This is a genomic window from Mycobacterium sp. 012931 (genome assembly GCF_000419295.1).
Lineage (GTDB): Bacteria > Actinomycetota > Actinomycetes > Mycobacteriales > Mycobacteriaceae > Mycobacterium > Mycobacterium marinum.
Genome location: NZ_AOPX01000001.1, coordinates 1153433 through 1211103, shown reverse-complemented (window position 1 = coordinate 1211103; position 57671 = coordinate 1153433). Strand labels below are relative to the sequence as shown.

Genomic DNA, 57671 nt, shown 5'->3' with positions numbered 1-57671 from the left:
CGATCAACTCCGCGTAGCTGGGGAAATCGTCAGCATCCTTACGCCGTGAATAGGTCGCCTTGGGCAAGTTGAGCGCGGAACCGATTTCACTATCTGGAACGTCCCGGTTCAACAGCCACTCTAGGACGCGGCCAAGGTCCTTACCTGCGGGATTCAACCTCGGCACCCCACCAATGTATGGCTTGTTTTGGAATGGGACAACTTTGGCGCAAATCTGAGCCCGCATTCCAACGCCAGGCACAATTTGCCCGTTTTCGATCCTTACTTCCATTTTTGGAACAGATGTCATACAGTAGCGACGCGAGGGTCCACTGCGGCACAGAAGACCGTCACAGGAAGTGGGATCCTGAAACGACAGATCGGGGCCAATCTCATGACGGACGCCGCAGCGACCTACAGCCACCCACTGCCGGCAACGCGGTGCCTGTCCACTGGGCGGCTGTCGCGAGTCGTCGTCGGTATCGCGGCTGGAGTGACGCTGATCGCCTCTGCACCCGCATACGCGGACGCCGGTGAAACGACGGGCCCGTCCTACCGACTCGGCTACGACAAGGCCGTGAAAGACGGCCGCTTCACGATCAGCCGGATGCAGGCAATGGGGTTCCCGGCCGACTCGATCATCGTCTGCGGCCAGGTGCACAAGGTCTGCGCCAACCAGCTGGCGGCCGTGCAGCAGGTCCGGGACGTCTACGCCCCCGACTTCCTGCGTGGTTGTGCCAGCGGCGTACAGACTTTGGTCAATGCCGGCATTCCCAGCTGACTAGCCAACGAGCCCGCGGGTTCGGTGCCACACCCGTACTGGCACGAGGTCGACCAAAAGGTCGTCATTGCCACAAAAAAATAGACGGTTCGGCTGGAAAAACACCTAGGATTTTCAGAGTGGCCCTACCTGAAGCATCTGAAGCGCTCGACAGCACGCTGCGCGACCTCAAGGCCCGCATCGCTGCCTTGGAAGCGTCGCGGACCAGCTACGAGGAAATAGTCGACGCGATCAAGGCTTTTGGCCAAACCCAGCAGATGCTCGCCGACGTACTCAGGGCATACGGCGGCGACATGCGCGGCACCGCCGAGGACTCCAACGAGCGCATCCGCAAGCTGGAAGCATCCGTTGCGGAGATCAAGAAGATGCTGACCCAGGGCTAGCAGGCTGACCTCATTTCCGGTCTGCCGCGGGCCTGTTGGCCAACCGCTCCCGAGTAGCCAGGGATCGATCACCCAGCGTCGAGATGGCGGCTCAGAAAGTCCAACACGGCCGCTGCGAAGATGTCGTTGCGGTCGCCGGCGACCATGTGCCCGGCGCCGCGGACATCGGTGAACTCGACATTCGGGAAGCGGGCAAGAAATTCCTCGGCTCGCTCCTGACTGACCAGGTCGCTCATTTGCCCCCCGAATGAGCAACATGGGAACGCCGCCGCGCAGGATCGTGTCGACGGCGGCGTACAGCCGATGAGGCTCGGTGACTTCGATGGGGGGAAAGGCGGCGGTGCCGCTGATGAACCGCGGATCCCAGTGCCAATACCACCGATCGCCGCGACGGCGCAGGTTGGTGGTCAGGCCCTCCAAGTCGGTCGGCCTGGGTCGATGGGGGTTGTAGGCGGCAATCATATCGGCCACCTCATCCAGCGAGCCGAACCCCGATTCCACCCGCTCGACCATGAACGCATGTATCCGACTGGCTCCGGAGGGATCCATGTTCGGCACGATGTCCACCAGAACGACGGCACTGGCAATGCCCGGCGAAAGTTCCCCGGCCAGCAGCATCGACGTGAACCCGCCCAACGACGCGCCCACCAGAACCGGTTGCGGGGGCAGGCCCCGCAGCACCTCTTGAATATCCGCGGCGAAGCTGACAACGCGATAGTCCCCGTGCGGTGACCAGTCGGATTCACCATGCCCACGCAAGTCCACGGTGACCGATTGCCAACCCCGCTCGGCCACGACGGCGGCCACTCGGCCCCACGAGCGCCGAGTCTGTCCGCCGCCGTGCAAGAACACCACGGCACGTCCTCGCGGGTCACCGCAGCGATCTGCCACGATGCGAACGCCATCGGGCCCCTGAACCGAGAACCGCTCGGGTGCAGTCGCCACCAGCTGATACTAAGACGCTCTAACGTCGAGTCCGAGTCCGAATGCGAGCTCTCGAGGCTCCCCGAGCAAGCCACACACCCACCCGCGTGACCAGGGCGGATCCCCTACAGCGCGTGAATTCCGTTGTAGAGCACCATCACACCGATCAGGATCAAGACGGCCGCGAGCATCCCCGCGTGGTTCTTTTCCATCCATTCCTTGAGCCGATCCAGCGAATCCTCCAGACGGTCACCCGCACCCACGAAGGCCAGGATCGGACCGGCCACCGTCGATGCCGAGATGGCGACGAAAATCGCACCGCAGACCCATCTCATCGCGACACCGAGCCCACCGGTGCAGATCGCCAGTCCAGCCGCCAGGCAGATGATCACCACCTCGGGGCGCACCAGCACCAACACGGCCGCGGTTATCCCGGCGCGCCGTGGCGTGATGGTGGCGAACGACCGCATCCACCGTGGTGATTCGACCTCCCCGTGCCGGTTCAACCAGCGGTAGATGCCGAACAAGATGAGCAACGACCCGACGACGATCCGAGCCCAGGATGCCCAGGCGGGTGGGGACCTACGCAGACCACCGAACAGTTCCGACCCGGCGACAAACATCGCCGTCACCGCTATCAGCCCCAGCACCCAGCCACCCAGGAACGCCAGCCCCGTCGGCCGGGGGCGCGGCGCATGTAGCACCAATACCGCCGGAATGATGGTTATTGGCGAGACCGCGATCACCAGCGCGAGGGGAACGAGGCTGGCCAGCACTGAGCCGGAATTTCCTGTCACGGGCAGCAATTTTCGCATCGACCGGACGCACCGACCATGACAACGCGCCCGGCCCCCCGATATTCACGCCAACCCTCAGGCCGGCGACAACAGAATTCGTTCAGGGAACCGGATCCTTGCTTGCCTTGACCGGCGCAGAGCTGGGCGGCAGGTTGAGCAGGTTGCCACGCAGACTCCCGCGCACGGTCCGGATAGCCACCAGCACCCAGGTGGCCAGCCGGCCGGCGTAGGCAGCGGCAGCGGCGACCCGGAATGCCGGCAAATGCGTATGGAGAGCCAGCTGCGACGTGCCGGTGACAAAGGTGCCGACCGGAAAGGTCAGGCTCCACCACGTCAGGGCGAACGGCATGCCCCGGCGCAGCGTGCGCACCGTCAGCGCGGTGGACAGCGCTATCCACAACATCGCGAAGCCCCACACCGGGACGCCGAAGATGATTGCGAACGCCTGCATGGTCTCCGCCAATTCGTGGTCCACCGCGCCGGTCGCGGCGGCCGCCCCCAAAAGTCCGGCGGCGGTGATGGATTGCCCCAGGGGTCCCAACACGATCCACAACGTGGGTACTCGCGCGGCGCCCGAGGTGCCGTACAACACCAGCCGGCTCCAGATCATCGCGATGATGTTCAGCGACGCCACAAACGACAATCCGAACATCGCGTAGCAGCCGTAGAGCATGGTTTCGCGGCCGGATCCGGCCGGCATATGCGGTAGCAGCAATGCGCCGGTCGCGGCCGACACCATCGGCGGGACCACCGGCATGAGCCACCCACCGAATGCCGCATCGGGCTCGACACGGTGCTGGGTGAACATCAGGAACGGAATGCTCACCGCGGTGAACAGGCCGCCGATGGTGCCCGCGGTCCAAAACACCCAATCCAGGTCGACGGCGAGTCGCTCGCCGATGAGGGGCCCGCCCGCCAGCACTGCGCCGGCACCGACCGTCATGAGCGCCATGGGGGCAGCTCCGTAAAAGTGCGCCATCTGCGGATTGCGGGCGTGACTGCGCGCGACGGTGGGGTGTCGTAGCCAGTGGCCGCCGACCAGGACGATCAGCGCGAGAAGCAGCGCCGCGGCGATCACCCAGACGACTTGGGTGAAGGCCCGCAGCCCCACCACGTGGACGGGCAGGGTCGCGCCGGCGACGGCCACGATTCCGGTACCCATGACCGAGGCAAACCAGTTGGGCCCGATGTTGCCCAGCACCTCGACGCGAGTATGCGGCGACGGCGTACCGGGCGAATTTGTAACGGCCATAGCTGAGAAACCTAGTGCCGAGTTCGCTTCGGCGCCGCGCGGCGCCGCAACTTGCGCGCCCGTGCGGCGGCGGCCGGTACGGGCGGCCAAACCGCCGGCCGGCCGGACTGCGTAGGGCAAATTGCCGCCACGACCGTGGTGCGTGAGGGTTGAGCGCGAGCCGAATACACTGCCTGCAGTGATGCTCCGGCGAAAGGTTCGCATTGAACAGAGTCCCGGTTGCGGTCTGCATTGCCGTCGTGCTTTTGGTTGCCGCGTTCGCCATGCCTATCAAGCAACGGTGCGGCGCACCGGGCCGCAGGTGCGCTACCGCAGTAGACGCATGTGGCTGTGTTCACCGTTACTACGAAGTCGAACCATTCATCATTTTTCTCATTGAACGCGCAACGGGCTCGAATATCCCCTTCTACTACACGTCGGGAGAAGAAATCGTGGGGGTCCAATAGCCCTCGCTCGAGGCTCGACGTCGGTCACGAATGCTTGCCGACCACAACGGATTCACTAGGTACAAACTTGCGACGCGAACTCCACCGTGGTGGTCGACGGTGTGTTGAATTGTGAGTCGACGGTCAGCGTGGGAACCACTAGTTGGTTTTCGATTCCCAGTCGCTTGAGGTCGAGGTTGATTTCAATGGTGTCGGGCGCGGTTCTGCGGGCATTGGTGTCTCGATCCGGCCGCATGGTCACGTCATTCCCGTTGGACGTCAGGGTGGCGGTGATGGCGAGGTCGTCGGTGTCCTCTTCGGGACCCAGCTCGACGAACTTGCGGCCGTTGTTGGCAACGCTGAATGTCAGCACATAGCCCACGAACCCGGATGCATGACTACCGCTGGGTGACTGCGGCAACGGTTCGGCGAACCGAATCACCAGCTCGAGTACGCCCGCGCTGGGATGTTCGACCTGCACCGCGGCCACGATGATCTGGTCCGGCGGCTGTGGCCCCTCCTGTATGCGGCATTCGAGATGATTGGGCAGTCGCGCCCAGTTGTCGGGCGGCGATTGCAGCCAAAACGCAACGCCGATTCCCGCCGAGATCAGCACGAAGGCGATGGGCAACAGCAACCGCAGCGCCAGCGGCATCGCCGACCATCCCCGGCGCACACCGTCGACAACGGCCGCCAGCGGCGAGCGCGCTATCCCAGCGTCTGCCCGACAGTGCTCAGTCCAGCGCTCACCGTCCCAATATCGTCGTCCCCCGGAACCGCCGGGATCGGCATACCATCCCGCCGGCGGTGAAGTCGGCACCCGCACGCTCCATTCAATCGATTCAAACGTCAGGAACTGGTCAGCTCAAACCGCGTCGGCCGGCCAGATCACGGTGGCGAATCCCATGGGTCTGGCGGCGGATCAAGCATCTGCACGTGGTCACCCTGCCACTGAAACCCGACGACGGTCAGCACGCCATCCTCGCAAGCGTCACAGCTCTGCCTGGACCGATACGTGAGGACCACCAGATCGTCGGTGGATGCCGGAGCTTCCAACTGGGTGAACGGGTATGCCTCGGGTGTCGCCGTCCCGACGAACTGCCCGCGATGAAACATCAGCGCCTCGTCTGGCGAGCTGCGAGTCGCATCGACCACCGTCACCACCACCGCGGATAGCTCCGCGCAGGGGTCGTAGTCGCTGAATTCCGGGGTGGGGTTCCACGGCCTACCGGTCTTTTTATCCGGGGGCAGCGTGGCCAGCGCCGCCGCCACCGCCGCCGCCTCATCCGGGCCGCATGACCCGGGCGGCGCGCTGGTGGGCGATGTCGCGACCGGCGTCGTGGCCGACGTCGTGGCCGGTGCGGTGGCCGCTGTGGTGGCCGGCGGACTGGCGGCCGGCTGGCGCCTGGCCGAGTACGCGATGATCGCCACCACGCCGACGCACACGGCGGCGACCAGTGCGACGACCAGCCAGATCACCCGGCCGGATCCGCCCCGCACTCCAGGTTGCGACGACGGTGGCGTGGTGTCGATGTTGTCGGACGGCTGATAGACCGGTGGCGGCCAGTTGGGGTCGATCTCGCCAGAAGCCATATTTCCCGGGGTCCCCCCAATACCCTCCAGACACCTGTACAGTACTTCCGAGTTTGGCGAATTGTAGCCAGAACATGCAGGTAGGGGAAATGTCGCGGCCGTGAAATCAGCGCCACGCCGGGGGTGAATCTGCCCACATCAGAGCTTCTGGAGTAGGGTCCACACAGCAATCTGCCGCATACTGGACGGCATGCATCGAGCGACGTCCCCGCAAATCGCTGGCCAAGCGTCGGTCGGTGGGCCGGTAGCGGACTAAGGCTCGTAATGGGACGTACCAAAGCCCGGCATCGCGCTGTTCGAAAACCGTCACCGATCCGCCGGCGGGTGTCGCGCACCCTGATGACCCTGGTGTCGGTGGTCGCGCTGGGAATGACCGGGGCCGGATATTGGGTGGCTCACGGCGCGCTGACCGGCATCACCATCTCCCAGGCCCTGACTGCCGAGGATCCGCGATCCACCGGCAACAACATGAACATCCTGCTGATCGGGCTGGACTCACGTAAGGACCAAGAAGGCAACGACCTGCCGTGGTCGATCCTGAAGCACCTGCACGCGGGTGATTCGGATCAAGGTGGTTACAACACCAACACGCTGATCCTGGTGCATGTCAGCGCCGATGGAAAAGTTGTCGCCTTCTCGATCCCGCGTGACGACTGGGTGCCGTTCACCGGCGTTCCCGGCTACAACCACATCAAGATCAAAGAGGCTTACGGGCTCACCAAGCAGTACGTCGCGCAGGAGCTGATCGATCAGGGCGTGACCAGCCAGCGCGAACTCGAGACCCGCGGCCGCGAAGCCGGCCGGGCCGCAACTTTGCGTGCGGTGCGCGCTCTGACCGGTGTTCCCATCGACTACTTCGCCGAGGTCAATTTGGCGGGCTTCTATGACCTCGCCCAAGCCCTGGGCGGCGTGGAAGTCTGCCTGAACCATGCCGTTGACGACTCCTACTCGGGAGCCGACTTCCCCGCCGGCCGCCAGCGCTTGGATGCCGCCCAGGCGCTGGCCTTTGTGCGCCAGCGCCACGGTCTGGACAACGGGGACCTGGATCGCACCCACCGCCAGCAGGCTTTCCTGTCGTCGGTCATGCGCGATCTGCAGGATTCGGGCACCTTCACCAACCTGGACCGGCTGGACAGCCTGATGGCGGTGGCACGCAAAGACCTCGTGTTGTCCGGGGGCTGGGATGAGGACCTGATTCGCCGCATGGGTGAGCTGGCCGGAGCCGACATCGAGTTCCGGACGCTGCCGGTGGTGCGGTACGACAACATCGACGGCCAGGACGTCAACATCGTCGATCCCGCGGCGATCAAGGCCGAGGTAGCAGCGGCCATCGGCAGCACATCAACCGCCGCCACGGCGACCACGACGCCGGCCAAACCCAGCCCGTCCACCGTCGTTGACGTGGTCAACGCGGGCAGCATCAGCGGGTTGGCCAGCCAGGTGTCCAACGCACTGCGCAAGCGCGGCTATACCACCGATCAGGTCCGCGACCGCAAGTCCGGAGACCCGGCGGCCACCACGATCAAGTACGGCCCCGGTGCGCAGGCCGACGCGATGAACCTGGGCACCCTGTTGGGTATCGACGCCCCGAAGCAACCGGATGCCAGCATCGAACCCGGACATATCCAGGTAACGGTGGACACCAACTTCTCGATGCCGGCGCCCGACGATTCCGACGACGACACAACCACCTACCCCAAGCCCAACGCGTACTACAACGGGGGCGACGACAGCTCCAGCTATCCGGCGCCAGACCACGGACAGCCGATCGACGGCGGCGGAGTTCCCTGCGTCAACTAGCCCGAGTCAGGCGTGAGTTCCGCCATCGATGCGGATCTCGGTGCCGGTGATGAAGGCGCCATCCTCGGATACCAGCATCGCGATCACGCCCGCCACGACGGAGGGATCGGCCATTCCGGCGCCACTGGAGGTCTCGGTGGTCGGCAGAATCGGCATCAGCCGGGTGAACAGCGACCAATTCGCGTCCGCCGGGATGTACCCGCCGGTGGCGTCGGTGATGCCGGACTTGATGCTCCCGGGCGCCACGCACACCGCTCGTAGGCCGTCTCGGGCGTACTCGAGGGCCAAGGAATGGGTGAACGCCTGGACTCCGCCTTTGCTGGCCGCGTAGGCGGCCATGTACGGATGGGCAAACGCGGCCGAGGTGGAGCTGAAGTTCACCACGGTGCTGCGCTGATTGTCGAGCAGCGCCGGCAGTGCTTCCCGGACCACCAGAAAGGTGCCGGTCAGGTTGACCGCGATGATCTGGTTCCACTGTTGGATGCTGGTTTGATGCGTGTGCGCGGCACGCAACATCCCGGCGGCGTTGACCAGCGCATCCAGACCGCCGAGCGCCTGGACCGCCGCGCCAACGCCGTCGACCACCGACTTCTCGTCGGCGACGTCGATCTGGCACGTGGTGAGTCTGGCGCCGGTCCCGGCCTCGGCTGTGCGCGCCTGGGTTCTGGATAGGCCATCCGCATCGATATCGGCGCCAACCACCGTGGCCCCCTCGTCCAGTAGCCGCAACACCGTGGCCTGGCCGATGCCGGAGCCGGCGCCGGTCACCAGGATTCGCTGTCCAACCAGTCGAGTCATGGGTCAGACCAATCCGCGCAGTGCGTCACGGCCGAACACCGGTTCCAGCATCGCCGAGAAGTCCGGGCCGCGCCGCAGCATCTGGCCGCCGTCGACATTGATGACCTGTCCGGTGACGAAGCTGGCGGCATCGCTGAGCAGAAACATCGCCATGTTGGCGACGTCCTCGACCTCACCCTGGCGGGGCAGCGGCGTGCACATCGCGTAGTCGGAGCTCAACTCCGCGGACTCGGTGATCGCTGCGACGAGGTCGGTGCGGATCAGGCCGGGGCGGATGCTGTTTACCCGCACCCACGACGCGCCGAGCTCGTCGGCGGCCAACTGCATCAGGTGATCGACCGCGGACTTGGTGACACCGTAGGCACCGAACCAGCGATGGGTATTGCTGGCCGCAATCGAGGAGATGCCGACAAACGATCCGCCGCCGCCTCGCACCATCTCTCTTGCGGCGTGTTTGAGGACGTACATGGTGCCGTTGACGTTGAGGTCGACCGTACGGCGCCAAGCTTCGGAGTCGACCTGGGTGATCGGTCCGATGGTCTCCGATCCGCCCTCACAGTGCACCACTCCATGCAGCCGGCCGTGCCAGGCGGTAACCGCATCCACCGCGCGGGCGGTCTCGTCCTCGTTGGTGATGTCGGTGGGTTCGTACCGGATGGCGCCGCCGTTGGCACCTAACGCTTCGAGTTCCTGTACCGCGCCGGCGAGCTTGTCGGGGTTACAGCCGACGATCATGACCGAGGCTCCGGCCGCGACCAGCCCGGCGGCCACTCCCTTTCCGATTCCGCTACCGCCGCCGGTGACCAGGTAGGTCCGGTCTTGGAACGAAAGCTGCATCTGGACCCCTCACGCCAAAACTGAAACAGGTTCTAGTCATAGAACCATGCGCCATGATCGCCGCTGCGGCTCCCCCCGGCGCGCGGACCGACTACGCCGTCTCGCCCACGTGCCGGCTGACCCACCCGATCACTTCGCCCACCGTCTCGAGCGGGATTTCGGGATCTTTGAGCCGCATCTGCAGGCGGTTCTCCAAGGCCGCGACGAGTTCCATCTTGCGTGGCGAGTCATAGCCCAAGTCATCAACCAGATACGAATCGACGGTTACCGGTGCCATGTGGTCGGGCGCCAGCGACGCGATAACGGACAGAATCGCTTGATCGAGTGGATTCATGCTGGACTGACCTCTCCGAAGAGTTCTCGTGCCATGACGTGACGGATCTTGCCCGACGCGGTCTTGGGGACGTTACCCTTGCCGACCAGCAGCACCGTCGGGCTCAAGCCCGTTGCGCCGCGCACATTCTGGGCGATCTGGCGGCGCAATTCCCGGCCGTCCTCGATGGACGGGTCCGCAACGGTCTCGGCGACGATCCTGATCTCCTCGCGCCGGTCGGCCAGGGTGACCCCGAACGCGACAACACCTCCGCGCCTGATGCCGTGGACCGACGCGGCCAGCCGCTCGATGTCGGCGGGAAAGATATTGCGGCCGGCGACGATGATGACGTTCTTGCGGCGCCCGCACACGACGATTTCGCCGCCCTCGGTGAGATACCCGAGGTCGCCGGTGAAAAGCCAGCCGTCCGGGTCCACGGCGGCGACCTCTCCGTCCGTCGTGAGGTAGTGACGGGCCACGGCGTCGCCGGCGATCGCGATCTCGCCCATGCGGCGCGGCGGCAGGTTGCTGCCGTCGGCGGCGACGATCCGCACCTCGACCCCGGACATCGGGGGCCCCAGCGTCACGAACTGTTTCGCCCCCCCGCAGGAGCACGCCGGTAGCGCCAGACCCCGGTTTTCCAGTTCCTCGACGCGCACCGACTCGGTCGTGAGCGGATTGTCGACAGGCGAAAACGACACCGCGACGGTCGCTTCGGCCAGACCGTAGGCGGCGCCGAGCGCCGTGTGGCGCAGTCCAAAGCGCCCGGCTTGCCGCGCGAACTCCGCCATGGTCGCGGGATCGATGGGCTCCGCACCCGTGACGACGCAGCGTAGGGCACCCAGGTCGTAGGTGCCGTCCTCGATCGCGCTGAGTCGGCGGCTGATGATCGAGTACGCGAAGTTGGGCGCCGCGGTGATGGTGGCCCGCCGCTCGGTCAGGATCTGCATCCACTTGAGCGGGGACACCACAAACTCCGTCGGCGTGATGTAGACCGCGCCGTTGCCGGCGAACATCGGAGAGATCGGGTAGGCGATCAGCCCCATGTCATGTGACAGCGGAAGCCAACTCGCGGTGATGTCGACCTCGGGGTCCAAATGCACCTCCGCCGTCATGGCTGCGACGTCGGCGAACAGGTTGCCATGGGTGATCGCGACGGCCTTGGGATCTCCTGTCGATCCCGATGTGAGTTGGTAGAGCGCGACGTCGTCCTCGCCGGTCGGCTCCTCGGTGGCCGCAAGTTCGGGCCAGCTCTCACCTATCTCGATGACGCGGTATCCCGCCGCACGCAAGGTCTCGGCCGCAGCAAGGAAAGGCTCCCCGATGACCACCCAGCGGGTGTCCAGCAACGCCAGCGCGCGCAACGTACCGGCGTGCCACCCGGCCAGATCGGCCTGCGAGGTCGGTTGCTGCAGCATCGTCATCGCCGCGCCCAGCCGCCAGATGCCTTGTACGACGGGAGCGACATCCTCGGGCCTGGCGGCCAGCACGGTCACCCTGCTGCCGCGGGTGACTCCCTCCGCCGACAACCGGCCCGCAACCCGCACCGCCGTTTGATGAATGTCGCGCCAGCTGGCAAACCGCAATCCACCCGCGGCGCCGAAGTGCAAACCCCGCGGGGAATTGCTAGCGGTCGTTGCGATGGCGTCGGTAAACCTACTCATATTCCTGCCGCTTCCCATCTTGACGGACTAGCACCTGAGCGGTTATCGCGATTTCCGAAGATTGCGCGCGAACGAGCATTGTCGATTGAATTTCTTGATACCAAATTGTTAACATCAGCCAGCAATTTGACACTCAGCGATCATTTGTCTCGTGCGCCAAGCACGGCGGCGGCAATGACTTCGACCGCTCGCTCGATCTGGGCCGTCGAGTGACCCGCCGACACGCTGCACCGCATCAATGCCTCGTTCTCACCGACCGCGGGCGGAAGCGCCAGCGCGCAGAAGACACCATCGTCGAAGGCTCGGTTCCACGCGGCGATCGCTTGGCTTTCCCGCCCGATCCAAACCGACACATGCGGTGCCATCGCGCCCGAACCGTCGGCCCGGACTATCCCTCCTCGCACCTGCAAGCCCTGTGCGACCAGACCGTCGCGCAGGGCTTGGGCGTTGGCCAGGACTGCGGCGGCGCGCTGTGCCCCCTCCGGGCCGCGAATGATTTCGATCGCCGCAGCGCTTGCGGCCAACGCGGCCGGCGCGGCCGTTGCGGTGAAGATATGGGCATTGGAGTGCAACTTGAGCACATCAATCAGGTCTTGGGATCCAACGATGTAACCGCCGGTGGAGGCGATCGCTTTCGACATGCCGCCCATCAACACGTCGACATCCTTGGCACATCCGAATTCTTCGGCGATTCCGGTGCGCCGCGACCCGAAGACGCCGACGCTGTGCGCCTCGTCTACGAACAGGCCCACGTTATATTTGCTGGCCAGCGCCGCAATGCGGGCCATCGGCGCGATGTCGCCCTGCATCGAGTAAAGCCCGTCGACGACGATGAGTTTGGTGCCGCCGCGGTCAGCGGTGCGGATCAGATTGCGTTCCAGCGCATCGAGGTCATTGTGCGCAAAGAACCGCGAGCTGGCCCCGGACAGCCGGATGCCGTCCTGGATCGATGCGTGCGCTTCGCTATCGGGAAACGCCAGATCGGTGACGCCCAACAGGGCGGTGAGCGCGCCCACGTTGGTCAGGCATCCGCTGTTGTAGACCAGCGCCGCCTCGGTTCCGTACCAGTCGGCCAGTAACTCTTCGAGCTCGACCTTGATCTGCAGCGTGCCGCAGAACGGAGGCGCCCCCGCACACGAGGGCCCGTAGCGCTCGGTCGCCCGATTCGCCGCCTCAACCAAGCGAGGGTCGCCACCTAGGCCCAGGGAATTGTTCGAGGCGAACATCACCCGGGGCTGTCCTTCGACGACGGTGGTCGGCCCGGGGGCGGACTCCACGGTCCGAAAGAACGGCAATTCCATGCGAGCGCCGTAGTGCCGGAAGGCGGCCAAGCGACTGTCCCGCTCTACCCGCCAGGGAACGCCGGAGCCCTGCTCTACCCGCGCGTGCAGGTTCAACCGCGACGTATTAAGCGCGCGTGTAATTAGACACCAAGTTAGGCCACTTAAGGGATGCTTTCTGTCAAGTGACAGCAATGGCGCAGAATCTTGGAATTTGGTTCCGAAAAACCGGATTCAACCAGTCCGCAACGGGAACGCCCCGGGGGCGCCTGAACATACTTTGTGGTTTGGTACCGGTTCTTGACAACCGCGTCACGGCCGGGTTCAGGGCGTATCGCGTCGGGCCACCTGGGTCGGCCCGGCCGTACGCCAGTCCTCGACGTCGGGCGGCAGACCAATCGGGTACCGGTTCTCATTGTGGGCCGCCCAGTGTGCGTGCCCCAGCTCGTGCACGTGAAACGCGTGCCGTAGCGCCTCGGTGAACCCCATCGCGTCGGAAGCCGCGTTGACCGAGTCCTTGACCAACAACGCCGCCATGGTAGGACGTTCGGCGATACGACGGGCGAACTGCAGGGTCTTGTCCGCCAGCTCATCGGCAGGGAAAACCTTGGACACCATGCCTAGCCGGTACGCCTCCTCAGCGTCTAGCGAATCACCGGTCAACAACAGCTCTTTGGCTTTGCGCGGCCCGAATTCCCAAGGATGGGCATAGTATTCGACCCCGGGCATCCCCAGACGCACCGCCACCACGTCGCTGAACTTGGCATTGTCCGCGGCGACGATCAGATCGCAGGCCCAGATCAGCATCAGCGCCGCCGAGATCGCATTGCCCTGTACCTGGGCAATGGTGATCTTGCGCAGATCGCGCCAGCGGCAGGTGTTTTGGAAGTAGAAGTGCCACTCCTGCAGGTAGAGCTTCTCCATTACCGCGTCGCGGGTCCCACCGTGCGATCGGAAGGTCGGATGCTGCGCCGGCCCGGGTTTGCGTTCCAGCAGCGCCGCCTCGGACCCGAGATCGTGTCCGGCGGAGAAGTTCTTGCCACGCGCGGCAAGAATCACCACTCGCACGGTGTCGTCCGCCTCGGCTCGACCAAACGCCTCGTCCAGCTGCACCAACAGGGTGCGGTTCTGCGCGTTGTGCGCCTCGGGCCGGTTGAGCCAGATCCGGGCGATACGGCCCTCATCAAGGGTTTCGTAGGCCACCAGTTCGGCGGGGGCGACACCCTCCGCGCTGGTGTCGGCCTGCTCGGAGAGTGTCATTGCGCCCGCCTAACTTGTCCTGGGCTTGCGTGGATCTTTACAGATTACGTCCATTGTGTAAGCGGGTCATCGCTGGGTTGCCCGCCGGCCGGACGGTCGGGCGCGACTGGGGCCCCCGTGGACCCCGGTTGGCTGCCGCAACGGTCGCAGCCGATGATCGCGGGTGAACACCAGGCGGACCAGACCGAGCCCGACGACCACGGTGGTGGCCGCAACCGAGCCGAGGATCAAAAACATCACCTCCGCCTGCACCAGCACGGCCTGCAGCGGTGATACACCGGCCAGGATGAGCCCGGTCATGGCGCCGGGCAGGAACACCAACCCGGTGGCCTTGGTGGTCTCGATCTGCGGCGATATCACTGACCGCAACGAGGTCCGCAGGTAGGGGGCGGCGGCCTGACGGGAGGGCTGCCCCAACGCTAGTCTCGCCTCCACCTCGTCGCGCTTGTCGCGCAGTTCGTCGACGAGGCGGCGAGCCACCAGCACCATCGCGGTCATCGAGTTGCCGATCATCATTCCGGCGATCGGCACCACGGTGCGTGCCTGCAGGGGAAACACCCCTAGCCCGAAAATCACTCTCAGGGTGAGCACCGCCGCAGCAGAAAATGCGGCGACCGCCAGCAGCGCCAGCCGCGGCACCTCCGGCGCCCTCCGGCGTGCCACATCCCCGGCGTAGCCGATCATCCCGGCGATCCACGCCCAGGACCACCACAGCGAGCGCCCCGGCTCGAACAGCAGGGTCAACGCACCCCCCACCAGCAGCAGCTGCACCAGCGCGCGGGCCGCCGCCCAGACCACCTGCCGCTCCAAGCCCAATCGCTGCCAAAGCGAAATAGCCGCCGCGAACGCGACCAGGGCCAGCGAAGTCGCCAGCCCTATCCACCCGATCTGACCGTTCACTAGCTCACCTGCCCGTCTGCGGGCCTGTCCACAACCGAATCGAGGCCGGTGCAGCACCCCCGGGTGATATGCAGAATGCGGTCGGCGGCGCGCTCGGCCTGAGCCGCATCGTGGGTGACCCACAGCGCCGGAATCCCGTCGTCCGCCAGTTCCCGGACCGCGCCCTCGATCACCGCGGCCGCGTCGGCGTCGACCGCCGAGGTTGGTTCGTCGAGCAACAAGACTTGCGGTTGCGCCAGCAAGGTCCGGGCCAGGCACATCCGCTGCGCCTCTCCGCCCGATAGCGCGGTGGCATCGCGATCCAGCCACGATCCCCTCAGCGCAACCCGGGCCAGGGTTTCGGCCATCTGAGCTTCGGAGGCGTCCGGCCGAGCGACCCGGAGGTTATCGGCCACGGTGCCCGCAAACGGCGTCGGACGCTGGAAGCACATGCCCACTCGGCGCCGCAGCCACAGCGGGTCACACTCAGCAATATCGTTGCCCCAGAAGAACACTCGCCCGCTCGTTGGCACCTCCAGTCGATTACACAGGCGCAACATTGTCGACTTGCCCGATCCCGATGGCCCGAACACCGCCGTCACACCCTGCGCCGGAACCGCGGCGGTGAACCCATCCAGCGCGCGAACCCGGTCGCGCTGGACGACCACATCGACCAACTCGAACACCGGGCCCTCGCCCACTACGGCACCTCCCAACGTGTGCGGGCTCTCGATCTGACCAGCCGATCATGAAGCCGGCCGCCAGACCCGGCAGTCTCGACCAACAACATTATCGAAAGACGATATCGAAGACCGATTCCGTAGGACCCACTGGCTCACCGGTGTCCGCCTTCGGGTTTCACGGTTGAGGGAATTAGGTTTTCTCCTCCGATAAATCCCGGCGGCGCGGTGAAATCACACAAAACCTCACGGTGAATAGATTTGCAGACGAAGACCCCCGCTCCCCGCCGGGCGATCGAACACGGGCTTCCGTACAACTTGGAGTTACCTGAACGCCCCCCTGGAAATTTGCTGATACCCGATTGTCAAAAAGGTTGACAAAGGCGACTTACCGCCTTGTCGACACGGCGGCCAGCAATGTTTCACCGCACTTCCCACAAAGGGCGGTGACCAGCGGTCATAACCACTGCTCGAGCCGCCTGACACCAACCCAGCCGGCGGGAGAAATAGCGCGTCAGCGAGCATTTGATACGACTTGTCAATCGAATACCGCGGCCCACATATTCCTTCGCTATACAAATAGCCGATCGCAGCCAATTTGGCTAATGAATACCGTGGCTGCCGACGGTCGATCGCGGTGGCACGGAGTCAAACTAAATACCCCCTAGTGGTACAGCTCACAAGGGTGCGCGCGTTGAATTCCGGTACTTTCACATCCCGTGTGGGATCGCTTTACCAAAATCACCAGCCGATACGCCGTGCTTATTGTGGGGCTCTGGATCGTCGGCGCCACCGTGGGCAACCTGTTGATCCCGCAGGCCGAAAGCACGGCCCGTTCCCACGGCCGCGGGTTCCTTCCCGCCGACGCGCCGGTATCGGTCGCGGGCGCCAGGATGGGCGAGCAGTTCCGCGACGGCAACGCCGGCAACATCAACTATCTCGTGCTGGAGAGCGATCACCGGCTCGGGCCGGCAGAGCGCGCTTTCTACGACAAGTTGTTGGCCAAACTGCGCTCCGATCCCACGAGTCTGGTGTCGGCCATGGACCTATGGTCGGACCCTTATACCGCCAAGGCGGCCGTCAGCACCGACGGCGAGGCCGAATACACGATGCTGCGACTGGCCGGGGATCTCGGTGCGGCGCAGGCGAACGCGGCGCTGGACGCGGTGCGGCGGACCGTGGCCGACCAGCCCACCCCACCGGGTTTGCGGGCTTACGTCACCGGCCCAGGCGCCACCGTCGCCGACGAATTCGGCGAGATCGATCGGCAGATGCTGCTACTGACCGGTGTGACCGTGGTTCTCATCGCCCTACTGCTGCTCGCGGTGTACCGATCCGTGATTACCGCCACGATTCCGCTGGTGGCAGTGGGACTCGGCCTGGCGGTCGGCCGTTCGATCGTTTCACTACTCGGCCAGCACAATCTTCTCGAGGTTTCCGTCTTCTCGGTCGCGTTGCTGGGTGCCATGGTGCTCGGCGGAGCTACCGACTACGCGATCTTCTTGCTCGGGCGCTATCACGAGGCGCGCCGCGACGGCGTCGAGCACGAACAAGCGCTGCTGGCCGCCAATCGCAACGTGATGCCGGTAGTCCTGGCCTCCGCGCTCACCCTCGCCGCCGCCCTGTCGTGTCTGACCTTCGCCGATGTCGGGTTGCTGCGCAGCGCCGGACTGCCCTGCGCGGTAGGCGTTCTCATCGGGATGCTCGCCTCGCTTACCCTGCTACCGGCCTTGCTGGACCTCGCGGGACGCCGTGGACTGGCGCAGCCGAGGACGGTGAACCGGCCGATCCATCGACGCTGGCGGCGTATCGGCACCATGGTGGCACGCTGGCCAGGCCTCGTTCTGGTGGCCGCGGCTCTCGTTCTGCTGATCTGCACGCTGCCCATCACCGGGTTGACCTTCGGTTTCAACGAGCCCGCCGCAGAACCGGACTCCACCCTGGCCAACCGGGGCTACCAGGCCACCGACCGGCACTTCCCGCCGAACCAACTACTTCCGGAGACCGTATCCATCGAGACCGACCACGATCTGCGCAATCCCACCGGCGTGATCGCGATCGAGCGAGTGACCCGCCAGCTGATGACGATTCCCGGCATCCGGATGGTGCAGTCCGCCTGCCGCCCAGCAGGTTCGGTGCCCGACGAAGCGACGCTGGCCAACCAGGCAGGCGCCATCGGCGACCGGCTCGATCAGCGCATCGCCCAGCTGGATCACCGCTTCTCCTCGATCAATGTGATTGCGCCGACGCTATCGCGGTTCTCTGCGGCGATATCACGTCTGCAGGAACAGCTTTCCGGCAGTGCGAACGGGCTCGGCCGGGTCAACTCCGGCATCGACGCCATGGACTCCGGATTGGTTCAACTGCACGACACCGCGGCGCAGGTCTCGGGATACCTGAACCCGCTGCGCGACTACACCAACAGCGTTGCCAATTGCCCGAGCGACCCGGTGTGCGCATTGGTACTCAAGGTGATCGATCCGGCTGATTCCATTGTGGTGGAAATGAATTCGCTTGCCAAAGGAACATCACAGCTGGGCGCGGGAATGTCCGACACGGCCAAGTCCCTGACCACCGCCGATCAGTCCCTGGCCATCATGGGCGCCGACATGGCACAGCTCAGCGCGACGACCGCACAACTCGCCGACGCCGTGCACGATGCGCACACCGCGATTTCGGACATCATTGATTATCTGCGGGGCCTGCGCCAAGGCTTTCAGGGCAGCGCCGAGGGCACCTTCTACCTGCCCCAGCAGGCCTGGAATGACCCGCGCTTCCAGCGAGCGGCCAACCTGTACTTCTCCCCCGACGGACACGTGACTCGGCTGCTGGTGTTCGGCGACGGCGCGGTCTTCGGCGGGGATGGCGCCAACCGGTCTCCGCAGATCGTCGCCGCCGTCAAGGCCGCTACCAAGGAGGGCGTGCTGGCCGGAAGCACTGTGAACATCGCCGGCTTCGGCACCGCGACCGCCGAGTTGCGCGGGTACGTCCACCACGACTTTGTCTTGCTTGCCGCGGCAGCGCTGGCATTGGTGTTTCTGATCGTGCTGTTGATGCTGCGCAGCCCGGTGGCGGCGGCGGTGGTTATCGGTGCGGTGATCGTCTCGTATCTGTCGGCGCTGGGCATCAGCACGTTCATCTGGCACGACCTGCTGGGCAAGGACCTGCACTGGGCGGTGCAGTCCATGGCCTTCATTTCGTTGGTGGCGGTGGGCGCCGACTACAACCTGCTGCTCACGGTGCGGGTGCGCGAGGAGGTACTCGCCCACCCGGACCGCGGGGTCGGTCTTCGCACGGCAACGATCCGTGCCTTCGGTGGCGCCGGCGGGGTAGTCACCACCGCGGGCATCGTCTTTGCGATCACGATGTTTGCCATGGCGTCCAGCGACGTGCTCAGCATCGAGCAAGTCGGCACCACCATCGGGGCCGGGCTCATCGTCGACACGCTGGTGGTGCGCATCTTCGCGGTGCCCGCGATTATGGGCCTATTGGGTCGGTGGTTCTGGTGGTCGCCGCCGCCGTTCCTGCGCGCTTCGTTGGCGGGCCCTCGCCGCTGGGGACCTTGGTTGCGCAAGCGCATCGCCTCGGCGCGACGCTGGCTGTCCACTTCGGTGCTGGGGGCGTCGGTTCGGTACCTCCGCAGAACCGCATCGGGCTAGCGGGAGATCCGGCCCGGCCCTCGGCCACCGCGTCATGAGCCTAGAATCGCAATCCGATATCGGTTTCGTCACCACGTGGAGGTGGTGTGAGTGCGGGAATTCCAGCGGGCGGCGGTGCGATTGCACATCCTGCATCACGCCGCCGACGATGAGGTTCACGGCGCCTGGCTGACCGAGGAGCTGAGCCGGCACGGCTACAAGGTCAGCCCCGGCACCTTGTACCCGACCCTGCATCGGTTGGAGGCCGACGGTCTGCTGCTGTCTGAGCAGCGGGTTGTCGACGGCCGCACGCGTCGCGTCTACCGGGCCACCCCCGCCGGACGGGCGGCGCTGACCGAGGATCGCCGGGCCCTGCGGGAGCTGGCTCGCGAGGTCTTGGGCAGCGACCTCTAAGCCGAGCTGAGCGCGCCAACCAGGGCGATCGCTGCAACGCAATACGGGTGTGGCCTACAGTTGTGTGATGCCTACAAAAACTGATCATGGCGATATCGGCGACGTGGAGCCACTCGCCGACAGCACCGCCAACCAGGCCAGGCGTGTCGTCGCGGCCTACGCAAACGATGCCGACGAATGCCGCGTTTTCCTATCCATGCTCGGTATTGGACCGGCGAAGCCCGAGAACTAAATGGGTCCCGGGGGACGCCAGTCCGCGGAACCTGCAAGCACGGAGGTCTTCGGGGACTCAGACTTTGTAGTTGTCGCCAACCGCCTGCCCGTCGATCAGGAGCGGCTTCCCGACGGCACCATCGCCTGGAAGCGCAGCCCCGGCGGGCTGGTCACGGCCCTCGAGCCGCTGTTGCGCCGGCGGCGGGGGGCCTGGGTCGGCTGGGCGGGTGTCGTCGAAAACGACGTGGACGTGCAGGACGAGCCGATCGTCCAAGACGAATTGCAGCTTCAGCCGGTACGGCTCAGCGCTGACGACGTCGCCCAGTACTACGAGGGTTTTTCCAACGCCACCCTGTGGCCGCTCTATCACGACGTCATCGTCCGGCCGATCTATCACCGCGAATGGTGGGATCGCTACGTCGACGTCAATCGCCGGTTCGCCGAGGCCACCGCCCGGGCCGCCGCGCGCGGGGGGACAGTCTGGCTGCAGGACTACCAGCTGCAGTTGGTCCCCAAGATGTTGCGTGCCATGCGCCCGGATCTGACCATCGGCTTCTTCCTGCACATCCCCTTCCCGCCGGTGGAGCTGTTTATGCAGCTCCCCTGGCGCACCGAAATCATCCAGGGCCTGCTGGGCGCCGATTTGGTCGGCTTCCACCTGCCCGGCGGTGCCCAGAACTTCCTGATCCTGTCGCGCAGACTGGTCGGAGCCGACACCTCGCGCGGGACGGTTGGGGTGCGGTCGCGGTTCGGCGAGGTGATATTGGGATCGCGCACCATTCGCGTCGGCGCCTTTCCCATCTCCATCGACTCCGGCGCGCTCGACCAGACGGCCCGCGACCGTAACATCAGGCGCCGATCCCGCGAGATTCGCGCCGAACTGGGCAATCCCCGCAAGATCCTGCTTGGTGTCGACCGGCTCGACTACACCAAGGGCATCGATGTCCGCCTCAAAGCCTTCTCCGAGCTGCTCGCCGAGGGCCGCGTCAAGCGGGACGACACCGTCTTGGTGCAGTTGGCGACACCAAGCCGGGAACGGGTGGAGAGCTACCAGACCCTGCGCAACGACATCGAGCGCCAAGTCGGCCACATCAACGGCGAGTACGCCGAGGTTGGCCATCCGGTGGTGCACTATCTACACCGGCCCGTTCCGCGCAACGAACTCATCGCCTTCTTCGTGACCAGCGACGTCATGCTGGTCACCCCGCTGCGCGACGGGATGAACCTGGTGGCCAAGGAGTACGTGGCCTGCCGCAGCGATCTGGGTGGCGCCCTGGTGCTCAGTGAATTCACCGGTGCCGCCGCCGAACTCCGGCACGCCTATCTGGTCAACCCGCACGACCTGGAAGGCGTCAAGGACGGGATCGAAGAGGCGCTCAACCAGACCGAGGAAGCGGGGCGGCGCCGGATGCGGTCGATGCGACGGCAGGTACTTGCTCACGACGTGGACCGCTGGGCCCGATCCTTCCTGGACGCATTGGCCGACTCGCGCCCCAACGATTCGGCCGACGCCGCCGACTAGACCAACCCGGCCGCCAAAGCCATGGTTTTCGGGCCGAAACGCTGTGATACTCGAGAAGGCGTGCAAGGCGTTCAAGGGAGGTTCGGCGCGAAGATCCGCCATGGCCTGGCCGTCGGCGCTGGCATTGTTTCGGCCGTCGCGCTGGGGCTGACACTGGAATCGGAAAGCCCGGCACACGCGCTGGGGCCCCCACCGGACGGCGCGTACACCCTCAATGAGGCCGGGGTGTCGGGGGTGACCTGGACAATCACCGCGCTGTGCGATCAGCCGTCGGGCACTCGCAACATGAACGACTACTCCGACCCGGTGGTATGGGCCTTCAACTGTGCCCTCAACGTCGTGAGCGCGACACCGAACGCACCGATAACCCGGGCGGAAAAGCTGCAGAACTTCAGCGGCAGAGCTCGGCTATCCAGCGTGCTGTGGACCTTCACCGTCACCAAACAGGACGGCGTCGTGTGTCCGGGCGGCGGCACGGCACCGTCCACCGACACCTATGCGTTCAGCGATGAAACGATGAGCGGTACGCATACAACACTGCACGATGCCGTCTGCGGCATGCAGCCGGACATGAAAAAGGAGCCGTTCTCCCTGCAGATGGTCGGGCCTCCGCCCAGCCCGATCGAGCGTTACCCGTTGTACTGCAACGACATTGCGATGTGCTACTGACACTGCGCCGAGGGCACCAAGGACACTGCGGGTGAGCGGGAAACTCAGATCGGCGTGATGTACGCGATCAGCCACTTTCCACCGATGCGCTTGTAGTCCACCCGAAGTCGGCTGCCGTCGTAGAGCGGCTGGCGCGATTTGTCGGTCACCGTGCGGTTCAGGTAGACCATCACCGACGCGGAATTCCGTTTGGCCGCCATGACTCCGACGCCGACGACATTGGCCTGGACCACCACTTCGCGTTTCTTGGCCTCGGGGATGATCTGCGCGTTGGCGCTCTTCTCGAATTCCTCGCGATAGGCCGGGGTCAGCAACGGATAGGCGGCATTGAGGCTGCGCTCGACAGTTTGGTAGTCGTATCCGAAGACCAGGGGTATATCTTTGGCGGCCAGCCCGGGCAGCACCGCGCGCGCCGCGGCCTCCCCGCGCGCCTCCACTCGGTCCCAATAGAACCAACCGCCGAGGGCGGCCAACCCCACGATGACGACAGCCAGCATGCTTGCCGCGACAGTGATCACCCACCGCTGCCACCGCCGCAATCGCATCAGTTGCCCCCGTCCGGATACTTCAGGTCGTAGCCGGTCATCCGCCCGGTGTCGTCCTCATGCACGATGACCCGCAACCGGTAGGGCATGGAGGGCTTGTTGACCCCATCGATGTCGGCGACCGTGACCCGGACCGAGACCAGCACCGACGCGTTGTCGGTAACGGAGTCGATGTCTTCGAGCGCGGCACCGTTGATGACCGCCTCCGAGGTGGCGTTGGTGGCGCGAAACAGACCCTTGAGGTTCTCGACGTTGTTGTTCGCGCTCAGCACGCCGCGCAGCGGCCCGCTGGTGCCGTCGACGAACCGGTTGACGGCCTGGTCGATGGTGTCGGGCGTGTAGCTGAACATGTTGACCACCGTCTGGGTGGCGGTATCGACGAAGCGTTGCTGGCGGGCCTGTACGGCTTCGGCGTCGCGGTGCCCCACCATCAGGACGGCCACGCCGGTGCCCAGCGCGGCGGCCAGGACCAGCCCGGCCGCCGCAGACAGCCATCCGACCAGCTTGCGGTGGGCCGGACGCCGTGGCGGCGGCCGAACCGCCGTCAGCGACCTGGCCGGCTTGGCCGGCCGCTTGGCAGTGCTCGGTGCGGCGGTAACCCCGACGGTGGTTTCACCCGCATCCGATTCGCCGGACTCGCTTTTCGCGGGCCCCGCGGCACGAGACGCCCGCCGACGCACCCGCTGCGTCGGCGTCTGCTTATCCGCGTCTGCCGATTCCACTACTTCCACCACATAGGCCCCCGCATCAGCGCTTACATGGTCCTTGGAGCAAGCATGAGATCCACCCAATTCTCCGCGCTGGACGCTCCGCTGATGCCACCCACGAAGATACCAGTGCCACCGGCCGGGTCCTTGAATACACCGGTGAGCGGGTCATAGGTGGTGTAGGCCGGGCCGCTGGCTTGTGGCTGCGGCCCGGGTTCGGGGCCGACGCCCACCGGCGGTGGCGGCGGCGGCAGCGTCTTGGGGTAGGGAATCTGCGGCGCCTGCGGCGGGTAGTCCGGCGGCATCCACGACGTGAACGGCGGCGGCGGCCCGTTGTCGTTGGGTGGTGGAGCGTGCTGGGCCGGCTGGTTGGGCGCCGGTGGCGGACCAGGGATCACACCGGGCGGTGGCGGCCCCACAATCGGAGTGCCCGGATCCGGATCCGAGTCCGGCGGAATGTAGGGAAACTTGTTGGGGGGCAGAACGTTGAGCCCATCGGTGACCGGCGTGTCGTAGGGCACCGGCGGACCGCGCCAGGGGTTGCGCCCAACCGGGACGTACCCCTTCGGGTCACGACACAGCTGAATGGTGGGCGCCCGCTTGCCGGGGAACTCCTGGCAGGGGTAGTTACGCGCACCGCGCACCGTGGTGGCGTCGTTCTGCGCGACCTTGCAGTACATGTCCGGCGGAAGTTCACGCAACGTCTCGTCGGCGGGTGACCGAATCAAGGGCGGCGGCAGAAATCCCACGTTGCATGGCGGCGGGTCGTTCAGGTCGACCTTGAAGTCCAGCTTGGCACCCTCGTCCTGCGGCACACCGCCGGCGGCGGTGGTGATCGCGGCGAACAAGGCCGGAAAGACCACCAACAGCTGCTCGATTGACTTGTTATAGATCACCCCGACCCTGCCCAGGTTGGCCAGGTTTGCCGCCAGCGCCGGAAAGGACGGACGGATACCGGAAAACGCGGTGTTGGCCTCATCGATGGCATCCGGTGCGGTGGCCAACGTATTGCGAAGCCCCGGATCGGCCTGGCGCAGTTCCGCGGTGAACCGGGCCAACCCGTCGGCCAACGATTTGATGTCGCCACCGGCTCGCACCTGCGCTTGCAGGAACGGCCCGGCCTGGTCGATCAACTGCGAGACCTGCGGGTAGTCGGCGTTCGCCTCGTCGACCAGCAATCGTGCCGACTCCACCAGCCGAGCCAGCTCCGGCCCCGAGCCGTTGGTGGCCACGAAGGCCTCGTGGAGCACCTCGCGCAGCCGGGTATCACCGAGGCTGTTGACCAGCGTCTCGGCTTGGTGCAGCAGGTCGGCGACGTCCTGGCCGATCCGGGTGTTGTTGCGCTCGATCCGGGATCCGTCGTGCAGCCTGCCCGCCGACGGATCGTCGGGCGGAACCAGATCGATGTACTGCTCACCGATCGCCGACACACTCTTCACGGTGGCTGTGACGTTGGACGGGATGGCGGTGCCACTGTTGAGCCGCATCTGCGCGGTCACCCCGTTGGGGTTCAGGCCAACCGATTCCACCCGCCCGACCGCGACACCCCGGTAGGTGACGTTGGCGTTCTTGTACAGGCCCCCGCCCGCGACGAAGTCGGCGCTCACCTCATAGGTACCAATGCCGAACGTGGCGGGCAGCCGCAAGTAGAAGATGCCCATCACCGTCAAGGTGAGGACCGTGATGATCGCAAAGATGGACAGCTGGATCTTGGTGAGCTTGTCGATCATCGTCTCGGCCCCTACTGTGACGCCGTGCCGGCTGGAATCTTGAACGGGTCGGCCGCCTGTCCGGACAGGTTGGCCATTTCGCCGAGCAAGAAGTTGGGCGGGTTCACGATCTCGTCCATGTGCGCCATGTTCGGGTCGAAGTAGGCGGTGGTGAAGAACGTTTCACCGATCCGGCGCAAAGTCAGGTCAAAGGTGGTGAACACGTTGAGGTAGTCGCCGCGCACCGCCTGCTTGATCCCGAAGTTGGGGAACGGGAACGTCAGCAACAGCTGCAATGAGGAGACAAAGTCCTTGCGGTTGTCGTTGAGCGCCTTGACAACCGAGTACAGGCCCTTGAGGTCTTCGGCGAAATCCACCTTGGTCTTGGACAGCACTTTCGAGGTGACCATGGCAAGTCTCTTCAGCGAGGAGAACGCCTCGACGATGTTGCCGCGATTCTTGTTGAGCACCCGAAGCGCGTCGGGCAAGGTGTCCAGCGCGCGGCCTAGATTGTCCTTGTCCCTGGCCAGGATTGCGGAGAATCGGTTGAGCCCGTCCACCGCACCGATGATGTCGTCGACTTGCTTGTTGAGGCCCGCCGTCAGTTCCGCGAGCCTGGGCACGAGGTCGACGAACTGCCCTTGCCGGCCCGCGACCGCCTGGTAGACCTCATCGGTGATGTCTTCTAGCGCGCCGACATTGCCCTTGTTCACCACCACGCCCAGCGCCGAGAAGACCTCCTCGGTGGTGGGAGATCGACCGGTGTGCGATTCCGGGATCCTTGACCCGTCGGCGAGCCTGCCTTCGGCGGGTTTGTCGGTCGGTGCGGCCAGTTCGATGTGCAGTGACCCCAGCAGGGACGTCTGAGAGACCTTCGCGGTCGCGTTGGCCGGCAGCACCACGTTCTTGTCCAAGGCCAATTTGACCGCGGCATAGAAGGATCCGTCGGGTCGCTGCACCGCATTGATGCCGGAGACACTGCCGACGGTGACCTCGTCGACCATCACCGGTGAGTTCTGCGGAAGCGTCGCCACGTCCGGCATTTCCACCGTGACCGAATACGCACCGCCACCGTGGCCGGCGGTGCCGGGCATCGGCAGGGAATTCAGCCCGCCGTACTGACAGCCAGCCAGCAGCGCACTGAACGCCACAAACACGCTGCTGCGTATCCAGATTCGGGCCCGGGCGCGGGACCGTAACCCGGCGGAGATCCGGGCGTGGGCCCGGGGGCCTGGGGAACAAACAGACTCTGCAGATCGGTGGTGTTTCCCGGCGCGGGTTGCGGTGCGGGGTGAGCCGGGATCCAGGTCAGCTCCGGAACCGGCGTCTCGGCTTTGGCCTGAGTGGCCGGGGTGTCATAGATGATCTGGCCTTTGTAGGCGGTGATGGTGTTGAGCGGGTGGAACAGGAACGGCGGGTAGTTGGCCGTGAGCCGGCGCAACACCGGACCCAGCCGCTCCCGGCATAGTTCGGCGCGCCGGTAGTAGTCGGGCGCCGATTTCCCGGCCGCGGTGTCAAAGGAACCACCGCAGATGAACTGAACCGGGTTGGCGAAGTTGGGTATGGAAAGCAACCCGTTGAGGGTGCCCTGTGCGGGGTCATAGATGTTGTAGAAGTTGGTGATACCGGGACCGGCCACGTGCAACACCTGCTCGATGTTGTCGCTCTGGTCACTGAGGGTCTGGGTGAGGTCGCCGAGCTGGTTGACCGTTTCGATCAGCGTCGAGTTGTTTTCGCGCAGGAAGCCTTTGATGTCCGAAAGCGCCTGGTTGAGCGTGCCCAAGGTGTTGTCGAGGTTGCGCGAGCTATCGGCGAGGACCTGCGACACCGAGGCCACATGGCCGGCGAACTGCACAATCTGTTCGTTGCTCTGCGAGAGCGCGTCGACCAGCACCTGCAGATTCTTGACCGTGCTGAAGATGTCGTTGCGCGAATCACCAAGGCGTCCAGCCACTTGCGACAGTTCCCGCAACGCGTTGTGGAACGAGTCGCCGTTGCCGTTGAGGGTGTCTGCGGCCTGGTTGATCGCGGCTCCCAGCGGGCCCTGAAGTTCGCCGGCCGCCGGACTGAGCTGGACAGCCAGTTGGGTCAGCGATTCCTTGACTTCGTCCCATTCGACCGGGATCGCGGTGCGGGACAGATCGATGCTCGCTCCGTCGGGCAGCACCGCTCCGCCGGTGTAAACCGGGGTGAGCTGAATGAACCGCGCCGCCACCAAGTTCGGCGAAACGATCAGCGCCTGGGCATCCCGCGGAATCTTGACGTCGTTGGACACCGACATCGTGATCTTGACGTCGGCCGGCCGCGGCTCGATCGAGTCGATCCGCCCGACCGGCACACCGAGGATGCGAACCTCGTCCGCGGGGTAGATGCCAACGGCGGAGGTGAAGTACGCGACGACTTTCCGGCCGCTCTCGCCCCCGGAGAACAGCACGTAGAGGCCGCCGACCAACGCCGCAACCAGCGCGACGATGGTGACCGTCCGCATACCCCGACTACTGAGACGTTGCTTCATCATGGTGACTTCGGCCTGATGATCCAGCGCTCCTGAATCAGCCCGCGCAGGTAGTCGGCAAAGCTATCCGGCAGCTTGCCCGGCTGGAACACGGTGTCGAACACCATGGCCACCATCGGTGCAGGCAGCACGCTGTAGACGTTGACGTTGAAGCCCGGGCCGGAGCCCACCACTTCGCCCAGCGTGGTCGCATAGGCGGGCAGCCGCTTGAGCGCCTCGGTGATGTAGTCGCGACGCTCGTTGAGGTTGCTCACGACCAGGTTCAGCTTGCTCAGTGCCGGCCCGAACTCTTTGCGGTTGTCGTTGACAAACCCGGAAAGCTGGACCGAAACGTCGTCGATCCCGGAGATCAGCGCGCCGAGCGCAGAACGTCGCTCATCCAGGGCCGCGAACAGCTGGTTGCCGTCCTGGATCAACTTGTTGACCTGCGCGGCACGTTCGGACAACACCCCGGTCACCGTCTTGGCATGCGCCAGCAGGCCTTGCAGCGCCCCATCGCGGGTGTTGAGGGTGCGCGACAGCGCGGTCACGCCATCAAGTGCACCGCGCAGCTGCGGGGTGGCGTCGTGCAACGTCTCGGTGAGCACCTGCAGCGCGTGCTCGAACTGCGGCTTGTCCAGGTTGCTCGCGCTGCCGCCCAGATCCTGCAGGGCGCCATTGAGCGTGTAGGGGGTGGTGGTGCGGCTCAACGGGATCGTGGTGGCATTCCCGCTGCCCGCGGGGGTCACCGCAACGGAGCGCTCGCCGAGGATGGTGTCGGTGCGGATCGCGGCCAGTGACTGGTCGCCGACCACGACGTTGCGGTCCACGCTGAAGGTGATCTTGGCGGCGTCCCCGGCCAGACTCACATCCGAGACGGCGCCGACCTTGAAGCCCGAAACGTAGACGTTGTTTCCGGGAGTGATGCCGCCGGCGTCGGAGAAGTACGCGTTGTAGGTCTTGCCCTGCGGCAGGAACGGCAGTCCGCTGTAGCCGAATGCGATGAGCACCACGCAGATCACCAGCACCACACCGAAGATGCCGGTGCGAAGCGGGTCGCGGTCGTGTTTGCTACTTGGCAAAAGCGCACCTCCCCTTGCTGGGATCGGGCTGGCCGCCCATCGGGATCAGGATGTCACTGCCGGCCGGACCGTTGATCTTGATTGTCACCGTGCAGAAGTAGATGTTGAAGAACGCCCCGTACGAGCCGAGGGCGGCCAACCTCAGGTAGTCCTCGCCCAGCTGCTCGACGTCGTTGTTGACCTCGTCCTTGCGGTTGTCGAGTTCGGTGGCCAGCGGCCGCGCGTTTTCCAACAGCCCCTGCAACGGCCGGCGCGAATTCTTCAGCAGCTCCGTGAGGTCCGTCGTCGTCGATGCCAGCGGCGGGATGGCTCCCGCGATGACGTCCTTGTTCTCGGCCAGCCCGGTGATCAGCTGCTGCAGCTGGTCGACGCTGGCCGAAAACTGTGCGCTGCGCTGGTCGACGGTGGCCAGCACCGAGTTGAGGTTGGTGATCGTGTCGCCGATGAGCTGGTCACGTCGGGCCAGCGCGGTCGAGAAGGCGCTGGTATCGGCGAGCACGTTGGCCAGCGCCCCGCCCTGGCCCTGCAGCAACTCGATGACGGCGCCGGTGACGGTGTTGACCTTGTCGGCGTCCAGGCCCTTGAGCACCGGGCGCAACCCGCCCAGCAATGCGTCCAGATCCAGCGCGGGTTGGGTGTGCTCGGCGTTGATGGTGCCGCCCGGGGGCAGCTTGCGCAGCTCGCCGGGCCCCGAGGTGATCTCCAGATACCGGTCACCAACCAGGTTTTCGTATCGGATCACCGCCCGCGTCGACGAGTACATCGTGTACGCCCTGTCGATCGCGAATGCCACGTCGATCGTGTTGTCCGGGTTGAGGTCGACGGCCTTGACCGAACCGACCGGCACCCCCGCGATTCGAACCTTCTGGCCCGCCTTGAGGCGCGACGCGTTGGTGAACGTCGCGTGGTAGACGTTGGTGGGCCCAAAGCGAAAATCCCCGAATACCACGACCAAAGCGGCGGCCACCACCAACATGACCACCCCGAAAACGCTGACCTTGATCACCATCGACCGGTGCGACGGCATACCCCCGGACGCCATCAGAAGTCGTCCCGTTCCGCAAAGGTGCCGTGGAACAAGAATTGCAGTGTCGAGGGCGCGTCGACCTGTACCTCGGTGAACGGCTCGTAGGGGATGTTGGCGTTGTCGGTGACCAGAAAGGGTGCCCGGTAGAACGACCCGCCGGTCTGCTTGGTCGGAATATCGGGCAGGCCACGGCAATTCGGACCGCCCGAGGCGTTCACGATCGGCAGGCTCTCCGGGTAGGTGTAGGAGGGCGAGCCCAACACGAAGCTCGACGAGGTGAACAGGCCGGCCTTGCGGACGCCGATCAACGGGGCGAATTCCTTGATTCCGCGCCCGATGCCTTTGAACAGGCAGCCGAATTCCGGCGAGTAGTCATGCGCCACCTTCACCGGGGCCCGCAACCGGTTGATGGCGGCGATGAAATCTTGCTCGGCCGGCGCCAGCGTCTCGTAATCGTTGTTGGCCAGACCGATGGTGGCCAGCAGCGTGGTGTCCAGGTCGTTCTGCTTGTCCACGACCGTCTTGTTGATCGTCGGGAGGCTGTCGAACACGGTGTCGAGGTCGGGCGCCGCGTCGGCGTAGGTGTTGGTCACGATCGCCGCCTTGCGGAAGTCCTCCTGCAGCGTCGGCAATTTCGGATTGGCTTGGCGGGTAAGCGTATTCAGGCCGGACAGCAGCGCGCCCAGGTCGTCGCCGTGACCACGCAGCCCCTCCGACAGCGCGCTGAGCGTTCCGTTCAACTCGACCGGGTCGATCTTGTGCAGCAGATCTATCAGCGACTGGAACAGGGTGTTGACCTCGAGCTGAACCTCGGAGGCCGTCACCTTCGCATTGGGGTGCAGCGAGGTCGGCGACGGCGTCTTGGGCGGGATGAACTCCACCGACTTGGCGCCGAAAATGGTGTTTCCGGCGATGTGGACCGTCGCGTTCGACGGGATGAAGTGCATCTCGGCGCTTCGGATGGCCAGCTTCAGCCGCGCCTGATCGCCGCTGTAGTAGATGTCCTCGACCGTGCCCACCTGGATTCCGCGGTAGTTGACCTTGGCGCCCTTCTCCATCACCAGCCCGGCCCGTGGCGAGGAGACGACCACGGTGTCGGTCGGAGTGAAGGCCGAGGTGTAGGACAGGTAGGTCAGGGCGATGCCCGCCACCAACAAGCTAGCCAGCAGCGCTGCCGCCACCCGCGCGGAGGTGCGTCGCGATCCGCCGCCTGCCATAGCCCTATCGAGTCCTTATCCAGAGAGGTTGAAATTGCCGGACGCTCCGTAAACGGCGAGCGAAATGAAAAGGGTAATGACTACGACGACAATCAGCGAGGTACGCACCGCCTGACCGACGGCGATCCCGACCCCCACCGAGCCGCCGCTGGCGTTGTAGCCGTAGTACGTATGCACCAGCATTACCGCGATCGCCATCACGATGGCTTGCAGAAATGACCACAGCAGATCGGATGGAATCAGGAAGGTATTGAAATAGTGGTCATAGAGTCCCGCGGACTGTCCGTTGATGAAAACCGTGGTGAAGCGGGCGGCGAAAAAAGCCGCCAGCACCGCAAGCGAGTACAGCGGAATGATCGCGACCAGCCCGGCGATCAACCGCGTCGACACCAGGTAGGAGACCGAGTGGACCGCCATGCACTCGACGGCATCGATCTCCTCGGACACCCGCATCGCGCCAAGCTGCGCGGTGGCACCGGCGCCGATGGTGGCCGCCAGTGCGATACCGGCGATCACCGGAGCGACGACACGCACGTTCAGGAACGCCGACAGGAAGCCGGTCAACGCCTCGATACCGATGTCGCCCAGCGATGAGTAGCCCTGCACGGCGATGACGCCGCCGGACGCCAGGGTCAGAAAGGCCGCCACTCCGACGGTCCCACCGATCATGACCAGGGCCCCCGCGCCCAGCGTCATCTCGGCTACCAGTCGGATCGTTTCCTTGCGGTAGCGCGTGATCGCGTAGGGGATGTAGCGCACGGTTTCGCCGTAGAACAGCGCCTGCTCGCCAAAGTTGTCGACCGGCCGAACCAGCCTCGACATGAACCGGTGAAAGCGGATAATGACGTCATAGCTCATCGCCTCATCACCATCGCTTGCTATCGGTCATTTGTTACCGGGCCGAGATTCTCACGCCGATAGCGGTCATTACCACGTTGATCACGAATAGGCAGATGAACGCGTAGACCACGGTCTCGTTGACCGCATTGCCCACGCCTTTGGGCCCGCCCTTGACGGTCAGGCCGCGATAGCAGCCGACCAGACCTGCCATCACCCCGAACAGCAGGGCCTTGATCTCGGCGAGGATCAACTCGCGCAGCCCGGTCAGCACGGTCAGACCGTTGATGAACGCACCGGGGTTGACGCCCTGCAGAAAGACCGAGAACGCGTAGCCACCCGACAGGCCGATCGCGCACACCAAGCCGTTGAGCAGCAGCGCAACCACAGTGGAAGCCAGGACCCGGGGCACCACCAAGCGTTGGATGGGGTCGATGCCCAGCACCCGCATCGCATCGATCTCCTCGCGGATGGTGCGAGCACCCAGATCCGCACAGATCGCGGTGGCGCCGGCACCTGCCACCACCAGCACGGTGACCACCGGCCCCAGCTGGGTGATGGTGCCAAACGCGGTCCCGGCCCCCGAAAGGTCGGCGGCACCGATCTCGCGCAACAAGATGTTCAGGGTGAATGCCACCAGCACCGTGAACGGGATGGAGACCAGCAGCGTGGGCACCAGTGATACCCGGGCCACCATCCACGTCTGGTCGAGGAACTCCCGGAATTGAAACGGCCGCCGGAAGGCGGCGCGCGCGGTGTCGATGGACATCTCGAAAAACCCGCCGACCGCCCGGGCTGGAACCGCAAGTTGTTGGATCAACTTGGTCCCCCGTCCCAGTCGGCGACGACGCCAGTGTTTCCCAAGAGCCAGCCCAGGGTCCGCACCTGCCTTCGTGTGAGCCGGCTCATACTAACTCAGAACGACTTGGGCATGTCAATGAACGGATACTCGTATAATCACGATCAATCTTGCTGGTCAGTTGCGTTGCCGCGCGGGTAAGTCCGCCACCGGCCCTAGCCGATGGCAGGCCCCAGGCAAAGTCCACTTATTCCTGCTCAAGCCATCAGCGAGCTAGCGGAAAAGTTGTGTTCGGGGTTTCGCCCAGCAAAGTAATCGTGCAATGTGTCGGTTAGCTGGCCGGGCTCCCAGGCCGGGCCGTCCGCACTGAACTTGCGCTCCGGCGTCGGCGCCGCCACCAGCGTCACCTGCGGACCGTAGACGATGAACAGCTGCCCGTTGACCGCCGCGGCCGCCGGGGACGCCAGAAACTGCACCAGAGTCACCACGTGTTCCGGCGACAACGGGTCGATCTCGCCCGCCGCCACGTCGGGCGTCGCCCCGAAGACGTCGGCGGTCATGGCGGTGCGGGCCCGCGGACAGATCGCGTTGGCGCATACGCCGTAACGGCCCAACGCCCGCGCCGCGGACAGGGTGAGTGCGGTGATGCCGGCCTTGGCGGCGCCGTAGTTGGCCTGCCCGACGGGACCGACCAGCCCCGCTTCCGATGAGGTGTTGACCAGCCGCCCAAATATCGAGCCCCCGGCCGCCTTGGCTTTCTGGCGCCAATAGGTTGCCGCATTGCGGGTCAGCAGGAAGTGGCCGCGCAGGTGCACCCCGATGACCTGGTCCCAGTCCTCGTCGGTCATGTTGAACAGCATCCGGTCGCGGGTGATGCCGGCGTTGTTGACCACGACGTCGGGCCCGCCCAGCCCATCGGCGGTGGCAATCAGTTCATCGGCGGTGGCGCGCTGGCTGATGTCGCCGGCCACCGCAATCGCCTTGGCACCGACGGCGCTGATCTCATCAATGACGTCAGAGGCGTCCAAGGCCGAGCCGATGTCGTTGACCACCACGGTGGCGCCGAGCCGGGCCAGGCCGACCGCCTCGGCACGGCCCAGTCCCGCGGCCGCGCCGGTGACCACCGCGACCCTTCCGGACAGATCGGTCACGTTCGTGCTGCTAGTCAATTTATGAATACCTCTAGTTTCCGGTTACGCCATGGCGGCTACGCCATGCCGGGCACAGCGGGCCGCTGGCCTAATCCTCACGCAACAGGGCCGCACGCGGGCATTCGGCGATCGCTTGCTCGGCCAGAGCCTCCTGGTCGGGGGGGATGGGATCCGTCTTGACGACCGCATAGTCGTCGTCGTCCAAGTCGAAGATATCCGGAGCAATCCCCAGGCACACGGCGTTGCCTTCGCACCGGTCACGGTCGACTATCACTCGCACGGCGCCCTCCTTGATCTTGCCCAGAACCTGGGCCAGCCAGTGATCATTGTGCAGCACCACCCTAGGACGACCGCACCGCTGACGAAACGGTCGCTGGATTCCCAGACTAGAACGTGTTACAACCGGGGTAACGCATGGGTAGCCGTTGGCTGCGTGTCGGCAGGTGTGGAGATGCCTGTCATGGCCGGTTACCCAACCCAATCGGTTGACCGGAGGCGGCAGGAATGCGCATCAGTTACACACCCGAGCAGGAGGAGCTGCGCCGCGAACTGCGGTCGTATTTCACCACCCTGATGACGCCGGAGCGCCGCGAGGCGCTGAGTTCGGTCCAGGGCGAATACGGCACCGGCAACGTCTACCGCGAGACGGTTGCCCAGATGGGCAAGGACGGGTGGCTCACCCTGAACTGGCCGAAGGAATACGGCGGCCAGGACCGCTCGCCGATGGACTCGCTGATCTTCACCGACGAGGCGGCCATCGCCGGTGCCCCGGTGCCGTTCCTGACGATCAACAGCGTGGCGCCGACCATCATGGCCTTCGGCACCGACGAGCAGAAGAAGTTCTTCCTCCCCAAGATCGCCGCCGGGGATCTGCACTTCTCCATCGGCTACTCCGAGCCGGGCGCGGGCACCGACCTGGCCAACCTGCGAACCACGGCGGTTCGCGACGGCGACGACTATGTGATCAACGGCCAGAAGATGTGGACCAGCCTGATCGCCTACGCGGACTGGGTCTGGCTGGCGGTGCGCACCAACCCGGAGGCCAAGAAACACCGCGGCATCTCCATGCTGGTCGTTCCCACGACCGCCGAAGGCTTCTCGTGGACACCGGTGCACACCATGGCCGGACCCGACACCAGTGCGACCTACTACACCGACGTGCGGGTGCCGGTGACCAACCTGATCGGTGAGGAGAACGCGGGCTGGAAACTGGTGACCAACCAGCTCAACCACGAGCGGGTGGCCCTGGTCTCGTCGGCACCGATATCCATGGCCCTGCGGGAAGTCCGCGAATGGGCGCAAAACACCAAGGATGCCGGCGGCGCCCGTCTCATCGACTCGGAGTGGGTGCAGCTGAACCTGGCCCGGGTGCACGCCAAGGTCGAGGTGCTCAAGCTGATCAACTGGGAGCTGGCCTCGAACGACGCCGCCCCGTCACCGGCGGACGCATCGGCCGCCAAGGTGTTCGGCACCGAGCTGGCCACCGAGGCCTACCGGCTGCTCATGGAGGTCCTGGGCACCGCGGCCACCCTGCGTCAGGACTCCCCCGGCGCGTTGGTTCGCGGGCGCGTCGAGCGGATGCACCGGGCGTGTCTGATCCTGACCTTCGGCGGCGGCACCAACGAAGTCCAGCGCGACATCATCGGCATGGTCGCCCTGGGACTGCCCCGGGCCAACCGCTGACTTTCACACATTCTCAGAGGACGGACTTCTATGGACTTCTCGACGACTGAAGCGGCTCAGGATCTTCGCGGTCTGGTCGACACCATCGTGGACGCGGTGTGCACGCCCGAGCACCAGCGCCAGCTCGACGGGCTGGAGCAACGATTCGACCGCGAGCTGTGGCGCAAGCTGATCGACAGCGACATCCTGTCCAGTGCCGCCGCCACCCAGGTGGGCGGTGACGGTTTCGGGGTGCTCGAGCAGGTTGCGATCCTGGTCGCGCTCGGGCATCAGCTAGCCGCCGTGCCCTACCTCGAGTCGGTGGTTTTGGCCGCTGGCGCGCTGGCCCGGTTCGGCTCCGAAGAACTGCAGCAGAGCTGGGGTGCCGCGGCGGTCGGCGGTGAGAAGATCCTTGCCGTGGCCCTTGACGCGGAGATGGGCGAGGGACCGGTCCAGGCTGCGCGGTCCGGCGCGGGTTTCCGTCTCACCGGCACCCGCACTCAGGTGGGCTACGGTCCGGTCGCAGACGCCTTTCTTGTTCCCGCCGAAACCGATTCCGGCACCGTTGTTTTCCTGGTTGCCGCCGATGACCCCGGGGTCAGCGTCACCGCGCTGCAGACTACCGGCCTGGGCAGCGTCGGCCATCTGGCCCTGGACGGCACGGAGGTGGATGCCGCACGCGGGATCGGCGGATCCGATGTCACCGCCTGGCTGCGCACCATTAATACCCTGGGCCGCAGCGCATTTCAGCTCGGGGTACTCGAACGCGGACTCCAGATGACCGCCGAATACGCGCGTACCCGCGAGCAGTTCGACCGCCCGATCGGCAGTTTCCAGGCGGTGGGACAGCGCCTGGCCGACGGCTACATCGACGTCAAGGGATTGCGACTGACACTGACCCAGGCCGCTTGGCGGGTATCGGAGGACCTGCCCGCTGAGATCGATGTGGCATCGGCGGGCTTCTGGGCGGCTGAGGCCGGCCACCGTGTCGCGCACACCATCGTGCATGTGCACGGCGGGGTCGGTGTCGACACCGATCATCCGGTGCACCGTTACTTCCTGGCCGCCAAGGAAGCCGAGTTCGCTCTGGGCGGGGCCACCACAGCGCTTCGCCAAATCGGCCGTGAACTGGCGGAGACTCCAGCGTAGGAGGCGACGGCGCTGGGCGCGGCCGCAGCTTCACGCTCGTCGAGACCAACGAAGGGGCTGAATTGAGCGCGGACCCCACCGTCCCCCAGCTGCTGGTCCCGCTCGCCGAAATCGGAGACCGGGGAATCTATTTCGAAGACTCCTTCACCAGCTGGGCAGACCACATCGGGCACGGCGCCGCGATCGCCGCGGCGCTGCGTGAGCGCCTTGACCCCACTCGCCCGCCGCATGTCGGCGTGTTGCTGCAGAACACGCCGTTCTTCTCGGCGATGCTGGCCGCAGCCGGAATGTCCGGAATCATTCCGGTAGGCCTCAATCCGGTACGCCGCGGCGCGGCACTTGCCCGCGACATCGAACACGCCGACTGCCAGATGGTGCTCGCCGACACGGCATCGGCGAGCACCCTGGACGGCATCGAGCACGTCAACGTCGACTCAGCCGAGTGGGCGGAAGTGATTGATGCGCATCGTAATTCGGAGATCAGCTTTCAAAATGCCGCACCGGCTGATCTTTTCATGCTCATCTACACCTCCGGCACCAGCGGTGATCCCAAGGCGGTCAAGTGCAGCCACAGCAAGGTCGCGATCGCGGGCGTGACCATGACGCAGCGCTTCGGCCTGGGGCGCGACGACGTCTGTTATGTGTCGATGCCGTTGTTCCACTCCAACGCGGTCCTGGTGGGATGGGCGGTGGCGGTGGCATGCCAGGGATCAATGGCGTTGCGGCGCAAGTTCTCCGCTTCGCAGTTTCTTTCCGACGTGCGCCGCTACGGCGCCACCTACGCGAACTACGTGGGCAAGCCGTTGTCGTATGTGCTGGCCACACCCGAACGACCCGATGACGCGGACAACCCGTTGCGAGCCGTCTACGGCAACGAAGGTGTACCCGGCGATATCGAGCGTTTCGGATGTCGCTTCGGCTGCGTCGTCCAGGACGGCTTCGGTTCCACCGAGGGGGGTGTAGCCATCGCGCGAACCCCCGATACCCCGGCGGGCTCGTTGGGTCCGCTGCCGGAGAACATCGAGATTGTCGACCCCGAGACGGGCCAGCAGTGTCCGGTGGGAGCCGTCGGGGAGCTGGTGAACACCGCGGGGCCGGGCCGGTTCGAGGGCTACTACAACGACGAGGCCGCCTCGGCGCAGCGGATGTCGGGCGGCGTCTACCACAGCGGCGACCTCGCCTACCGCGATGCGGCCGGCTACGCGTACTTCGCTGGCCGCCTAGGCGATTGGATGCGGGTCGATGGTGAAAACCTCGGAACCGCACCGATCGAGCGGGTACTGCTGCGTTATCCCGACGCCATCGAAGTTGCGGTCTACGCGATACCCGATCCGGTGGTCGGAGACCAAGTGATGGCGGCGATGGTGCTCACCCCCGGTGCGAAGTTCGATGTCGACAAGTTCCGCGCATTCCTGGCCGGTCAATCCGACCTCGGCCCCAAGCAGTGGCCGTCCTACGTCCGGATCTGTTCGGCGCTGCCCCGAACCGAGACGTTCAAGGTGCTCAAACGCCAGCTCGCGGCCGACGGTGTCGACTGTGGCGATCCGGTTTGGCCCATCCGCGACCAGTCGTAGCCGAAGCCTGATCTTCGGTGAAAAACACTCAATGAATTTCGCCGATCGGGATAGCATCCGCCTCGATAGTGCCCAGGTCGTGTTTCTCAGAACCCAAGGTGCCCCGGATGTCCTACCTGATTGTCGCGCCAGAGGCGATGACGGCGGCCGCCGGCGACCTGGCCGGCATCGGTTCATCAGTCGCCGCGGCTAACGCCGCGGCGGCGGGTCCCACCACCGCGATGCTGACAGCGGCCGCCGACGAGGTGTCCACCGCCATCGCCGCGTTCTTCTCCGCGCACGCCGCCGACTACCAGCGGTTGGCCGGCCAAGCGGCCGCATTGCATACCCAGTTGGAGCGGGTCCTGAGTGCGGGCGCGGTGGCCTACGCCGCCGCGGAGACAACCGGCACATCGCCGCTGCAGCTGGCCATCAACGCGGTGAGCGCACCCGCGCAGAGCCTGCTGGCCCGCCCGATCATCGGCAACGGCGCCAATGCGACGACGCCCGGAGGCAACGGCGGCGACGGCGGCTGGTTGTTCGGCAGCGGAGGCAACGGCGCGGCCGGTGCTGCCGGCCCGACGCGGGCGGCACCGGCGGTCAGGGTGGCGTCGGCGGCGCCGGCGGGGCCCCCGGTGCGGCCGGGCTGGCCGGTACCGGCGGTCAGGCGGGCAACGAGGGCGTCGGCGGAAATGGCGCGCAGGGCGGTCACGGCGGTGCTGGCGGCAACGGAGTCGACGGCGCCGACGCCAACGTGTTCACCGGCTACAACGGCGGCGACGGTACCGCCGTCGGCAAGGGCGGCGACGGGGGTGCCGGTGGCGCCGCCGGCGCCAATGGCGGTACCGGCGGGGGCGGCGGCATCGGTGGGGGCGGCGGTGTTGGCGGCGACGGCGGCAACGGCGGTAGCGGCAGCACCGGAACGTCCTCGGCACCCGCAAGCGGTACCGGCGGAATTGGCGGCACCGGAGCCGATGGTGGAGCCGGCGGCAACGGCGGGGCCGCCGGGGGTGCCGGTGGCACCGGCGGTCAGGGTGGCACCGGGGGCGGTGCCGGCAAGGCGGCACCGGCGGGCGGGCGGTGCCGTCGTGACTCCGCCGGCGCGTTCGGCGGGGCGGGCAGCTCCCCCGGATTCCTCAGCCCCGCAGGCGACGGCGGCGCTGGTGGTGACGCCGGCACCGCGGGAGCGGGCGGCAACGGCGGCGCCGGCGGCGCGGGTCCGAGCGGCGGCAACGGCGGGACCGGCGGCAATGGCGGCAACGGCGCCGAGGGCGCCATCGGCGCGCAGTTCGTCCCCGCCTCCAGCCTCCCGACACCGTCCGGCGGAGCCGGTGGCGATGGCGGCAACGGGAGTAACGGCGGTGCGCCGGGCACGGGCGGCAGTGCCGGCGCCGGCACCGGCGGCAGCACCGGCGCCCAAGGCACCGGCGGCGACGGTGGCGACGGCGGCAACGGCAGCGCCGGCGGTCCGGGCGGTGACGGCGGTCTCGGCGGCGACGCGTCAGAAACCGGCACCGACGGTGTGGCCGTCGGTGGGCAAGGCGGACAGGGCGGAGCCGGCGGTCAGTTCGGCGGCGGCGGCAACGGTGGGGACGGTGGGAATGTCACCGCCGGATCGGCCGGCAGCACCGCGGGTAACGGCGGCAACGGCGGCAACGCCAACAACGGCACCATCGAGGGCTCCCCCGCCGGCGGCAACGGTTCCGCGGGCGGCGACGGCGGCGACGGTGGCGACGTCGCCTCCGGGGCGACCGGCACCGCCGGTACTGGTGGTACGGGCGGTGCCGGCAATGACGGAACCATCAACGCCGGCACTGGCGGCAACGGTGGCGCCGGGGGTAGGGCCGGTAGCGGCGGCGCCAACGGCGGCAACGGCGGCAACGGGGGTACCGGCGGAACCGGCGGCGACGGCGGCAAGGGCGGTGGCGGTGCCGTCGGCGGTAGCGGTGGGGATGGCGGCGACGGCGGCGTCAATAACGGCGCCGGGGCCAACGGCAACGGAGGCGCCGGCGGCACCGGCTCCATCGGTGCGGCCGGCGGCAATGGCGGACAAGGCGGCAGTGGGGGCGCTGCGGGTTCTGGCGGCGGCACCGCGGGCAATGGCGGGGCCGGCGGGCTGGGCGGGGCGGGCGGGACCGGCGGGGTCGGCCAGAGCGGTGCAAACGGCGGCGCTAGTCAGGAGGGCCAAGACGGCCAGGCAAGCACCGACTCCGACGGCGGCGCCGGGGGCGCCGGCGGCACCGGGGGCAGCGGCGGCGCGGCGGGCGCCGGAGGTCAGGCCTGATGATGGGCGCGCCCCGCGCCGCGCTCGAGGCAAGCTTCGAGCAGCTGTGCACCGCGCTGCCGGCGACCGCGGGTGTGGCGGTCGCGCTCCCCGACAGCGGCGAGACCTGTTCGTTGGGCTCCTGGTCGACCGGCGTCGCCTGGTCGACGGTCAAGGTGCCGTTGGCGATCGCAGCGCTGCGCAGCAACCCACGGCGCGCAGCTGCATGGGTGACCAAGGCGATCACCGAATCGGACAACGCGGCCGCCGAGCAGCTGTGGTCGCAGCTGGGCGACCCCCTCGATGCCGCCCAACAGGTGCAGGCCGTCATCGGCACGGCCGGCGATGAGTGCACCCAGGTGGAATCGCGCCGACTTCGGCGCGGTTTCACCGCATTCGGTCAAACACCATGGCGCCTGGACCGGCAAGCGCTGTTCGCCGCGGGACTGCCCGGTGTTGCGGACGCGGGCCCCGTCATCGACTTGATGCGCCAGCTCACCGAGCGCCATCGCTGGGGTCTGGCCGCCAAAGGAGTTGCCGCAAAAGGCGGTTGGGGCCCCGGCCAGGACGGCGACTATTTGGTGCGGCAGTTCGGCATCGTGCCCACCGGATCGGGCCATCTGGGTGTGGCATTGGCCGCGCAGGCAGCCAGCTTCCAAACCGGAGTCAAGGCGCTGAACAGGATCGCGGATTGGCTCCTGGGCGGCAGCGCAAAGCTATCTGCCCTTACCGGAGGCGGCGGCTAGCCCAGCAGCGATGGCACGACGGCGTCGATCAGATGCGGCCCGGGTTCATTGAAGGCGCCGCGCAGCGCGTCCGCAAATTCCTCGCAGCTACTGACCCGCCGGGCCGGAACACCCATGCCTTCTGCAATCTTGACGAAATCCATTGTGGGACGGGAGATATCAAGAAGATCCAGCGCTTTGGGACCGGGCGCCGAGCCGGCACCCACGCGCTGCAACTCCACTCGCAGAATGTCGTAGGCGCCGTTGTTGTAGATGACGGTGGTGACATCGAGGTTTTCCCGGGCCTGGGTCCACAACCCGGAGATCGTGTACATCGCCGACCCGTCGGATTGCAGGCACAGCACCGGACGTTCGGGCGCCGCGACCGCGGCACCCACCGCGGCCGGAATGCCGTAACCGATCGCCCCGCCGGTCAACGTCAGCCAATCGTGGGCCGGCGCACCGGCGGTCGCCTGCGGCAGCAGCACACCCGAGGTGTTGGACTCGTCGACGACGATCGCACGTTCGGGCATCAGCGCGCCGATCACGTCCGCCGCTGACATCGAGGTCAGCGCACCCGTGGGCAGTTGCGGGCGCGATAGCGCGGCCATCGGTGCACTCGTCCCGGGCGCAACCTCGTCGGCCAGTGCGATCAAGGCATCAGCCGCTCCCCGGTGCCCGGCAAGCTCGTGCACCGTGCATCCGGCGGGCACCAGATCGCTGGCCATGCCCGGGTAGGCGAAGAACGACACCGGCGATTTCGCGCCGGCCAGCACCAGATGTTTGGCCCCGTCCAGCTGTGCCGCCGCGGCCTCGGCGAAGTATCCGAGCCGTTCCACCGCGGGCACTCCAGCGCCGCGCTCCAGCCGGGTCGGGAATGTCTCGCACAGCCACCGCGCGCCGGTCGCCTCGGCGATACGAGCGGCCGCGGCCAGACCCGGCCCCCGGGTGGCGTCCCCACCGATCAGGAGCAGGGCCGGTTCCGCCGAGCGCAGCATCTTGGCGATCGAGACCACGTCGCCGGTGACCGGCGCGGGTTGCGCCGGCGGCACCATGGCCGGCTCGGCGCCGTCGGACCAGGACGCGTCCGCCGGCAGGATCAGCGTGGAAACCTGCGGCCCCTGCCGGCTGGCGGCGATGGCCTTGGCGGTGTCGGCGCCGACATCGGCGGCCGTCTCGGTCCGGTGCACCCAGCCCGAAACCGTGCCGGCCAATGCGTCGATGTCGGATTCCAATGGGGCGTCGTACTTCTTGTGGTAAGTCGCGTGGTCTCCGACGACCACAACCATCGGCACCCGGGCCCGGCGGGCGTTGTGCAGGTTGGCCAGGCCGTTGCCGAGTCCGGGGCCCAGATGCAGCAGCACCGCTGCGGGCTTGTCGGCCATGCGGGCATAGCCATCGGCCGCACCGGTGGCCACGCCCTCGAAGAGGGCGAGCACACCGCGCATGTCCGCAACGGTGTCCAGTGCGGCCACGAAATGCATCTCCGAGGTACCGGGGTTGGCAAAGCACACGTCAACACCACCATCGACCAAGGTGTTGATCAGAGCCTGGGCACCGTTCACCTGCCTACTCCTTTATCTTGGGGGTCGTTGCGCGAGCCCGAAGACCCGCTCGGCGTTGCCGTGCAGAAAGTCGCGTCGAGCCTCGTCTTCCAGACCGAGTTCGTCAAGGCCCGCCAGGGCGTGCGCATGAGCGATCATCGGGAAGTTGGTGCCGAACAAGACTTTGCGTCGTCCGGTGCCAGTCTTCATGAATCGGATCAACTCGTGCGGCAGCCGCTTGATCGTGTAGGCCGACGTGTCGATGTAGACGTTTTCGTGTTTGCGCGCCACCGCGACCATCTCTTCTGTCCACGGGTAGCCGACGTGACCGCAGACGATCACCAGCTCCGGGAAGTCCAGGGCCACTTGGTCGATGTAGGGGATCGGGCGGCCGGTCTCCGATGGCCGCAGCGGGCCGGTGTACCCGACTTGGGTGCAGAACGGAACCCCCGACTCCACGCACTCGGCGAACAGTGGGTAATAGCGGCGATCGGTGGGCGGCGCCTCCCACAACCAGGGCACCACCCGCAGACCGACGAACCCCGAAGCGACTCGGCTTCGCAGCTCGCGAACCGCGACCATCGGACGGTCCAGGTCTACCGCCGCCAGCCCGGCGAATCGCTGCGGGTGCAGATCGACCCACCCCGCAACCTCGTCGTTAGACACCAGATCCTGACCATTGGGACCACGCCACGCGCTGAGTAGACCGAACTCGACGTCGGCGGCATCCATCGATGCAATGGTCGCCTCGATGGGGATCTGGGCCTCGGGGATCGAGCTGTCGGTCCAGCGGCGCAGCGAGGCCAGCATGTCGCTGCGCAGGAATCGCTGAGTCGGATGCTGCATCCACGCGTCGATCGTCATCGCACTTCAGACTCTAACGCCCCGCGAGGGTGGGTGATTTCGACAGGTGAGGCTAGGCAGCGAGAACGGCGCGCGCCACCACATCGGTCCGCTGGACGTGGCCACCGCCGAAGAGCACCACGTGCGCCAGCAGCGGGTAAAGCTGGTGCAGTCCGATGCGGCCACGCCAGCCGGGCCGCAGCGGTCGCAGCTGCTGGTAGCCGGCGAGGATGGCTTCGTAGTGCGCGCAGCCGAACAGTGCGAGCATCGCCAGATCGGATTCGCGATGGCCGGCATGCGCGGCGGGGTCGATCAGCACCACCCCGTCGGGTGTCCACATCACGTTGCCACCCCACAGATCGCCGTGTAGCCGGGCCGGCCGATCGTCGTCGTCGAAATCACCTGCGCGACAACGTGTGATGACGGATTCGATGGTGGCGCGGGTGGGGGCGCCAAGGCGCGGCGCGGCAAGCTCGGCCATCGGCGCCAGGCGCTCCTGAGCATAAAAGTCGCCCCAGTGTTGGTGCCGCGCCAGCGACATCGGCAGTGGCTGCGACAACGGCCCGAAGAATCCCGGCCCGTCCCAGCCCTGCGGCCCCGCCCCGAACGCCGGGGCGCCCGCATCGTGGGTGATGGCCAGTCGGCGGCCAAAATCGTGCGCCGCCGCAACGCTGGGGGCCACGGATTCCAGCCGCCGCAGCGTCAGACTCGTCTGGCCCACCGAAACCACCGGCACACATGCGACACCGCCGTCGACATCGGAAAGCCATCGCAGGCCTGCCGCTTCCCACGCGAAATAACCGGCGGGCGCACCCGAGTGCTGCTTGACGAAGTCGCTCACACCGCGTCGCGCATCATGCGCTCACATGCGCGGCGTGCACATCGTCGGCGGGCCGCGCCTCGGTCTGCTCCTTGGCCCAGCGGTAGTCCGGCTTGCCCGCGGGTGAACGCTTGACCTCGTCGACGAACCAGAGGCTGCGTGGCACCTTGTATCCCGCGATCGCGCTGCGCACGAAGCCGTCCAACTCCGCCAACGACGGACGAGAGCCCGGCCTGGGCGCCACCACGGCCGCCACGTGCTGGCCGTAGCGCGGATCCGGCACACCGACCACCAGGGCGTCGAACACATCGGGGTGGCCCTTCAACGCCGCCTCGACCTCTTCGGGGTAGATCTTCTCGCCGCCGCTGTTGATCGACACCGAGCCGCGTCCCAGCATGGTGACCGTCCCGTCCGCCTCGACCATTGCGTAGTCGCCGGGGATCGCATAGCGAACACCGTTGATGGTCTTGAAGGTCTCGGCGGTCTTCTTCTCGTCCTTGTAGTAGCCGACCGGGATGTTGCCCTTCTTGGCGATGATGCCGCGCACCCCCGAGCCAGGTTTGACCTCGTTGCCCTCCTCGTCGAGTACCACGGTGCGATGGTCGATGGTCACCCGCGGACCACCGGTGGTGGCCTGGCCGGCTCCCACGATGCTGGTGCCGCCAAAGCCGGTCTCCGACGAACCAATTGAGTCGGTGATGACCCGATTCGGCAGCAGCTCGAGCAGCTTCTCCTTGATGCTCGGCGAGAACAGCGCCGCGGTGCTGGCCAACAGGAACAACGACGACAAGTCGTAATCGTTGTCCTTCATCAGCGCGTCGAGCAGCGGACGCGCCATCGCATCCCCGGTGAAGAACAGCAGATTGACCTTGCGGTCGCTGATGGTGCGCCACACCTGGTCCGCGTCGAATTCCGGCGCCAGCACGGTGGTTTGACCGGAGAAGATCGACATCCAGGTAGCCGACTGGGTAGCGCCGTGGATCATCGGCGGAATCGGGTAGCGGATCATCGGCGGATTCGCGGCGGCGGCTTTGGCCAGATCGTATTCGTCCTTGATGAATTCGCCGGTTGCGAAGTCGGTTCCGCCGAACAGCACCCGGTAGATGTCCTCGTGACGCCACATCACGCCCTTGGGGAAGCCAGTGGTACCCCCGGTGTAGAGGATGTAGATGTCATCGGCGCTGCGCTCCCGCTGCAGCTCGGCGAAGTCTCGCTCGGGCGAGCCGTCGGCAATGGCCGAGTAGAACTCCACACCGCCGTAACGCTGGTAGTCCTTGTCACTACCGTCCTGCACCACCAGGATCGTCTTGACGTTGGGGGTGTCCGGCAGCACGTTGGCGACTCGGTCCGCGTACTGACGCCCGTGGACCAACGCCACCATGTCGGAGTTGTCGAACAGGTACTTCAGCTCCCCCTCGACGTAGCGGAAGTTGACGTTGATCAAAATGGCGCCCGCTTTGATGATGCCGAGCATCGCGATGACAATCTCGATGCGGTTTCGGCAGTAAAGGCCGACCTTGTCGCCCTTGCGCACCCCCTGGTCGATGAGGTGGTGCGCCAGTCGATTGGCTTTTTCCTCCAGCTGGGCATAGGTCAGCTGCTCATCGCCGCAGATGAGGGCTACACGGTCAGGCACAGCGTCGATGGCGTGCTCGGCTAGATCGGCAATATTCAGGGCCACGGCCACCAAACTAGAACGTGTTACATTTCTTGACAAGCGAATGCCCGATGCCATGCGAAAGGCGGTGCTCGTGGCCCCGAATACTTCCGAGACGCCAGCAAACGGGGAGTCCGGACCAGACGCGCTGGTGGAGCAGCGCGGGCACACCCTGATCGTGACGATGAATCGCCCGTCCCGACGTAACGCGCTTAGTGGCGAAATGATGCAAATCATGGTCGAGGCCTGGGATCGCGTCGACAACGATCCCGACATCCGCTGCTGCATCCTGACCGGCGCGGGCGGCTACTTCTGCGCTGGGATGGACCTCAAGGCGGCGACCAAGAAGCCGCCGGGCGACTCATTCAAGGACGGCAGCTACGACCCGTCGCGCATCGACGCGCTGTTGAAGGGCCGCCGGCTGAAAAAGCCGCTGATCGCCGCCGTCGAGGGCCCCGCGATAGCCGGCGGAACCGAGATTCTGCAAGGTACCGACATTCGCGTCGCCGCCGAGAGCGCCAAGTTCGGCATCTCGGAGGCCGAGTGGAGCCTGTACCCGATGGGCGGCTCGGCGGTGCGGCTGGTCCGCCAGATCCCCTACACGGTGGCCTGCGATCTGCTGCTGACCGGACGGCACATCACTGCCGCGGAGGCCAAGGAGATGGGGCTGGTGGGCCACGTCGTGCCCGACGGCCAGGCGCTGACCAAGGCGCTGGAAATTGCGGAGATCATCGCGGCCAACGGGCCTCTTGCGGTCCAGGCGATCCTGCGCACCATCCGCGAAACCGAGGGCATGCACGAGAACGAGGCGTTCAAGATCGACACTCGGATCGGCATCGAGGTGTTCTTGTCCGACGACGCCAAAGAAGGTCCGCAGGCGTTCGCGCAGAAGCGCAAACCCAACTTCCAGAACCGCTGATCTCCCGCTCGGCGTGCTCAGCTCAGTGGCCGGCTGGGAGTGAAGACGACCGGCATGGACTCCAAGCCGCTGACAAAGTTCGCCGGCCGCAGCGGCAACCGCGAATCCTGATCGGCCAGCCTCAAGTCAGGCAGCCGCTGCACCACCCGAGCGGTCATCAACGACAGCTCCAACCGGGCCAGCTGATTGCCCATGCAGAAGTGGGTACCGAAGCCGAAAGCCAAATGGCTGTTCGGGTTTCGCTGGATGTCGAACTTCTCCGGGTCGGTGAACACCGCCTCGTCGAAATTGGCCGACTCGAACAGCAGCATGATCTTTTCGCCCTCGCTCAACGCGGTCCCGTGAAACTCGGTGTCCGCGGTCAGCATTCGGCACATGTTTTTCACCGGCGCGGTCCAGCGCAGCATCTCTTCGATGGCGCCCGGCAGCAACTCTCGGTCGCTTTGCAGCAGGTCCCACTGGTCGCGGTTGCGCAACAGTTGCTCGCTTCCGCCGCTTAGCGTGTGCCTGGTCGTCTCGTCGCCGCCGATCAGAATCAGCAGCGTCTCCATGACCAGTTCGTCGTCGCTCAGCCGCTCACCGTCGACTTCCGAACTGACCAACACGCTGACCAGGTCGTCGGTAGGCTCGGCGCGGCGCGGCGCGATGGTCGCCCGGGTGAAGTCGTTGTAGGCGGCGAAGGCGTCGATGGTGACCTGGAAATCCTCTTGTGACACATGGGAACTGAGGAATGTCACCAGATCGTCTGACCACCTCAGGAACATCTCTCGCTGTTCGGGGAGCACCCCGAGCATGTCACCGATGACCGCCATCGGCAGCGGCGCGGCCAGGTCCCGCACGAAGTCGCATTCTCCGCGCTCACAAACCGCGTCGATTAGCGTGTCGCACAGCTGGGCGATCGAGTGCTCTTTGTCTTTGACCCGCTTGCGGGTAAAACCCGCGTTAACCAGCTTGCGCCGCAACAGATGTGCCGGGTCGTCCATGTCGATCATCATCGGCAGCGCGTCCTGATCGGGACGGATGCCGCCGGCGTTAGAGAACAGTTCGGGCTGCCGCTCGGCATCGATCACGGCCTGATAGGTGGACGCGGCAGCCAGACCGTTGCGGTCACGGAAGACGGGCTGATTGGCCCGCATCCACCGATATGCCTCTCGCGCTTGCCTACTGGCGTAGAAGTTGCCGTCGGTCAGGTCGACGTCGGGTTTGATCAACGGCTTAGTCATCGCCATTCCTCCGCATTACAGTGAGCCTTATGCCCGTCTCTCAACACACCATCGCCGGCACTGTGCTCACCATGCCGGTGCGCATCCGCACAGCCAATCTGCACTCCGCGATGTTCTCGGTTCCCGCCGTGGCGGCACAACAGCTCATCGACTACAGCGGGCTGCGGGTGTGCGAATACCTGCCCGGCAAGGCGATGGTGATGCAGATGCTGGTGCGCTATGTCGACGGAGACCTCGGCCGGTACCACGAGTACGGCACCGCGGTCATGGTGAATCCGCCGGGCGTCCAAACACGTGGACCGCGAGCGCTGGCCAAGGCCGCGGCGTTCATCCACCACCTGCCGGTCGACCAGTCGTTCACCCTCGAGGCCGGGCGCACCATCTGGGGCTTCCCGAAGATCATGGCGGACTTCAACGTCCGCGAGGGCAAGAAGTTCAGCTTCGATGTCAGCGCGGACGGGCAGCTGATCGCCGGCATCGAATTCAGCAACGGCGTTGCGGTGCCCACCCGGGGCGCGCAGGTGCTCCAGACCTACTCTCACCAGGACGGGGTCACCCGGGAGATTCCGTGGGAAACGCGAATCACCGGAATGCGCGCCCGGCTGGGCGGTGCACGTCTGCATCTGGGTGAGCACCCCTACGCCAGGGAACTTGCTTCGCTGGGGCTGCCCAAGCGTGCGCTGGTTTCCCAATCGGCAGCCAATGTGGAGATGACGTTCGGCGACGCGCACGCCATCTGAAGTCAACCCCACCGGGCCAATCTAGAACGTGTTCTAATCACCTGGCAAGAACCGCGTGGATCAGCCTCCAACAAGTCCGGCGAGCTCGCGGACCTGCTCAACGCTGCGGGCGCTGACCACCATCATGGTGACACCGGCGGCTTCCCAGACCTCGATCTGCTTACGCACGTAGTCGGCGTCGCCGACGATCACGGCGTCATCGACCAGCTCGTCGGGGATGATCTCGGCGGCCTCGTCCTTGCGGTTGGACCGGAACAATTTGGTGACGTCGTCGACCACTTCCGCGTAGCCCATCCGGCGGTAGACGTCGGCGTGGAAGTTGGTGCCCTCGGCTCCCATTCCCCCCATGTAGAGAGCCACGAACGGTTTGATGGCGGCGAACGTCGCCGGCCGGTCCTCGGTGACCACTATCTGCGCCGTCGCACAGATCTCGAAGTCCGCGCGGCTGCGCCGGGCGCCGGGGCGGGCGAATCCCTCGTCCAGCCATTCGTTGTACATGTCGGCCATCCGGGGCGTGTAGAAGATGGGCAACCAGCCGTCACAGATCTCCGCGGCCAGTGCGACGTTCTTCGGCCCCTCGGCACCCAGCATGATCGGGATATCCGCACGCAATGGGTGGGTGATGGGCTTGAGCGCCTTACCCAGGCCGGTTGTCCCGGCACCCGTCAGCGGCAGCGGGTAGTGCGGGCCGTCGCTGGTCACCACCCCTTCCCGGGCCCACACCTGGCGCAGGATGTCGACGTATTCACGGGTGCGGGCCAGTGGTTTGGGGAACCGCTGCCCATACCAGCCCTCCACCACCTGGGGACCGGACACGCCCAATCCCAGAATGTGCCTGCCACCACTGAGGTGGTCGAGGGTCAGCGCCGCCATCGCGCATGCGGTCGGAGTACGCGCGGAGAGCTGGATCACCGAGGTGCCCAGCCGCAGCCGCTGGGTCGAGGAACCCCACCAGGCCAAGGGTGTGTAGGCGTCCGAGCCCCACGCCTCGGCGGTGAAGACGGCATCGAATCCGGCTTCCTCGGCCGCGGCGACCAACTCCCCAGCGTTCTCGGGGGGCTGCGCGCCTCAATACCCCAGCTGCAATCCGAGCTTCATCGCTGCCTCTCTCAGGGCCCCAAGAAAGCCCTAGTTGAAACCGTTCTTAGAACCTGTTCTACTCGAAGGCGTGACAGCCAGTTCGAGCGGCCCGACCCTGATCGATCACCCTGAGCCGCCCCTCTCCGCGCCGTTGACGTTGTCCTTCGACTACACCCGTTCGGTAGGTCCCACCCTCGGTGAGTTCTTCACCGCGTTGCGCGAGCGCCGGATTCTGGGAGTCCGTGGATCCGACGGGAGGGTGCACGTGCCGCCGGCGGAGTATGACCCGGTCACCTACGAACCGTTGGGCGAAATGGTACCGGTGTCGGCCGTCGGCACAGTCGCGTCCTGGACCTGGCAGCCGGAGCCGCTACCGGGGCAGCCGCTGGACCGCCCGTTCGCCTGGGCACTGATCAAGCTCGACGGCGCGGACACCCCGCTGCTGCACGCCGTCGATGCGGGCGGGCCGGACAAGATCAAGACCGGCGCCAGGGTCCACGTGCACTGGGCCGACGAGACGGTGGGCGCCATCACCGACATCGCCTATTTCAAGCTGGGCGAGGACGCCGAGCCGCCCGGAGAACCGAGTGAGCAGGATCCGGTCAAGATGATCGTCACGCCGGTGTCGCTGACGATTCAGCACACCGCCTCACACGAGGAAAGCGCCTACCTCAGGGCCATCGCCGAAGGAAAACTGCTCGGCGCGAGGACCGGCGCGAAGGGGAAGGTTTACTTCCCGCCGCACGGGGCCGATCCGGCCACCGGCCAGCCGACCACCGAGTTCGTCGAACTGCCGGACCAGGGCACGGTGACCACGTTCGCGATCATCAATATCCCGTTCCAGGGTCAGCGCATCAAGCCGCCCTACGTCGCGGCCTACGTGCTGCTCGACGGCGCCGACATTCCGTTCCTGCACCTGGTCGCCGACATCGACGCCAACGAAGTGCGGATGGGTATGCGCGTCGAGGCGGTGTGGAAGCCCCGCGAGGAGTGGGGATTCGGCATCGACAACATCGAGTATTTCCGGCCGACCGGGGAACCGGACGCCGACTATGACACCTACAAACACCACCTGTAAAGGGCTCACCCACACATGAGTGATCGCAATGTCGCGGTCGTCGGCTTTGCCCACGCCCCGCATGTCCGCCGCACCGACGGCACCACCAACGGCGTCGAAATGCTGATGCCCTGCTTCGCGCAGCTGTATGAGGATCTGGGCATCACCCAGTCCGACATTGGCTTCTGGTGTTCGGGATCCTCGGATTACCTAGCCGGAAGAGCATTTTCGTTTATCTCTGCGATCGATTCGATCGGCGCCGTGCCGCCGATCAATGAATCCCACGTGGAGATGGATGCGGCCTGGGCGCTTTTCGAGGCTTACATCAAGATCCTGACCGGCGAGGTCGACACCGCGCTGGTCTACGGCTTCGGCAAGTCCTCGGCGGGCATCCTGCGCCAGATCCTGTCGAGGCAGACCGATCCCTACACCGTTGCGCCACTGTGGCCGGACTCGGTGTCGATGGCGGGATTGCAGGCCCGCCTCGGCCTGGATTCCGGCAAGTGGACCCACGAGCAAATGGCTCAGGTCGCCCTCGACTCGTTCGCCCGCTCGCAACGAAACGACTCCGAGAAGCCGGCCAAGAGCATCGACGAGCTGCTCGCCCGCCCGTTCTTCAACGACCCGCTGCGACGGCACGACATCGCGCCGATCACCGACGGCGCGGCCGCGATCGTCCTGGCCGCCGATGATCGCGCTCGGGAGCTACGCGAATCGCCAGCGTGGATAACGGGTTTCGAGCACCGCATCGAATCGCCGTCGCTGGGCGTGCGCGACCTGACCGTCTCGCCGTCCACCGCCGTCTCAGCCAAGGCGGCCAGCGGCGGTGACACCGGCATCGACGTCGCCGAGATCCACGCCCCGTTCACCCACCAGCATCTGATCATCGCCGAGGCGATCGGGCTCACCGACAAGACGAAAGTCAACCCGTCCGGCGGAGCGCTGGCGGCCAACCCGATGTTTCTCGCCGGCCTCGAACGCATCGGCTTTGCGGCGCGACACATTTGGGACGGTTCAGCCGGTCGCGTGCTAGCACACGCCACCAGCGGGCCAGCGCTGCAACAGAACTTGGTCGCGGTCATGGAAGGGAACAACTGATGGCCGGAGCCCGAGCACAGCTGGCCGCGGTACTGGGTACCGGGCAGACCAAGTATGTCGCCAAGCGCCAAGATGTCTCGATGAACGGCCTGGTGCGCGAGGCTATCGATCGGGCGCTGCAAGATTCCGGGTCGACGTTCGACGACATCGACGCCGTCGTGGTCGGTAAGGCGCCCGATTTCTTCGAGGGCGTGATGATGCCGGAGCTGTTCATGGCCGATGCCATGGGCGCCAGCGGCAAGCCGCTGATCCGGGTGCACACGGCGGGCTCGGTGGGCGGGTCCACCGGTGTGGTGGCGGCCAGCCTGGTCCAGTCCGGCAAGTATCGCCGCGTGCTGGCGATGGCGTGGGAGAAGCAGTCGGAGTCCAACGCCATGTGGGCCTTGTCGATTCCGATTCCCTTCATCAAACCGGTCGGCGCCGGCGCCGGCGGCTATTTCGCCCCACACGTGCGCGCCTACATCCGCCGCTCCGGAGCTCCGTCGAACATCGGCGCAATGGTCGCGGTGAAGGACCGGCTCAACGGCAGCCGCAACCCGCTCGCACATCTACAGCAGCCGGACATCACCCTCGACAAGGTGATGCAATCACCGATGTTGTGGGACCCGATCCGCTACGACGAGACCTGCCCGTCGTCGGACGGCGCCTGCGCCGTGGTGATCGGCAATGAGGAAATCGCCGATGCGCGCGTTGCCGATGGGCACCCGGTGGCATGGATCCACGCGACCGCACTGCGCACCGAACCGCTGGCATACTCCGGACGCGACCAAGTCAGCCCCCAGGCCGGCCGTGACGCGGCCGCGGCGCTGTGGAAAGCGGCCGGAATCACCAGTCCGATCGATGAGATCGATGCCGCCGAGATCTATGTCCCGTTCTCCTGGTTCGAACCAATGTGGTTGGAAAACCTTGGGTTTATGCCCGAGGGCGAGGGCTGGAAGCTCACCGAGGCCGGTGAGACCGCGATCGGCGGGCGGTTGCCGGTGAACCCGTCCGGCGGCGTGCTCTCATCCAACCCCATCGGCGCCTCGGGGTTGATTCGTTTCGCCGAGGCGGCTATCCAGGTGATGGGCAAGGGCGGCGATCACCAAGTGCCCAATGCCCGGAAAGCCCTGGGTCACGCATACGGCGGCGGCTCGCAGTATTACTCCATGTGGGTGGTGGGGGCCGACAAGCCATGAGTCCGATGAAATACACCGTCAGCATCGCGATGGGCCCGATCGATGAGCTGATCGGCATCGCCAAGACCGCCGAGGAAGTCGGATTCGACTCGATCGCGTTGCCGGATTCCCTGTTCTACATGGAGAAGGCCGCCGCCGACTATCCCTACACCCCCGACGGTTCGCGGATGTGGAACCAGGACACACCGTGGGTAGATCCCCTGATCGCGGCCGCCGCGATGGGGGCGGCCACTTCGAAGCTGCGCTTCTACACCAATGTGCTCAAGCTCGGGTCCCGCAATCCGCTGCTGCTGGCCCGTCAGGTCGGCTCGGTGGCCAACCTGACCAACAACCGCTTCGTGGCCAACCTGACCAACAACCGCTTCGGCTTCGGTGTCGGGATCGGCTGGGCGCCGGAAGAGTTCGAGTGGTGCGGTGTTCCGTACCGGCGCCGCGGCGCGCGAGTCGACGAGATGATCGACGTGATCAAGCTGGTGCTCGGTGGCGGCATGGTCGAGTTCCATGGCCAGTTCTACGATTTCGATCGCCTGCAAATGAGCCCGGCCCCCAGTGAGCCGGTGCCGTTTTACGTCGGTGGGCATACCGACGTGGCGCTGCGTCGCGCAGCCCGCATCGGCGACGGCTGGACCAGCGCGATGATGACCGGTGAGCAGCTGGCCGAAACCATCGGAAAGCTCAACCAACTGCGCGCCGAATATGGGCGAGCCGAGCAACCATTCGAGTTTCAGGCGGTGTGCATCGACAAGTTCGGAGTGCAGGGCCACCGCGAGCTCGCCGAGGCCGGGGTGACCGACAACATCGTCATACCGTGGGTCTTTGACGGCTTGGGGTTCGACGCGCCGCTGGGCAAGAAGCAGGACTCGATGAAGCGCTTTGCCGATACGTATATCCACTCCGGGTGGCAAGCCGCGTGAGTTCCACACATCCCGCCCACGAAGCCGGCCGCAGATCCCGGGAAGCGGTCACGGCCCGCAACAAGCAAGCCTGGCTGGCAGTGTTCGCCGACGACGCGGTCGTCGAAGACCCCATCGGCCCGTCCGCCTTCGATCCCGAGGGAAAGGGTCACCGGGGCCGTGCCGCGATATCAGCCTTTTGGGACAAGGCGACCGAGCCCACCACCAGAATCGAGTTTTTCTTCCGCGACACTTACCAGTGCGGCCAGGGCTCCGGCGTTCCCTGCCAGTGCGGCAACGAGGAGGCCAACGTCGGCCACATCCTGATCACCACCGGTGACTACCAGGTCACGGCGGAAGGTGTGTTCACCTACAAGGCCAACGACGCGGGACAATTGGTGGCCCTGCGCGCCTACTGGGAGATGGACCGGGCCGCCGCGACCACCAGAAAGGCTTAGCCGGCCGCGCCAGCGCCCCCATTTAGGCATCGCACCGGGTATGCCGACTGAGGTACGGTCTTGGGGTTGCGATCACCGAAGGTGGTGAAGGAGTCGCCCCATGGCGGGTGTCGGGTTCAGAATGTCGCCGCGGAAATGGGCAAGAGCCGCGATGGCCGGTGGCGCGGTAATAGTCGTGGCGATTCTCGCGGTCAGCGCCTATTTGATCGTCAAACCATCCGGCAAAACGCCCTCCGATCAGCTCGACCGGTCGGCCGCCAGTGTCGCGGCCCAACCCACCCAGACTACCCTGCATTTCAACCCGTCCGGCCCCGCTGCGGTGGCCGTGGACAGTCTCGACACGGTGTACGTCGCCGACTCGGGCAATAGGCTGGTGCAGAAACTCACCACCGGATCCAGCAAACCGGTCACGGTTCGGATCGGCGAGCCGATAACGCCGGGCGGTGTTGCGGTCGACCGCCACGACGTCGTCTATGTGATCGATGAAGCCGCCAACCGGGTATTGAAGGTGCCGGCCGGCTCCACAACCCCGGTCGAACTCCCGTTCACGGGCCTTGCCGACCCACACGGTTTGGCCTTCGACAGCGTCGACACCTGCTACGTCGTCGACCACGTCAACAACAACGTGCTGAAACTGCCCGCGGGCTCGACCACCCCCAGCGAACTCGGCTTCACCGGCCTGGACCGTCCCTACGATGTGGCAGCAAACAACGTCGGTACCGTCTATGTCACCGACAGCGGCCACAACCGGGTATTGGCGCTGGCCACGGGTGCGACACAGCCGGTAGAACTCCCGTTCACCGGCCTCAATTTCCCGGCTGGCGTAGCGGTGGATCTCAACGGCAACATCTATGTGGCCGACCTGAACAACAACCGGGTGGTGCGGCTGGATGCCGCTACGCACGAACAGACCGTCCTGCCTTTCGACGATCTCTTTTCCCCGACCGACGTCGCGGTGGACAACCACGGTTCTGTCTATGTGATCGACTACCACGACCGGGTGCTGAAACTGCCCGCACAGTCCAACAGCCACCATGAGCCCTGACGAATTCGACTGGTCGGCAATGCCGTTGACTACGGCATCGATCCGAATCGGTTCCAGCCCCGCCCGATGCCGCGCGGCAAGGTCGCGATACGGCGCCTGGCCTGGACCAGCTAGCGCCTGCGACCCAGCTCACACATCGCACCGGGCATGCCGATCGGGTACTGTCTTGGCGTTGCGATGACCGGAGGAGGCGAAGGAGTCGGCAGATGGCGGGTGTCGGATTCGGGGCGTCGCCACGCAAGTGGCGAAAGCTGGCGATTACCGGTGGCGCGATAGTCGTCGTCGCGATTCTCGCGGTCACCGGCTACCTGATCTTCAAGCCATCGGGCCAAGCGCCGGTCAAACGGGTCGACCTATCCACCGCCGCCGACCAACCCGCCCAGATCAAGCTGCATTTCCACCTGGCAGATCCGGACGGGGTCGCCCTGGACAGTTTCGATACGGTCTACGTCGCCGACTCGGGCAATATGCTGGTGCAGAAGCTGCCTGCCGGATCCAACACCCCGTCGGCGTTTCCGATCTCGGCCAAGATAGTTCCGGGCGGCGTAGCGGTGGACCGTCACAATGCCGTCTATGTGATAGACGCAGCTACCAACCGGGTACTGAAGGTTCCGCCCGACTCCACCATCCCGATCGAGCTCCCGTTCACGGGCCTTGCCGACCCACACGGCTTGGCCTTTGACAGCGCGGACACCTGCTACGTCGTCGACCACGTCAACAACAACGTGCTGAAACTGCCCGCTGGCTCGAGCACACCCAGCGAGCTGGGTTTCACCGGCCTTGACCGTCCCTACGATGTGGCAGCCGGCAACGCCGACACCGTCTATGTCACCGACAGCGGACACAACCGGGTGGTGGCGCTGGCCGCAGGCGCGACACAGCCGGTGGACCTCCCGTTCACCGGCCTCAACTTCCCCGCTGGGGTGACCGTGGACCTGAGCGGCAACGTCTATGTGGCCGACCTGAACAACAACCGGGTGGTGCGGATGGATGCCGCCACACACGAACAGTCCGTGCTGCCTTTCAAGGATCTCTTTTCCCCGACCGACGTGGCAGTCGATAGTCAGGGGTCGGTCTATGTCATCGACTATCGCGACCGGGTGCTGAAACTGCCTGCGCAGTCCAACAGCCGCCACGCTCGCTGACGAATTCGATTGGCCTACAAAGCCCATTAGCCACGCACCGCGCGAATTGGCGTCCTGTACCAACCGCATCTGTGATACTCGTTGCAGGCGCAGGAGGTAAATCATGGCGGTCGTTGTCAGCCCGGCGATCCTGGCAACGACGAGCGACAAGGCGCTGACCATCGGGTCACTGATCCGCGAAGCCAACAGACTGGCGGAATTCGCCACCACCCAGCTTGCGCCCGCGGCCGGTGACGAGATCTCGTTAGCAGTTGCGACATTGTTCGCCTGTTACGGCCAGACGTATCAAACGCTCGGCATCGCGGCCGCGAGGTTTCACGACGAGTTCGTGGGCAACCTGCGCGCGGCCGCGACGTCCTATGCCAGCGCCGAGGCCACCAACGTCTCGCTCGCTCACGACCTGCTGAACACGGTGAACGCACCCGCCCAGACGCTATTGGGGCGCCCGCTCATCGGCAACGGCGCTAACGGCGCGCCGGGCACGGGCGCAAACGGTGGCGACGGTGGGATATTGATCGGCAATGGCGGCAGCGGCGGGTCCGGCGCGGCCGGCTCGGTGGGCGGAAACGGCGGTGCGGCGGGGCTGCTCTGGGGCACCGCCGGAGCCGGCGGCGCCGGCGGTAGCGCCAACTCCGGAACCGGCGGTGCTGGCGGGATCGGCAGCGCCGCAGGACTTTTCGGAACAGGAGGCGCTGGCGGCGCGGGTGGCGCCGACGGCACCGCGGTCGGAGGCTCATTGACGGCCAACGGTGGGGCAGGCGGGGCCGGTGGCCTCGGCGGCATGCTGTTCGGCACCGGCGGGTCCGGCGGGGCCGGTGGCGTCGCCCAGCTGGTTGCCGGCACCGGTGGGGACGGCGGCCATGCCGGACTGTTCGGCACTGGCGGCGCGGGCGGCGCCGGCGGGCTCTCCCTGGCGGGCGGAGGGGCGGGCGGTGACGGCGGCGTCGGTG

At 65.9% G+C, this 57671-nt stretch carries 53 protein-coding genes and 3 pseudogenes (2 of these 56 running past the window's edge); 24 read left to right on the top strand and 32 right to left on the bottom strand.

Annotated elements, in window-relative coordinates; translation table 11 throughout:
• Positions 1-166, bottom strand: partial view of a hypothetical protein gene (locus MMSP_RS05395; RefSeq protein ID WP_231389787.1) — the beginning only. It extends 242 nt beyond the left edge of the window; only the first 166 of its 408 coding nucleotides appear in the window; its start codon is at positions 164-166; the stop codon falls past the left edge of the window.
• A gap of 207 nt (positions 167-373) precedes the next feature.
• Here MMSP_RS05395 and MMSP_RS05390 point away from each other — a divergent pair, with 207 nt between their 5' ends.
• Positions 374-760: a hypothetical protein gene (locus tag MMSP_RS05390; protein ID WP_015357332.1), complete on the top strand. Its 387-nt coding sequence runs from the start codon at positions 374-376 to the stop codon at positions 758-760.
• Positions 761-879: 119 nt separating this feature from the next.
• Complete coding sequence (locus tag MMSP_RS05385) at positions 880-1143, top strand: hypothetical protein (protein WP_012396487.1); 264 nt, start codon at positions 880-882, stop codon at positions 1141-1143.
• A 68-nt stretch (positions 1144-1211) separates the two neighbouring features.
• Here the strand turns inward: MMSP_RS05385 and MMSP_RS05380 are convergent.
• The 3 genes and pseudogenes from MMSP_RS05380 to MMSP_RS05370 form a co-directional block, all read right to left on the bottom strand.
• Positions 1212-2088: pseudogene (locus MMSP_RS05380) on the bottom strand (alpha/beta fold hydrolase).
• A gap of 104 nt (positions 2089-2192) precedes the next feature.
• On the bottom strand, positions 2193-2882 hold the full coding sequence (locus MMSP_RS05375; RefSeq protein ID WP_036426212.1) for a GAP family protein: 690 nt from the start codon (positions 2880-2882) through the stop codon (positions 2193-2195).
• A gap of 82 nt (positions 2883-2964) precedes the next feature.
• Positions 2965-4116 (bottom strand): TDT family transporter, encoded by a 1152-nt coding sequence (locus tag MMSP_RS05370; protein WP_020785777.1) that lies wholly within the window; start codon positions 4114-4116, stop codon positions 2965-2967.
• Positions 4117-4319: 203 nt separating this feature from the next.
• Here MMSP_RS05370 and MMSP_RS28030 point away from each other — a divergent pair, with 203 nt between their 5' ends.
• Positions 4320-4562, top strand: a complete 243-nt coding sequence (locus tag MMSP_RS28030; RefSeq protein ID WP_020785776.1) for a hypothetical protein — start codon at positions 4320-4322, stop codon at positions 4560-4562.
• A gap of 55 nt (positions 4563-4617) precedes the next feature.
• Here the strand turns inward: MMSP_RS28030 and MMSP_RS05365 are convergent, their stop codons facing one another.
• Both MMSP_RS05365 and MMSP_RS05360 read right to left on the bottom strand, forming a co-directional pair.
• Positions 4618-5361, bottom strand: a complete 744-nt coding sequence (locus tag MMSP_RS05365) for a DUF2510 domain-containing protein (protein WP_020785775.1) — start codon at positions 5359-5361, stop codon at positions 4618-4620.
• A 68-nt stretch (positions 5362-5429) separates the two neighbouring features.
• Positions 5430-6134 carry an LppP/LprE family lipoprotein gene (locus MMSP_RS05360; RefSeq protein WP_036426209.1) on the bottom strand — a complete coding sequence of 235 codons (705 nt, stop codon included), beginning with the start codon at positions 6132-6134 and terminating at the stop codon, positions 5430-5432.
• Between the two features lie 264 nt (positions 6135-6398).
• On the opposite strand from MMSP_RS05360, the gene MMSP_RS05355 reads away from it, so the two are divergent.
• The gene (locus tag MMSP_RS05355) at positions 6399-7934 is read left to right on the top strand and encodes an LCP family protein (protein ID WP_015357337.1); all 1536 of its coding nucleotides are present in this window, start codon (positions 6399-6401) and stop codon (positions 7932-7934) included.
• 6 nt (positions 7935-7940) lie between these two features.
• Here MMSP_RS05355 and MMSP_RS05350 read toward each other — a convergent pair whose 3' ends face one another.
• From MMSP_RS05350 to MMSP_RS05315, 8 genes are all read right to left on the bottom strand, one after another.
• Positions 7941-8732, bottom strand: coding sequence for an SDR family NAD(P)-dependent oxidoreductase (locus tag MMSP_RS05350; RefSeq protein WP_011741700.1), 792 nt, complete (start codon positions 8730-8732; stop codon positions 7941-7943).
• 3 nt (positions 8733-8735) lie between these two features.
• Entirely contained in the window at positions 8736-9569 is an 834-nt protein-coding gene (locus MMSP_RS05345) for an SDR family oxidoreductase (protein ID WP_020785772.1), read from the bottom strand.
• A gap of 91 nt (positions 9570-9660) precedes the next feature.
• Positions 9661-9903 carry an acyl carrier protein gene (locus MMSP_RS05340; RefSeq protein WP_015357339.1) on the bottom strand — a complete coding sequence of 81 codons (243 nt, stop codon included), beginning with the start codon at positions 9901-9903 and terminating at the stop codon, positions 9661-9663.
• Positions 9900-11546 (bottom strand): fatty acyl-AMP ligase, encoded by a 1647-nt coding sequence (locus tag MMSP_RS05335; protein WP_020785771.1) that lies wholly within the window; start codon positions 11544-11546, stop codon positions 9900-9902. The genes MMSP_RS05340 and MMSP_RS05335 overlap by 4 nt, the downstream gene beginning before the upstream one ends.
• A gap of 140 nt (positions 11547-11686) precedes the next feature.
• Complete coding sequence (locus tag MMSP_RS05330) at positions 11687-12943, bottom strand: pyridoxal phosphate-dependent aminotransferase family protein (protein ID WP_235065673.1); 1257 nt, start codon at positions 12941-12943, stop codon at positions 11687-11689.
• 207 nt (positions 12944-13150) lie between these two features.
• The gene (locus MMSP_RS05325; protein ID WP_012396498.1) at positions 13151-14086 is read right to left on the bottom strand and encodes an enoyl-CoA hydratase; all 936 of its coding nucleotides are present in this window, start codon (positions 14084-14086) and stop codon (positions 13151-13153) included.
• A gap of 66 nt (positions 14087-14152) precedes the next feature.
• The gene (gene fetB / locus MMSP_RS05320; RefSeq protein ID WP_020785769.1) at positions 14153-14986 is read right to left on the bottom strand and encodes an iron export ABC transporter permease subunit FetB; all 834 of its coding nucleotides are present in this window, start codon (positions 14984-14986) and stop codon (positions 14153-14155) included.
• Entirely contained in the window at positions 14986-15666 is a 681-nt protein-coding gene (locus MMSP_RS05315) for an ATP-binding cassette domain-containing protein (protein WP_020785768.1), read from the bottom strand. The genes fetB and MMSP_RS05315 overlap by 1 nt, the downstream gene beginning before the upstream one ends.
• A 698-nt stretch (positions 15667-16364) precedes the next feature.
• Here MMSP_RS05315 and MMSP_RS05310 point away from each other — a divergent pair.
• The 5 genes from MMSP_RS05310 (at position 16365) to MMSP_RS05295 (ending at position 22101) form a co-directional block, all read left to right on the top strand.
• On the top strand, positions 16365-19304 hold the full coding sequence (locus MMSP_RS05310; RefSeq protein ID WP_020785767.1) for an RND family transporter: 2940 nt from the start codon (positions 16365-16367) through the stop codon (positions 19302-19304).
• 90 nt (positions 19305-19394) lie between these two features.
• Positions 19395-19697 carry a PadR family transcriptional regulator gene (locus MMSP_RS05305; protein WP_015357345.1) on the top strand — a complete coding sequence of 101 codons (303 nt, stop codon included), beginning with the start codon at positions 19395-19397 and terminating at the stop codon, positions 19695-19697.
• A gap of 67 nt (positions 19698-19764) precedes the next feature.
• On the top strand, positions 19765-19929 hold the full coding sequence (locus MMSP_RS26655) for a hypothetical protein (protein ID WP_011741708.1): 165 nt from the start codon (positions 19765-19767) through the stop codon (positions 19927-19929).
• Positions 19930-21432 (top strand): trehalose-6-phosphate synthase, encoded by a 1503-nt coding sequence (locus tag MMSP_RS05300; protein ID WP_015357346.1) that lies wholly within the window; start codon positions 19930-19932, stop codon positions 21430-21432.
• 93 nt (positions 21433-21525) lie between these two features.
• Positions 21526-22101 (top strand): hypothetical protein, encoded by a 576-nt coding sequence (locus MMSP_RS05295; protein ID WP_036427095.1) that lies wholly within the window; start codon positions 21526-21528, stop codon positions 22099-22101.
• Positions 22102-22145: 44 nt separating this feature from the next.
• Here the strand turns inward: MMSP_RS05295 and MMSP_RS05290 are convergent, their stop codons facing one another.
• From MMSP_RS05290 to MMSP_RS05235, 12 genes are all read right to left on the bottom strand, one after another.
• On the bottom strand, positions 22146-22646 hold the full coding sequence (locus tag MMSP_RS05290) for a hypothetical protein (RefSeq protein ID WP_011741710.1): 501 nt from the start codon (positions 22644-22646) through the stop codon (positions 22146-22148).
• A complete protein-coding gene (locus MMSP_RS05285; protein ID WP_200861937.1) occupies positions 22646-23368 on the bottom strand; it encodes a mammalian cell entry protein in 723 nt (240 codons plus the stop codon). The genes MMSP_RS05290 and MMSP_RS05285 overlap by 1 nt, the downstream gene beginning before the upstream one ends.
• 32 nt (positions 23369-23400) lie before the next feature.
• Positions 23401-25083, bottom strand: coding sequence for a virulence factor Mce family protein (locus tag MMSP_RS05280; protein ID WP_020785764.1), 1683 nt, complete (start codon positions 25081-25083; stop codon positions 23401-23403).
• Between the two features lie 11 nt (positions 25084-25094).
• Positions 25095-26273: a virulence factor Mce family protein gene (locus MMSP_RS05275; protein ID WP_200861967.1), complete on the bottom strand. Its 1179-nt coding sequence runs from the start codon at positions 26271-26273 to the stop codon at positions 25095-25097.
• On the bottom strand, positions 26168-27580 hold the full coding sequence (locus MMSP_RS05270) for a virulence factor Mce family protein (RefSeq protein ID WP_051153613.1): 1413 nt from the start codon (positions 27578-27580) through the stop codon (positions 26168-26170). The genes MMSP_RS05275 and MMSP_RS05270 overlap by 106 nt, the downstream gene beginning before the upstream one ends.
• The gene (locus MMSP_RS05265; RefSeq protein ID WP_020785762.1) at positions 27577-28638 is read right to left on the bottom strand and encodes a virulence factor Mce family protein; all 1062 of its coding nucleotides are present in this window, start codon (positions 28636-28638) and stop codon (positions 27577-27579) included. The genes MMSP_RS05270 and MMSP_RS05265 overlap by 4 nt, the downstream gene beginning before the upstream one ends.
• Positions 28628-29680 (bottom strand): MCE family protein, encoded by a 1053-nt coding sequence (locus MMSP_RS05260; protein WP_012396510.1) that lies wholly within the window; start codon positions 29678-29680, stop codon positions 28628-28630. The genes MMSP_RS05265 and MMSP_RS05260 overlap by 11 nt, the downstream gene beginning before the upstream one ends.
• The gene (locus MMSP_RS05255) at positions 29680-30882 is read right to left on the bottom strand and encodes a virulence factor Mce family protein (protein WP_020785761.1); all 1203 of its coding nucleotides are present in this window, start codon (positions 30880-30882) and stop codon (positions 29680-29682) included. Before MMSP_RS05255 ends, MMSP_RS05260 begins: the two co-directional genes overlap by 1 nt.
• A gap of 15 nt (positions 30883-30897) precedes the next feature.
• Positions 30898-31740, bottom strand: a complete 843-nt coding sequence (locus tag MMSP_RS05250) for an ABC transporter permease (RefSeq protein ID WP_020785760.1) — start codon at positions 31738-31740, stop codon at positions 30898-30900.
• Positions 31741-31774: 34 nt separating this feature from the next.
• Positions 31775-32539 carry an ABC transporter permease gene (locus tag MMSP_RS05245; protein ID WP_015357355.1) on the bottom strand — a complete coding sequence of 255 codons (765 nt, stop codon included), beginning with the start codon at positions 32537-32539 and terminating at the stop codon, positions 31775-31777.
• Between the two features lie 236 nt (positions 32540-32775).
• Positions 32776-33687, bottom strand: coding sequence for a 3-oxoacyl-ACP reductase (locus tag MMSP_RS05240; RefSeq protein ID WP_036426206.1), 912 nt, complete (start codon positions 33685-33687; stop codon positions 32776-32778).
• Between the two features lie 70 nt (positions 33688-33757).
• The gene (locus MMSP_RS05235; protein ID WP_036427093.1) at positions 33758-33949 is read right to left on the bottom strand and encodes a ferredoxin; all 192 of its coding nucleotides are present in this window, start codon (positions 33947-33949) and stop codon (positions 33758-33760) included.
• 224 nt (positions 33950-34173) lie between these two features.
• Between MMSP_RS05235 and MMSP_RS05230 the strand changes: the two genes are divergently transcribed.
• From MMSP_RS05230 to MMSP_RS05205, 5 genes and pseudogenes are all read left to right on the top strand, one after another.
• The gene (locus MMSP_RS05230) at positions 34174-35352 is read left to right on the top strand and encodes an acyl-CoA dehydrogenase (protein WP_020785758.1); all 1179 of its coding nucleotides are present in this window, start codon (positions 34174-34176) and stop codon (positions 35350-35352) included.
• A 30-nt stretch (positions 35353-35382) separates the two neighbouring features.
• The gene (locus MMSP_RS05225) at positions 35383-36480 is read left to right on the top strand and encodes an acyl-CoA dehydrogenase family protein (RefSeq protein WP_020785757.1); all 1098 of its coding nucleotides are present in this window, start codon (positions 35383-35385) and stop codon (positions 36478-36480) included.
• Positions 36481-36542: 62 nt separating this feature from the next.
• The gene (gene fadD17 / locus MMSP_RS05220) at positions 36543-38054 is read left to right on the top strand and encodes a long-chain-fatty-acid--CoA ligase FadD17 (protein ID WP_020785756.1); all 1512 of its coding nucleotides are present in this window, start codon (positions 36543-36545) and stop codon (positions 38052-38054) included.
• A gap of 107 nt (positions 38055-38161) precedes the next feature.
• Positions 38162-40317: pseudogene (locus MMSP_RS05210) on the top strand (PE family protein).
• Positions 40317-41042 (top strand): hypothetical protein, encoded by a 726-nt coding sequence (locus MMSP_RS05205; protein ID WP_020785755.1) that lies wholly within the window; start codon positions 40317-40319, stop codon positions 41040-41042. Before MMSP_RS05210 ends, MMSP_RS05205 begins: the two are co-directional and overlap by 1 nt.
• Here the strand turns inward: MMSP_RS05205 and MMSP_RS05200 are convergent.
• The 4 genes from MMSP_RS05200 to MMSP_RS05185 are packed head-to-tail and all read right to left on the bottom strand — an operon-like array spanning position 41039 to position 45915.
• Positions 41039-42586 (bottom strand): acetolactate synthase large subunit, encoded by a 1548-nt coding sequence (locus MMSP_RS05200; RefSeq protein WP_020785754.1) that lies wholly within the window; start codon positions 42584-42586, stop codon positions 41039-41041. The two genes, MMSP_RS05205 and MMSP_RS05200, sit on opposite strands and share 4 nt — an antisense overlap.
• A 12-nt stretch (positions 42587-42598) precedes the next feature.
• A complete protein-coding gene (locus MMSP_RS05195) occupies positions 42599-43429 on the bottom strand; it encodes an amidohydrolase family protein (protein WP_020785753.1) in 831 nt (276 codons plus the stop codon).
• Between the two features lie 52 nt (positions 43430-43481).
• Positions 43482-44249 carry a fructosamine kinase family protein gene (locus tag MMSP_RS05190; RefSeq protein ID WP_020785752.1) on the bottom strand — a complete coding sequence of 256 codons (768 nt, stop codon included), beginning with the start codon at positions 44247-44249 and terminating at the stop codon, positions 43482-43484.
• A 13-nt stretch (positions 44250-44262) separates the two neighbouring features.
• Entirely contained in the window at positions 44263-45915 is a 1653-nt protein-coding gene (locus MMSP_RS05185) for an acyl-CoA synthetase (protein ID WP_020785751.1), read from the bottom strand.
• 46 nt (positions 45916-45961) lie between these two features.
• Between MMSP_RS05185 and MMSP_RS05180 the strand changes: the two genes are divergently transcribed.
• Positions 45962-46804 carry a crotonase/enoyl-CoA hydratase family protein gene (locus MMSP_RS05180; RefSeq protein ID WP_015357366.1) on the top strand — a complete coding sequence of 281 codons (843 nt, stop codon included), beginning with the start codon at positions 45962-45964 and terminating at the stop codon, positions 46802-46804.
• Between the two features lie 17 nt (positions 46805-46821).
• Here MMSP_RS05180 and MMSP_RS05175 read toward each other — a convergent pair whose 3' ends face one another.
• On the bottom strand, positions 46822-48027 hold the full coding sequence (locus tag MMSP_RS05175; protein WP_020785749.1) for a cytochrome P450: 1206 nt from the start codon (positions 48025-48027) through the stop codon (positions 46822-46824).
• A gap of 29 nt (positions 48028-48056) precedes the next feature.
• Here MMSP_RS05175 and MMSP_RS05170 point away from each other — a divergent pair, with 29 nt between their 5' ends.
• Positions 48057-48767 carry an acetoacetate decarboxylase family protein gene (locus MMSP_RS05170; protein ID WP_020785748.1) on the top strand — a complete coding sequence of 237 codons (711 nt, stop codon included), beginning with the start codon at positions 48057-48059 and terminating at the stop codon, positions 48765-48767.
• Between the two features lie 60 nt (positions 48768-48827).
• Here MMSP_RS05170 and MMSP_RS05165 read toward each other — a convergent pair.
• Positions 48828-49865: pseudogene (locus MMSP_RS05165) on the bottom strand (LLM class F420-dependent oxidoreductase).
• Between the two features lie 70 nt (positions 49866-49935).
• On the opposite strand from MMSP_RS05165, the gene MMSP_RS05160 reads away from it, so the two are divergent.
• The 8 genes from MMSP_RS05160 to MMSP_RS05125 all read left to right on the top strand — a co-directional run.
• A complete protein-coding gene (locus tag MMSP_RS05160; protein WP_012396530.1) occupies positions 49936-50925 on the top strand; it encodes a Zn-ribbon domain-containing OB-fold protein in 990 nt (329 codons plus the stop codon).
• Between the two features lie 15 nt (positions 50926-50940).
• On the top strand, positions 50941-52002 hold the full coding sequence (locus MMSP_RS05155) for a thiolase domain-containing protein (RefSeq protein WP_020785746.1): 1062 nt from the start codon (positions 50941-50943) through the stop codon (positions 52000-52002).
• The gene (locus MMSP_RS05150) at positions 52002-53180 is read left to right on the top strand and encodes a thiolase domain-containing protein (RefSeq protein ID WP_015357371.1); all 1179 of its coding nucleotides are present in this window, start codon (positions 52002-52004) and stop codon (positions 53178-53180) included. Before MMSP_RS05155 ends, MMSP_RS05150 begins: the two co-directional genes overlap by 1 nt.
• 5 nt (positions 53181-53185) lie before the next feature.
• Entirely contained in the window at positions 53186-54094 is a 909-nt protein-coding gene (locus tag MMSP_RS05145) for a TIGR03619 family F420-dependent LLM class oxidoreductase (RefSeq protein WP_036426201.1), read from the top strand.
• On the top strand, positions 54091-54531 hold the full coding sequence (locus MMSP_RS05140; RefSeq protein ID WP_036426200.1) for a nuclear transport factor 2 family protein: 441 nt from the start codon (positions 54091-54093) through the stop codon (positions 54529-54531). The genes MMSP_RS05145 and MMSP_RS05140 overlap by 4 nt, the downstream gene beginning before the upstream one ends.
• A 100-nt stretch (positions 54532-54631) precedes the next feature.
• Positions 54632-55576 carry an NHL repeat-containing protein gene (locus MMSP_RS05135; RefSeq protein WP_036426199.1) on the top strand — a complete coding sequence of 315 codons (945 nt, stop codon included), beginning with the start codon at positions 54632-54634 and terminating at the stop codon, positions 55574-55576.
• A gap of 206 nt (positions 55577-55782) precedes the next feature.
• Positions 55783-56721: an NHL repeat-containing protein gene (locus MMSP_RS05130; RefSeq protein ID WP_020785743.1), complete on the top strand. Its 939-nt coding sequence runs from the start codon at positions 55783-55785 to the stop codon at positions 56719-56721.
• Positions 56722-56824: 103 nt separating this feature from the next.
• Positions 56825-57671, top strand: the 5' portion of a protein-coding gene (locus tag MMSP_RS05125; protein ID WP_020785742.1) for a PE family protein. The gene runs 788 nt beyond the window's last position; 847 of the gene's 1635 nt are visible here — the first part of the coding sequence; it begins with the start codon at positions 56825-56827; the stop codon falls past the right edge of the window.

Coding starts and splice junctions, on each gene's coding strand:
- MMSP_RS05390 (WP_015357332.1), top strand. CDS start 374: ATGACGGACGCCGCAGCGACCTACAGCCACCCACTGCCGGCAACGCGG.
- MMSP_RS05375 (WP_036426212.1), bottom strand. CDS start 2,882: ATGCGAAAATTGCTGCCCGTGACAGGAAATTCCGGCTCAGTGCTGGCC.
- MMSP_RS05370 (WP_020785777.1), bottom strand. CDS start 4,116: ATGGCCGTTACAAATTCGCCCGGTACGCCGTCGCCGCATACTCGCGTC.
- MMSP_RS05360 (WP_036426209.1), bottom strand. CDS start 6,134: ATGGCTTCTGGCGAGATCGACCCCAACTGGCCGCCACCGGTCTATCAG.
- MMSP_RS05355 (WP_015357337.1), top strand. CDS start 6,399: ATGGGACGTACCAAAGCCCGGCATCGCGCTGTTCGAAAACCGTCACCG.
- MMSP_RS05350 (WP_011741700.1), bottom strand. CDS start 8,732: ATGACTCGACTGGTTGGACAGCGAATCCTGGTGACCGGCGCCGGCTCC.
- MMSP_RS05345 (WP_020785772.1), bottom strand. CDS start 9,569: ATGCAGCTTTCGTTCCAAGACCGGACCTACCTGGTCACCGGCGGCGGT.
- MMSP_RS05340 (WP_015357339.1), bottom strand. CDS start 9,903: ATGAATCCACTCGATCAAGCGATTCTGTCCGTTATCGCGTCGCTGGCG.
- MMSP_RS05335 (WP_020785771.1), bottom strand. CDS start 11,546: ATGAGTAGGTTTACCGACGCCATCGCAACGACCGCTAGCAATTCCCCG.
- MMSP_RS05325 (WP_012396498.1), bottom strand. CDS start 14,086: ATGACACTCTCCGAGCAGGCCGACACCAGCGCGGAGGGTGTCGCCCCC.
- MMSP_RS26655 (WP_011741708.1), top strand. CDS start 19,765: ATGCCTACAAAAACTGATCATGGCGATATCGGCGACGTGGAGCCACTC.
- MMSP_RS05300 (WP_015357346.1), top strand. CDS start 19,930: ATGGGTCCCGGGGGACGCCAGTCCGCGGAACCTGCAAGCACGGAGGTC.
- MMSP_RS05290 (WP_011741710.1), bottom strand. CDS start 22,646: ATGCGATTGCGGCGGTGGCAGCGGTGGGTGATCACTGTCGCGGCAAGC.
- MMSP_RS05280 (WP_020785764.1), bottom strand. CDS start 25,083: ATGATCGACAAGCTCACCAAGATCCAGCTGTCCATCTTTGCGATCATC.
- MMSP_RS05270 (WP_051153613.1), bottom strand. CDS start 27,580: ATGATGAAGCAACGTCTCAGTAGTCGGGGTATGCGGACGGTCACCATC.
- MMSP_RS05260 (WP_012396510.1), bottom strand. CDS start 29,680: ATGGCGTCCGGGGGTATGCCGTCGCACCGGTCGATGGTGATCAAGGTC.
- MMSP_RS05255 (WP_020785761.1), bottom strand. CDS start 30,882: ATGGCAGGCGGCGGATCGCGACGCACCTCCGCGCGGGTGGCGGCAGCG.
- MMSP_RS05250 (WP_020785760.1), bottom strand. CDS start 31,740: ATGAGCTATGACGTCATTATCCGCTTTCACCGGTTCATGTCGAGGCTG.
- MMSP_RS05230 (WP_020785758.1), top strand. CDS start 34,174: ATGCGCATCAGTTACACACCCGAGCAGGAGGAGCTGCGCCGCGAACTG.
- MMSP_RS05225 (WP_020785757.1), top strand. CDS start 35,383: ATGGACTTCTCGACGACTGAAGCGGCTCAGGATCTTCGCGGTCTGGTC.
- MMSP_RS05205 (WP_020785755.1), top strand. CDS start 40,317: ATGATGGGCGCGCCCCGCGCCGCGCTCGAGGCAAGCTTCGAGCAGCTG.
- MMSP_RS05195 (WP_020785753.1), bottom strand. CDS start 43,429: ATGACGATCGACGCGTGGATGCAGCATCCGACTCAGCGATTCCTGCGC.
- MMSP_RS05180 (WP_015357366.1), top strand. CDS start 45,962: ATGCGAAAGGCGGTGCTCGTGGCCCCGAATACTTCCGAGACGCCAGCA.
- MMSP_RS05175 (WP_020785749.1), bottom strand. CDS start 48,027: ATGACTAAGCCGTTGATCAAACCCGACGTCGACCTGACCGACGGCAAC.
- MMSP_RS05170 (WP_020785748.1), top strand. CDS start 48,057: ATGCCCGTCTCTCAACACACCATCGCCGGCACTGTGCTCACCATGCCG.
- MMSP_RS05155 (WP_020785746.1), top strand. CDS start 50,941: ATGAGTGATCGCAATGTCGCGGTCGTCGGCTTTGCCCACGCCCCGCAT.
- MMSP_RS05150 (WP_015357371.1), top strand. CDS start 52,002: ATGGCCGGAGCCCGAGCACAGCTGGCCGCGGTACTGGGTACCGGGCAG.
- MMSP_RS05145 (WP_036426201.1), top strand. CDS start 53,186: ATGAAATACACCGTCAGCATCGCGATGGGCCCGATCGATGAGCTGATC.
- MMSP_RS05135 (WP_036426199.1), top strand. CDS start 54,632: ATGGCGGGTGTCGGGTTCAGAATGTCGCCGCGGAAATGGGCAAGAGCC.
- MMSP_RS05130 (WP_020785743.1), top strand. CDS start 55,783: ATGGCGGGTGTCGGATTCGGGGCGTCGCCACGCAAGTGGCGAAAGCTG.